This window comes from Streptomyces sp. NPDC037273 (assembly GCF_055603625.1).
In genome coordinates, this window is record NZ_JBVJVO010000006.1 from 335,619 (window position 1) to 392,677 (window position 57,059).

Below are 57,059 nucleotides of genomic sequence, written 5' to 3' on the forward strand. Positions count from 1 at the left end.
AGACCGCCGCAGTGGACACCGCAGGGGCCGCGGAGGCCGTGACCGCCGTGCCGCGGGACCGTACCGTCGCCGTCGTCGGCACCGGCACCATGGGTCAGGGCATCGCCCAGGTCGCGCTGGTCGCGGGCCACCCCGTGCGCCTCTACGACAGCGCCCCCGGCCGGGCCGCGGAGGCCGTGGCCGCGCTCACCGCCCGCCTCGACCGGCTCGTCGAGAAGGGGAAGCTGGACGCCACCGCGCGCGAGGCGGCCGTCGGACGGCTGCACGCGGCGGCCCGGCTCGACGAGCTCGCGGACGCGGCGCTGGTCGTGGAGGCGATCGTCGAGCGGCTCGACGTCAAGCAGGGCCTCTTCGCCGACCTGGAGAAGGTCGTCGCCGACGACACCGTCCTCGCCACCAACACCTCCTCGCTCTCCGTCACCGCCATCGCCGGAGGCCTCCGGCTGCCCGGCCGGTTCGTCGGACTGCACTTCTTCAACCCGGCGCCGCTGCTCCCGCTCGTCGAGGTCGTCAGCGGCTTCGCCACCGACGCGGACGTCGCCACGCGCGCGTACGAGACGATGAGGGGCTGGGGCAAGACGCCGGTGCGCTGCGCGGACACCCCCGGCTTCATCGTGAACCGGGTCGCCCGCCCCTTCTACGCCGAGGCGCTGCGGGTCTTCGAGGAGGGCGCGGCCGACCCGGCCACCATCGACGCGGCCCTGCGCGAGTGCGGCGGCTTCCGGATGGGGCCCTTCGAGCTGACCGACCTCATCGGCCAGGACGTGAACGAGGCCGTCACCCGGTCCGTCTGGGAGTCCTTCTACCAGGACCCGAAGTTCACGCCCTCGCTCGCCCAGCGCCGGCTCGTCGAGTCGGGACGCCTCGGCCGCAAGTCGGGGCACGGCTGGTTCTCGTACGCGGAGGGCGCCGAGCGGCCCGAGCCGCACACGGCGGCGCCCGCGAAGGCGCCCGAGTCGATCACCGTCTGCGGTGACCTCGGGCCGGCGGACGCGCTGGTGGGGCTCTTCGAGGCGGCCGGAATCACCGTGCTGTCCAGGAAGGGCGGCGCGCACATCGAACTGCCGGGCGGCGGCGAGCTCAGCCTCGCGGACGGCGAGACCTCCTTCGAGTACGACGAGGAGGCGATCATCTACTTCGACCTCGCGTACGACTACGCGGCCGCGAGCCGGATCGTGCTGTCGGCCCGCGAGGACATCGACCCCGCCGTCCTCGCCGAGGCGGTGGGCCTCTTCCAGGCACTCGGCAAGAAGGTCTCCGTGATCGGCGACGTACCGGGCATGATCGTGGCCCGTACGGTCGCGATGCTGGCCGACGTCGCGGTCGACGCGGTCGACCGGGGCGTCGCGACCGCCGAGGACGTGGACACGGCGATGAGGCTCGGGGTGAACTACCCGGCCGGACCGCTGGAGTGGACCGAGAGGATCGGCCACCGGCGCACCTGCGGACTGCTCCAGGAGCTGCACAAGCGGTACCCGACCGGCCGGTACGCGCCGGGGCTCGGCCTCGTGCGCCGGGCGGCCGCCGAGGACGCGGAGGACTCCCGATGACCACGGCGAAGCGCGACACGTACACCCCCGAGACGCTGCTCTCGGTCGCGGTGCGGGTCTTCAACGAGCGCGGCTACGACGGCACGTCCATGGAGCACCTGTCCAAGGCGGCGGGGATCTCCAAGTCGTCGATCTACCACCACGTGTCCGGCAAGGAGGAGCTGCTGCGGCGCGCGGTCAGCCGGGCGCTCGACGGGCTCTTCGCGATCCTCGACGAGCCGGGCGCCACGCGCGGCCGTGCCGTGGAGCGGGTCGAGCACGTCACGCGCCGGACCGTCGAGGTGCTGATGGCGGAGCTGCCGTACGTCACGCTGCTGCTGCGGGTGCGGGGCAACACCGCGACCGAGCGGTGGGCGATGGAGCGGCGGCGTGAGTTCGACCACCGGGTGGCCGATCTGCTCAAGGCGGCCGCGGCCGAGGGCGACCTGCGGGCCGATGTGGACATCCGGCTCGCGACCAGGCTCCTCTTCGGCATGATCAACTCGCTGGTGGAGTGGTACCGGCCGCACCCGGACGCCCCCGCCGAGCGCGAGCAGCTCGCCGAGACCGTGGTCCACCTGGCCTTCGACGGGCTCCGCACGGCCCGCTGAGCGGCCGTGCGGGCTCGTGCCGGCCCGCTGAACGCCCCGTGCCGCTTCGTACGGGCCCACTGACCCCTCGTACGGCCTCGCTGCCCCTCGTACGGGCCTTCGTACGGGCCCGCTGCCCCTCGTACGGGCTGTCCGGGTCTCAGCGGCCCGGTTCCCGGTGGTCCGGGTCGAGGTCCGTCTCCTCGAAGACCAGCAGGGTGCGGGTGGAGAGGACCTCGGGGATGGACTGGAGCTTGGTGAGGACCAGCTCGCGCAGGGTCCGGTTGTCGGGGGTGTGCACCAGCAGGAGGACGTCGAAATCGCCGCTGACCAGGGCGATGTGCGCGGCTCCCGGCAGCGCCTGGAGCTGTTCGCGCACGGTCCGCCAGGAGTTCTGGACGATCTTGAGGGTGATGTAGGCGGAGGCGCCGTGGCCCGCCCGCTCGTGGTTGACGCGGGCGCTGAAGCCGCGGATGACGCCGTCGTCGATGAGCCGGTTGATCCGCGCGTACGCGTTGGCGCGGGAGACGTGCACCCGCTCGGCGACGGAGCGGATCGAGGCGCGGCCGTCCGTCTGGAGTATCCGCAGGATGTCGCGGTCGATGGCGTCCAGAGGGCGCGCCGGGACGCCTGGGATCAGTGGTGCCGGCGCCGGTGCGACGACCCTCTCCCAGTCCTCGGCCATTTGTTCATCCGCCATGTGCCCCCGCCTCTCTCCGGTGGACGACCTGCTCCTATCCCAGGCTGTGGAGAACCGTTTGTCCACAGGCTGGAGGTGCCTGTAGCCAAAATGCCTCCACGACCGAACAATCGGTAGGTGAGGCGCGCCACACTCGCGCCACCCGCCTTCGGGTCTTATGCCCGCTCCCACGAGGAGGTGGACTCGTTGCAACAGCGCAGTTCGACAGTCCAAGAGCCGCCCGCTGCCGTCGACGCCTACCGGCCCACCCCGCCGCCGGCCTGGCAGCCCCGCACCGACCCCGCCCCGCTGCTGCCCGACACCGAGCCGCTGCGCGTGCTCGGCACGGACGCGGTGGCCGACGCCGACCCCGCGCTGCTGCTGCGGCTGTACGCGGAGCTGATCCGCGGCCGCCGGTACAACACGCAGGCCACCGCGCTCACCAAGCAGGGCCGGCTCGCCGTGTACCCGTCCACCACCGGCCAGGAGGCGTGCGAGATCGCCGCCGCCCTCGCCCTGGAGGAGCGGGACTGGCTCTTCCCCTCGTACCGCGACACCCTGGCGGCCGTCGCCCGCGGCCTCGACCCCGTACAGGCGCTGACCCTGCTGCGCGGCGACTGGCACACCGGGTACGACCCGCGCGAGCACCGCATCGCGCCGCTCTGCACCCCCCTCGCCACCCAGCTCCCGCACGCCGTGGGCCTGGCCCACGCCGCCCGGCTGAAGGGCGACGACGTCGTCGCCCTCGCCATGGTCGGCGACGGCGGCACCAGCGAGGGCGACTTCCACGAGGCGCTGAACTTCGCCGCCGTCTGGCAGGCCCCCGTGGTCTTCTTCGTCCAGAACAACGGCTTCGCGATCTCCGTGCCGCTCGCCAAGCAGACCGCCGCCCCCTCCCTCGCCCACAAGGCCGTGGGATACGGGATGCCGGGCCGGCTCGTCGACGGAAACGACGCCGTCGCCGTCCACCAGGTGCTCACCGAGGCCGTGGCGCGCGCCCGGCGCGGCGGCGGCCCCACCCTGGTCGAGGCCGTCACCTACCGGATCGACGCCCACACCAACGCCGACGACGCCACCCGCTACCGGGCGGCCGGCGAGGTCGAGACCTGGAAGGCGCACGACCCGATCCTGCTGCTCGAACGGGAACTGACGGAGCGTGGCCTGCTCGACGAGGACGGCAGGCGCGCGGCGGCGGAAGCCGCCGAGACGATGGCCGCGGAGCTGCGCGAACGGATGAACGCCGACCCGGTGCTCGACCCGATGGAGCTCTTCTCCCACGTGTACGCCGAGCAGACGACGCAGCTGCGCGAACAGGCGGCGCAGCTGCGCGCCGAGCTCGAAGCCGAGGGTGAGGCGTGATGACGACCGCGACGACCGGCTCCGCGGCGGCCAAGGCCGCCGGGAACGCCGGGAAGGCGAAGCCCGCCACGATGGCGCAGGCGCTGCAGCGCGCCATGCGCGACGCGATGGCCGAGGACCCGACCGTCCATGTGATGGGCGAGGACGTCGGCACCCTCGGCGGCGTCTTCCGGGTCACCGACGGGCTCGCCAAGGAGTTCGGCGAGGACCGCTGTACCGACACGCCGCTGGCCGAGGCGGGCATCCTCGGCGCGGCCGTCGGCATGGCGATGTACGGCCTGCGGCCGGTCGTCGAGATGCAGTTCGACGCCTTCGCCTACCCGGCGTTCGAGCAGCTGATCTCCCACGTGGCGAAGATGCGGAACCGGACGCGCGGCGCGCTGCCGATGCCGATCGTCATCCGCGTCCCGTACGGCGGCGGGATCGGCGGCGTCGAGCACCACAGCGACTCCTCCGAGGCCTACTACACGGCCACCCCCGGTCTGCACGTCGTCACCCCGGCGACCGTCGAGGACGCCTACGGGCTGCTGCGCGCGGCCATCGCCTCCGACGACCCGGTGGTCTTCCTGGAGCCCAAGCGGCTCTACTGGTCCAAGTCCGACTGGTCCCCCGAGGCGCCCGCGCAGGTCGAGCCCATCGGCAAGGCCGTCGTGCGCCGCCGGGGCACCGGCGCCACCCTGCTCACCTACGGTCCCTCGGTGCCGGTCTGTCTGGAGGCGGCGGAGGCCGCGCAGGCGGAGGGCTGGGACCTGGAGGTCGTCGACCTCCGCTCGCTCGTGCCGTTCGACGACGAGACGGTCTGCGCCTCGGTGCGACGGACCGGCCGCGCGGTCGTGGTCCACGAGTCGTCCGCCTTCGGCGGGCCCGGCGCGGAGATCGCCGCCCGGGTGACCGAGCGCTGCTTCCACCACCTGGAGGCGCCGGTGCTGCGGGTCGCGGGCTTCGACATCCCGTACCCGCCGCCGATGCTGGAGCGGCACCATCTGCCGGGCGTGGACCGGGTCCTGGACGCGGTGGCGCGGCTGCAGTGGGAGGCGGGGAGCTGATGGCCCAGGTGCTCGAATTCAAGCTGCCGGACCTCGGTGAGGGACTCACCGAGGCCGAGATCGTGCGCTGGCTGGTGGCCGTCGGGGACGTCGTCGCCATCGACCAGCCCGTCGTCGAGGTCGAGACGGCCAAGGCGATGGTCGAGGTGCCCTGCCCGTACGGCGGTGTCGTCACCGCCCGGTACGGCGAGGAGGGCACCGAACTGCCCGTCGGCGCACCGCTCCTGACGGTCGCCGTGGGCGGCACGGGCGCGCCGGAGGAGCTCGCCGAGGCGGCTCCGGAAGCCGCCCCGAAGGCGGCCGGCTCCGCCGGGGACGCCGTCTCCTCGGAGTACTCGGGCAATGTGCTCGTCGGGTACGGCACGGCCGAACCCGCCGCCCGCCGCCGCCGGGTGCGCCACTCGAACCCGGCCGCCGCGCGGACGCCCGCCGCCGCGCCGGTGGCCCCGCCCGCCCCTGTCGCTCCGGTCGCCCCTGTCGCTCCGGTCGTCCCGGCGGGCCCGGTGCCGGTCATCTCGCCGCTCGTGCGGAAGCTGGCCAGGGACCGCGGACTCGATCTGCGGGAGGTGCGCGGATCGGGCCCCGAGGGGCTGATCCTGCGGGCCGACGTGGAGCTGGCCCTCGCGGCGCTCGACGCTCCGGCGGCCGCCCCGGCGCCCGCCGTGGCCCCGGCTCCGGCCCCGGTCGCGGCGGCCGGCGAGCGGATTCCGCTGCGCGGGATCCGGGGCGCGGTGGCGGACAAGCTGTCCCGCAGCCGTACGGAGATCCCGGACGCGACCTGCTGGGTCGACGCCGACGCGACCGAACTCATGGCGGCGCGGGCGGCGATGAACGCGGCGGGCGGGCCGAAGATCTCGCTGCTCGCGCTCCTCGCCCGGATCTGCGTCCACGCCCTGGACCGGTTCCCCGAGCTCAACTCCACGGTGGACACCGCCGCCCGGGAGATCGTCAGGCTGCCGTCGGTGCACCTCGGCTTCGCCGCCCAGACCCCGCGCGGCCTGGTCGTCCCGGTGGTCAGGGACGCGGGGCGGCGCACGGCGGAGTCGCTGACGGCCGAGTTCGCCCGGCTGACGGAGGCCGCACGGCAGTCCACGCTCACCCCGGCCGACCTCACCGGCGGCACGTTCACCCTGAACAACTACGGGGTGTTCGGGGTCGACGGCTCCACGCCGATCATCAACCACCCCGAGGCCGCCATGCTCGGCGTCGGGCGGATCATCCCCAAGCCCTGGGTGCACCAGGGCGAACTGGCCGTCCGTCAGGTGGTGCAGCTCTCGCTCACCTTCGACCACCGCGTCTGCGACGGCGGCACGGCGGGCGGCTTCCTGCGGTACGTCGCGGACTGCGTCGAGCAGCCCGCCGTGCTGCTCCGCACGGTCTGACGGACCGTCCGGCCCGTCTCCCTCCTTGGGACGGGCCGGACGCCCGCGGGCCCTCCCGGCCCATACTGCTCGGGTGACCACCGCATACGACGCCGTCGTGCTCGCCGGGGGTGCCGCCCGGCGCCTCGGCGGCTCCGACAAGCCCGGGGTACGGGTCGGGGGCAGGACCCTCCTCGACCGGGTGCTCGCGGCCTGCCCCGACGCGGCCCGGACCGTGGTCGTCGGCGACCCCCGCCCGACCGTCCGCCCCGTCCGCTGGACCAGGGAGGAGCCGCCCGGCGGCGGCCCCCTGGCCGCCCTCGACGCCGGCGCGCGGCAGACCGAGGCGGACGTCCTCCTCGTCCTCTCCGCCGACCTCCCCTTCCTCGACGCCGCCACCGTCCGCAGCCTCCTCGACGCGCTCACCGCGGACCCCGGAGCCGAGGCCGCCCTCCTCGTCGACGCGGACGGACGGGACCAGCCGCTGGTCGCCGCCTACCGGCAGGGCCCGCTGCGCCGTGAACTCGACCGGCTCGCCCAGGACCACGGCGGCCTCGCGCACCTGCCGCTGCGCGGGCTCACCAAGGCGCTCCGGCCCACCCGCGTCGCCGCCGGGTCCCTGGCCTCCTTCGACTGCGACACCTGGGAGGACATCGCCACCGCCCGGGCCCGCATCAGGGAGCATGGGACCGTGCTGGACGAATGGATCACCGCAGTCAAGAACGAACTGGGCATCGAACTGGACGTCGACACCGGCGTCCTCCTCGACCTCGCCCGGGACGCCGCCCACGGCGTGGCGCGGCCCGCCGCGCCCCTGACCACGTTCCTGGTCGGCTACGCGGCGGCGCTCGCCGGCCCCGAGGGCGGCCCCGAAGCGGTCGCCGAGGCCGCCCGCAAGGCCGCGGCGCTGGCCCAGCGGTGGGCCGCCGAGCAGGACGAGGCCGGATGAGTCCGACGGAGCCCCTCGCCGCGGGCGAGCGCGTGCAGCCGGAGCGGCCCGAGCAGCCCGCCGCCGGGGCCGCCGCGACCGGTGGCCGGGTGCGGTCGGCGCAGCCGCACCGGGCCACCGCCTGGCCCGAGGCGCGCGCCGCCGCCGTCCGTGCCGGGACCGCCGCGCGGGCCGGCCGCGAGCCGGTGGCCGTCCCGCTCGGGGAGGCGCTCGGCCGGGTCCTCGCCGAGCCGCTCGCGGCCCTCACCGACCTGCCCTCCTTCGACACCTCCGCCATGGACGGCTGGGCCGTCGTGGGCCCCGGCCCCTGGGCCGTACGGGAAGAGGGCGCCGTCCTGGCCGGACACGCGCCCGCCGCCGTACCGGTCGAGGGCGAGGCCGTACGGATCGCCACCGGCGCCCCCGTCCCGCCCGGCACCACCGCCGTCCTGCGCACCGAGCACGCCCGCACCGAGCCCGCCCGCACGGAACACGCCCGCACCGAGCACGCCTCCGCCGCGTCCGGCGCCGGGCTGCTGCTGCACGCGCTCCGGGAGGTCGTACCGGGGCAGGACATCCGGCCCCGGGGGCAGGAGTGCCGTACCGGGGACGAGCTGCTCCCCTCGGGTGTCGCCGTGACGCCCGCCGTGCTCGGGCTCGCCGCGGCGGCCGGTTACGACGAGCTGCGCGTCGTGCCCCGGGCCAGGGTGGAGATCCTGGTGCTCGGCGACGAGCTGCTCGCGGCGGGGCTCCCCCACGAGGGGCTCATCAGGGACGCCCTCGGCCCGATGCTCGGGCCCTGGCTGCGGGCGCTCGGCGCGGAGGTGCTCGGCACCCGCCGGATCGGCGACGACGCCGAGGAGCTGTACGCGGCCGTCACCGGCTCCCCCGCCGACCTGGTCGTCACCACCGGCGGTACGGCCGCCGGGCCGGTCGACCACGTCCACCGGGTGCTCGCCAAGGCGGGCGCGACCCTGCTGGTCGACGGGGTGAAGGTCCGTCCCGGCCACCCGATGATCCTGGCGGCCCTGGGCGGCGGACGTCATCTCGTCGGGCTCCCCGGCAACCCGCTCGCCGCGGTCTCCGGCCTCCTCACCCTCGCCGAACCCCTGCTCGCAGCCCTGACGGCGAACGCCCCCGCCGAGACCGCTCCCTCCGGGCGCACCTCCCCCGTGGAGGGCGAGGTGCACGGGCATCCGCACGACACGCGGCTGGTGCCGGTGGTGCGTCGTGGCGGGCGGGCCGTGCCGCTGCGGTACAACGGCCCGGCCATGCTCCGCGGTGTCGCCGCCGCGGACGGACTGGCCGTCGTGCCGCCCGGTGGCGCGCAGTCCGGCCAGGAGCTGACCGTCCTCGACCTTCCGTGGCCGGCGGCGGGGTCCGTCCCGGCGCAAGGAGCGTGTTTCACGTGAAACTTCCCAGCCGTGACGTGATGGCCCGGCATGCCGACGAGAGAGTCTCGGGCTCCCGGATCAGCTTGCCCCGGCGGGTCGTGGAGAAGCCGCTCCGCCAGGTCGGCAAGCGGATCCTCATGGCGCTCGCCGTGCTGATGCTGACGGTCGTCATCGTCTACGTCGACCGCGAGGGCTACCACGACAACGCCGACGACACGCTCGACTTCCTCGACTGCGTCTACTACGCGACCGTGACGCTCTCCACCACCGGATACGGCGACGTCGTCCCGTACAGCGACACGGCGCGGCTCGCCAACATCCTGCTCGTCACGCCCCTGCGCGTGCTCTTCCTGATCATCCTGGTCGGCACCACTCTCGAGGTCCTCACCGAACGGACCCGGGAGGAGTTCCGGCTGAACCGCTGGAGGTCCACCTTGCGCGACCACACCGTCATCGTCGGCTTCGGGACGAAGGGGCGGTCCGCGATCCAGACCCTCTGCGCCACCGGGCTCCACAAGGAACAGATCGTCATCGTCGACCCCTCGAACAAGGTGATCGAGGCGGCGAACGCGGACGGCTTCGTCGGGGTCGTCGGCGACGCGACCCGCACGGACGTGCTGCTCCGCGCCGAGGTGCAGCGGGCCCGGCAGATCGTCATCGCCACCCAGCGCGACGACACGGCCGTCCTGGTCACCCTGACGGCACGGCAGCTCAACCGGGGCGCGAAGATCGTCGCCGCGGTCCGCGAGGAGGAGAACGCGCCGCTGCTCCGCCAGTCCGGCGCCGACGCGGTCATCACCAGCGCCAGCGCCGCCGGGCGCCTGCTCGGCCTCTCGGTGCTGAGCCCCAGCGCCGGCACCGTGATGGAGGACCTGATCCAGCAGGGCTCCGGCCTCGACCTCGTCGAACGCCCGGTGACCAAGAGCGAGGCCGGCAAGAGCGTGCGGGAGACCGAGGACCTGGTGGTCAGCGTGCTCCGCGGCCACCGGCTGCTCGGTTACGACGACCCTGCGGCCAGCCCGCTCCAGCTCACCGACCGGGTCATCACCATCGTGCGCGCCGCCCCGGTGACGCCGCTCTCCACGCCGCCGGAGGACTGACCCGGTACGGGAGTAGCCTCGCCGCCATGTATGCGATCACGATTCCGGAACCCGGTGGTCCCGAGGCCCTCGTCTGGGCCGAGGCTCCCGATCCCGTACCCGGCGAGGGCGAGGTCCTCGTCGAGGTGGTGGCGAGCGCGGTCAACCGTGCCGATCTCCTCCAGCGCATGGGCTTCTACGACCCGCCGCCGGGCAGCTCCCCGTACCCCGGTCTCGAGTGCTCGGGCCGGATCGCGGCCGTCGGCCCCGGGGTCTCGGGCTGGTCCGTCGGCGACGAGGTCTGCGCCCTGCTCACCGGCGGCGGCTACGCGGAGAAGGTCGTGGTCCCCGCCGGGCAGCTCCTCCCGGTGCCGGAGGGCGTCGACCTGACCACGGCCGCCGCGCTCCCCGAGGTCGCGTGCACGGTCTGGTCCAACATCTTCATGATCGCCCACCTGCGGCCGGGCGAGACGCTGCTGGTGCACGGCGGGGCGAGTGGGATCGGCACGATGGCGATCCAGCTGGCGAAGGCGGTCGGCGCGCGGGTCGCGGTCACGGCGGGCGGCCCGGAGAAGCTGGCGCGCTGCGCCGAGCTCGGCGCGGACGTCCTCATCGACTACCGCGAGCAGGACTTCGTCGAGGAGCTGGCCAAGGCGACCGACGGGGCGGGCGCGGACGTCATCCTCGACATCATGGGCGCCAAGTACCTGGAGCGGAACGTGCAGGCGCTGGCCGTCAACGGCCGGCTGGTGATCATCGGCCTGCAGGGCGGCGTGAAGGGCGAGCTGAACCTCGGGGCGCTGCTCGCGAAGCGCGCGGCCGTCATGGCGACGACGCTGCGCTCCCGGCCCGCGCAGGAGAAGGCGGCGATCGTCGCCGCCGTCCGGGAGCACGTCTGGCCCCTGATCGGCGCGGGCACGGTCCGCCCGGTCGTGGACCGTACGGTCCCGATGCCGGAGGCCGCCGAAGCCCACCGGGTCCTGGAAGCCGGCGGCCACGTCGGCAAGGTGCTGCTCGTCGCTCCCCGAGGCTAGGGACACGGCAGAGGGGCCCGGCACCAGTGGTGCCGGGTCCCTCTGCCGTACCGGACGAGCGGGCTTACAGGTACGGGCCCGAGCGCACCGCGTGGCCGTTGCCGCGGTCGTCGTCATCGTCGTGGGACGCCCCCGGCGGGAGGGCGCGCCGCATCTGCTCCAGCTGGGCGCGGGCCGCCATCTGCTGGGCGAACAGCGCCGTCTGGATGCCGTGGAAGAGGCCTTCGAGCCAGCCGACCAGCTGTGCCTGTGCGATGCGCAGCTCCGCCTCGGAGGGGATCGCCTCGTCCGTGAACGGCAGGGAAAGCCGCTCCAGTTCCTCGACCAGTTCGGGCGCGAGCCCGTCCTCCAGCTCCTTCACGGAGCTGGCGTGGATGTCCTTGAGCCTGACGCGGCTGGCCTCGTCGAGAGGTGCCGCGCGTACTTCCTCCAGGAGCTGCTTGATCATGCTGCCGATCCGCATGACCTTCGCAGGCTGCTCGACCATTTCCGTCACCGGGACCTCGCGGGGTTCGTCGTCGCCCTGAGTGCCGCCGAGCGCCATCCCGTCCTGTCCCACGATGAGGACCTGGGGGCTCTCCTGCGACCTGTCATTCCTCGGCATCTCCATGCCGCCATTCTCTCGTACACATCGCGTCACCCACTGGTGTGCCCCTGTACGGGGGTGATCCACCCTCGTACAGGGGCACGGGTCGGTGCGGGGTCCGTCAGGTCGCCGCGCGCCGGGCGAGCGCGCCGCGGGAGCGGGTCACCAGGGCGGCGAGCAGGGCGGCGCCGAGCGGGACGGCGACGAGCAGGCCGGCCAGGGTCTCCCAGGGGATGATGATCGGCAGGTCGGGCGGGGTGGTGTCGCCGCTCCAGCCGTGGGCGAGGTTCTGCTCGAAGTAGCGGAGCTGGTTGCGTTCCTCGGTGAGGCGCAGGCCCACCGCGGGCAGCAGTCCGGCGGCCGAGCCGAGGACCACGCCCATCGCGGCGACGACTCCGCACTGGAACCCGCTGAGCGTGCGGCGGACCCGGGGCGGGGCGCCGACGGCGGCGAGGGTCTTCAGGTCGGCCTCGGCGTCGGCCTGGGCGAGGCCGGTGGCGATGCCGGCGGCGCCGATGGTGACCAGGCCGGCGAAGACGGCCAGCGACAGCAGGATGATCCCGTCCTCGCTGACGAAGCCTTCCTCCAGGTGGAACTCGACGGTGCTGCCGAGCTTGGCGAGCTCGCCGTCGAGCTTCTGGCGCTGCTCGCCGTCCGGGAGCCGGTCGGTGCTGACGTACACGCCCAGGGGCACGGTGGCCAGGCCGGCGGCCTTGGCGGTGGCCGGGGTCATGAGGGCCTGGACGCCGTACGTCTTCTTGTCGCCGGGCACCAGGTGGGCGGGCAGGGAGCCGACCTTTCCGGGGATGGGGCGGTTCTGCTCGGCGGCCTTGTCGGCGGCGGCGGCGTCGGTGATCTGCTTGATGCCGATGGTGCCGTTCTCGGCGACGAGGGTGCGGTTGAAGCTGACGACCTTGCCGTCGGCGAGGGCCTTCACGGTCGCGGGGTCGTCGACGCCGAGGACCTTGAGGAGGGCGGCGTCACCGACGACGAGACCGCTGTCGGTGATGTACATCCCGCCGCTCGCGGACTCCTTGCAGCGCCAGTCCTCGGTGAGCATCTTCCGCCGCTGTTCGGGCGTGTACTTCTCCGCGGGGTCGCCGCCGCCCGGGACCGAGGCGTACAGCGGGCATTCGTTCGCCTTGGGGACGAGGACCTCGTAGCGGCCGCAGCCGGGGCCCGAGTCCCACTGGGAGCAGCCGGGCTTGCCGACGGAGACGCGTTCGACGTCGGCGCGGGTGTCGACGGGGAAGGCGCGCTGGATGGCCTCGCGGACGGCGGGCACGTCCCGGCCGCCCTCCTCGGGGACGAACGCGGAGGCGACGCCGTACGGCAGCAGGGGGGTGTACTCGGCCCGCTGCTGGGCCTCCTCGCTGGCCATGTACGTGGAGACGGCGACCGTGCCGGCGACGGCGGCGAGCACGGCGGCGACGGCGGGTGCCGTACGGCCCCGGTTGCGGACGGCGTCCCGCAGCGCGAGGCGCGGGGAGAGCGGCAGCCAGCGGCCGGTCCGGCCGAAGAGGCCCACCAGGGCCGGGGTCATGGCGACGACGCCCAGCTCGGCGATGGCGGAGCCGCCCGCCACGATGATGAACTGCTGGCTGACCATCGAGCCGAAGAGCGCGATCGCGCCGCCGATCAGCAGGGCGGCGAGGCCGACCAGGGGCAGCACGCGGCTGCTGCGGCGGACCCCGCGCCGGCCGGTGAGCGAGGCGAGGACGGTCTGCCGGGAGGCGGTGAAGGCCGGGACGATCGCGGAGAGCAGACCGGTGAGGACCGCGAGCAGCGCGATGCCGAGCAGTTCGAGCGGCCGGACGTCGAAGGCGCCGAACCGCTGGCCCATGGTCTCTTCGAGGACCGGCTGGAGCAGCAGGGTCAGGATCACGGCGAGGACGGTGCCGACGACGGCGGCGGCGACGCCGATGACCAGACCGCCGCTGAGCACGATGGCCCGGATGTGGCTGCGGGCACCGCCGTTGGCCCCGACCAGACCGAGCTGGCGGCGCGAGCGGCGGGCGCCGACCGCGAACGCGGGCCCGGCGAGCAGACAGATCTCCAGCATCGCCAGGCCGACGACGGTACCGACGGCGGCGAGCGTGGCGGCCCGGGCCGCGGCACTGGCCTCGTAGTTGTTGCCCCCGCCGTCCCTCTGGAAGAACGGCACCTCGGACTCGTCGGGCGGGTCGAGCAGCACGGCGCGCGAGACGACGCGGACACCCTTGGTGTTGATCTGCTGCACGGTGTTCCACGTGAAACCACCGGGCGCGCGGACCAGATACGAGACGGAGGTGTCGGGCGCGGGCAGACCGGCCTTCTCGACGGCCTTCCGGTACGGGTCGAGGAACGCTCCCGGCAGCGCGTTGATCTGGTCGGCCTTGAGCGCGCCGGGGAATTCGTAGGAGCCGACGATCGTGTACGGGCGGTCGAAGTTGCGGGCGGAAAGGGTCGAGCCGATCGACAGTCCGCTGGTCTCCAGGAAGTGCGAGGTGGCCATGACCTCGTCGCTCTTCTCCGGGAAACGCCCCTTGAGGAGCGTGGTGATGCCGCGGGTGATCGGATCGGAGGCCTTGAGCTCGCGCACCTCCGCCATCAGGAGGCCGTGCGCGGTCGTCAGCTTCGCCGAACCCGACTCGTCCGTGAGGACGGTGGAGCCCGCCGGGATGGACTTGTAGACGTCCGTGGAACCGCTGGGCCAGGTCCCGTTCCCGGGGTCCTTGGCCGGTGTGGTCATCTCGCCGGCCGGGTCCTGGAGGATCGGCACACCGCCCACCTGGGCGTCGAGGAACCGCGCGTCGGCCGCGCCGATGGACCGCTCCACCGCCTCGGCGGGGGAGAGTTCGGAGCTGCGGTAGGTCAGGTCGAGGGCGCTGACGCCCAGGATGGGCAGCGCGATCATCGCGAGGACCAGGGCGCTGCGGCCCTTGGAGCGCCAGGCGTCGCGCCGGGCGATGCGGATGGCGGCCCGCCAGGAGTGGAACCAGGTCTTCACGCCTCGGCCACCTGGCCCGAGAGGAGGGAATCGGCGTCGCTGCGCACGGTCTGGTCGACGATGGCGCCGTCCCGGAGGAACACGACGCGGTCGGCCCAGGCCGCGAACCGCGGCTCGTGGGTGACGAGGACACCGGCGGCGCCCGCGTCGCAGCGCGAACGGAGCAGGGCGAGCACGGACTCCCCGGTCTCGGAGTCGAGGGCGCCGGTCGGCTCGTCGGCGAGGACGAGCCTGCGGTCGCCGACCAGGGCACGGGCGATGGCCACCCGCTGCTGCTGGCCGCCCGACATCTCGTCGGGGAAGCGGTCGGCGAGATGGCCGAGGCCCATCTCCTCCAGCGCGGCCACGGCCTCTCCGCGTGCCTTGCGGGCGGAGGTCCCGTCCAGTTCACGGGGCAGGGCCACGTTCTCGGCGGCGGTCAGCGCCGGGATGAGGTTGTAGTCCTGGAAGACGTAACCGATGCTGCGGCGGCGCAGGGCCGCGAGCTCCTTGACGCTCGCCGTGGTGATGTCGGTGTCCTCGACGATCACCCGGCCGGAGGTCGGGGTGTCGAGACCGCCCGCGATGGTGAGCAGCGTGGACTTCCCGGAGCCGGACGGGCCCATGACGGCGACGAGTTCGCCCGGGTAGACGGCGAGGTCGATGCCGCGCAGGGCGTGCACCTCGGTGGCGCCGGAGCCGTGGACTCGGGCCAGGTTCTGGAGTTGCAGCACGGGCTGCTGTGTGGACATCGAGGGGTCCCCCCTTGGGACGTACCCGGCGGACGGCCGGGTACGGGGCGTGCGGTGGACGGTGCTGCGTCGGCGGTACGGACGGGGTGCGGGCGTGCGGTCACCGCGCCCCGGGCGCACCGGTGGTCGTGCGGGCCGCCGAGGGCGCGGGCTCGACGGCGGCCGGTGCGGCCGGTGTCGCGGGCGCCGTCGCCGACAGGCGGATCAGCCGGGACTCGCAGTGGTCGAGCCAGCGGGCCTCGGCCTCGGTCTGGAAGATCAGCTGCTCGAGGACGAGCAGCCAGGCGACGTCGTCGCGTTCCCGGGAGCCGCCGCGTTCGACGGCGGCGAGAGCCTGGGCCTTGAGCCGGGTGTAGTCCTGCATCGCCTTGACGGTGTGCCGGCGCTGGGACTGGATGACGTCGCGGATGTCGACGGAGGGCGCGCCCACGGCCATGGCGAGCTTGATGGCCAGCTCGTCACGGGCGGGGCTGGTGCGGTCCACGGGCTTCTCGAACCAGGTCCTGAGCTCGGTGCGCCCGCTGTCGGTGATCGCGTAGAGCGCGTGCCCGGCCGCGTCCTCGCCGCTCTGCGCGACCATGCCGTCGCGCTCCAGACGGCTCAGGGTCGTGTAGACCTGGCCGACGTTGAGCGGCCAGGTGGCACCGGTGCGGGACTCGAACTCCGTGCGGAGCTGTGAGCCGTACCGAGGGCCGCGTTCGAGGAGGGCGAGGAGCCCGTGGCGGATCGACATACTCAGTATGTATACCGAGTATGTCGTCGGGGACAACCGACCTGAGACGGAAGCGGCAGGTCCGCCTCAAGGGGGACCCGGGGGCTCAGCGGCGGCGCATCCGGAGGCCGAGAAAGCCGATCCCCAGCCCCATCAGAGCCAGCCCCGCGCCCAGCGTCAACACGGGAATCCGCTGGTCGGCGAAGGGCGGCGGGGTTTCGGCGGCCAGCCGGGAGCCCGCGGCGGGCAGGGTGGCCGGCGCCGCGTCGGGCAGCACCACGTCCTCCTCCCGTACCGCCTCGGCCTCCTCCTCGACGGCCTCGTGCCCGTCGGCTTCTGTAGCGGTTTCGGTACGGGACGGGCCCGGCGACGGCGCCGTCGCGCTCGCCGGAGCGGTCTCGGAGCGCCCGGGCCGCGGCCGCCCCTCACCCGCCGGACGGCCCGCGAGCGAAGCGGAACCACTGGGCGCGGGAGCCTCGCTCGGCGTGGCACTCGGCCCCGTGGGGGAACCCGTGCCGGTCGGCGCCGGAGCCGGGGACGCCGGCGTGCCCGACGGCGAGCGCCCCGGGGAGGCGCTCCCGGTGCCGGGGCGCGTCGACGGAGGCGTCGCGGACGGCGTCGCGGAAGAGGGGAGCGAGGACGGCGCCACCGGGGTGGTGCCGGTCGGCGCCGGCGTCGGGGCCGTGGTGCCCACCGACGTGTGCGGAGGATCCGCCGGATACGCGGAAGGCGCGGCGAACAGGGCGCACGCACCGACGAACACGCAGGTGAGCACCGGGCCGAGGGCCCGCGCCCGTGTCCTGCGGAGTGCTGGAGTCACCGGGTGACCCCCTCCCGTGCCGAGCCGCCGAGGTAGTCAACTCAGCGTCACATGGCAGGACACATCCGGCATCCGGGCGGGGGGACCGGGCGTACGGCCCGGTGCCGGGGCGGCGCGCCCCCGCTACTGCGGCGGGTTGCCCGTCGAGACCTTGAGGGTGAACTCGGCGTCCTCGTCGGTGATGTCCTGACCGGCCGGCGGGTACTGCTCGAGGACCGTGCCCTCGCCGTACGTGGACTCGTCCACCGGCGTCTGGACCATGATCTTCCACCCGGCCGCCTGGACGCAGGCCTTCACCGACTGGATGTTCTTGTAGGTGAAGTTGGGCGTCTCGAACTTGGCCGGGTCGTCGCTCGACTCCGAAGGCTGCATGCACTTCTTCGTGTCGATGGTCTTGGTCAGGTCGGGACCCTTGTGACCGGGCGCCGCCGTCTGGCTCTGCTGCGTCTCGGTGCCGCCGGTGCCGCCCGCCTGCGGGTCCTTCTCCTCGTCGAGGTTGAGGACCAGGATCAGGCCGCCGATCGCGAGGACCGCGGCCGCGATCGCGCCCACGAGCACCGGGGTGTTCCGCCGGGAGCCGCCGCCGGACGCGACGGGCGCGGGCGTCTGCGCGTACGGCGCGGGCGTGGGAGCGGAGGCGTACGGTGCGGGGGTCGGCGCCGCGGCGTACGGGGCGGGCGTCGGCGCGGGCGCGTAGGGCGCCGGGGTCGGAGCCTGCTGCGGGTAGCCGTACGCGGGGCCGGGCGCCGGGGTCGTCGGGCCGTACGGGCCGGGCTGCGGCGTCGGCTGGTAGGGCTGCTGCACCCCGTGCGGGGTGGGCGGCGGGGTCTGGCCGACCGGCGGGAAGACCGCCGAGCCGACGCCCGCGCCACTGCTCACCGGACCGCCGCCCTGGACGATCATCGGGGCGCCGGTCTGGCCGGCCGAGAGCACCCGCAGGCACTCGTCGCGCATCGCGGCCGCGCTCGGGAACCGCTCGTTCGGGTTCTTCCGCAGCGCGCGGGCGACGAGCGCGTCCATCGCCGGCGTCACCGCGCGGTTGACCGTCGACGGGGCGACCGGTTCCTCCTGCACGTGCGCGTAGGCGATGGCGAGCGGGGAGTCGGCGTCGAAGGGCAGACGGCCCGTCAGCAGCTGGAACAGCATGATGCCGACCGAATAAAGGTCGGAGCGGGCGTCCACCGCACGGCCGAGCGCCTGCTCGGGGGAGAGGTACTGGGGGGTGCCGACGACCATGCCGGTCTGCGTCATCGAGGTGACCCCCGACTGCATGGCCCGTGCGATGCCGAAGTCCATGACCTTGACCACGCCGCGCTTGGTCTGCATGACGTTGCCCGGCTTGATGTCACGGTGGACCAGGCCCATCTCGTGGCTGACCTCCAGGGCGGCCAGCACGTCGGCCGTCACCTTGAGCGCCTTGTCGGCGGGCATCGCGCCGTACTGCTGGATGTCCGCGGCGAGCACCGAGCCGAGCGGCTGCCCCTCCACGTACTCCATGACGATGTACGGCATGACGGCGCCGTCGAGGGTGTCCTCGCCGGTGTCGAAGACCGAGACGATGTTCGTGTGCGACAGCTTCGCGACGGCCTGCGCCTCGCGGCGGAAGCGCTCGCGGAACGACTGCTCACGGCCGAGTTCGGTGTGCAGCGTCTTGATCGCGACCTGTCGGTCGAGGGCGCTGTCGTAGGCCAGGTACACGGACGCCATGCCGCCCTCGCCGAGAAGATCGCGCAGCTGGTACCGGCCGCCCGCGACCGAACCGCCCGCATAGCGGCCCTGTGCGCCGTCCTGGCTCATCTGTGCTTCCCCCTACGCGCGCGTGGCGGCGTTGATCCGGAATTTCTGCGCCAAGTCTGCCCCAGGGCAGTGACACGTCAAGCCGGGTGCCCGTTCCGTGACCCTCCGCACAGGAACCCTCCACGAAGCGATCCGGCGGCGGCCGCGCCATCGCATCGAATTTGCACAGGTGTACGGGAGCGGGGTTGGATGGCCGGTCCATCTCGGACCGTGATGTCGTACGGAGCCTGTAGCGTGACGACTGGACACGGCACGACAGACGACGGCGAGGACTGATGGCACCCGAATCCGGAGCAGGTGGCGGTGTGCCGGACGCGTCAGCGGAGTCCTGGGGCGAGGGCGGAGTCGTCGGTGACGGCCGCTACCGCCTGACGCACCGTCTGGGCCGCGGCGGCATGGCGGAGGTCTTCGCCGCCGAGGACGTGCGGCTCGGCCGCACCGTCGCGGTGAAGCTGCTGCGCGCCGATCTCGCCGAGGACCCGGTCTCCAAGGCCCGCTTCACGCGCGAGGCCCAGTCGGTCGCCGGCCTCAACCACCACGCCATCGTCGCGGTGTACGACTCCGGCGAGGACCTGGTGGGCGGCCGCCCCGTGCCGTACATCGTGATGGAGCTCGTCGAGGGCCGCACCATCCGCGACCTGCTGCTCAGCGCCGAGGCGCCGGGTCCCGAGCAGGCGCTCATCATCGTCTCCGGCGTCCTGGAGGCGCTGGCCTACTCGCACCAGCACGGCATCGTGCACCGCGACATCAAGCCGGCCAACGTCATCATCACGCACACCGGTGCCGTGAAGGTCATGGACTTCGGCATCGCCCGCGCCCTGCACGGCGCGCAGTCGACGATGACCCAGACCGGCATGGTCATGGGCACCCCCCAGTACCTCTCCCCCGAGCAGGCGCTCGGCAAGGCCGTCGACCACCGCTCCGACCTGTACGCGACGGGCTGTCTGCTCTACGAACTCCTCGCGCTGCGGCCCCCCTTCACCGGCGAGACGCCGCTCTCCGTCGTCTACCAGCACGTGCAGGACGCGCCGGTCCCGCCGTCCGAGGTCGCCGGCGGCGTGCCGCCCGAGCTCGACGGCCTGGTGATGCGCTCCCTCGCGAAGGACCCGGACGACCGGTTCCAGAGCGCCGAGGAGATGCGCGGCCTCATCCAGTACGGCCTGCAGATGCTCCATCAGCACGGCGGCCACACCGGCACCTGGAACACCGGACCGGTCGACATGCACGACGGCCGCACCCCGGCCGGCGGCATGGCGGCGACCGCCGCGATGGGTCACCCGATGCACGGGGAGACCGCGCAGGGCCCGATCCTCCCGCCGATGAACCCCGACGACGGCGGATACGGCGGTTACGACGGCGGCACGGGCGGCACCGGCGGCTACGGCCAGGACGGTTCGTACGGCTCGCAGGGCGGCAACGGCGGCCGGGGCAAGCTGTGGCTGTTCGTCGCGCTCGCCCTGATCGCGGTCGTCGCCGGTGTCGTGTACGCCGTCGACAAGGCCGGCGACAAGGGCGGTGGCGTGAAGCCGCCGGCCACCGTCAGCAATTCGCCGTCGACGGCCTCCGAGGAGCCCACCCCGTCGGAGGAGCCCAGCGAGGAGCCCTCGCAGGACTCCACCACGGACGGCGGCGAGACCCAGGCCCCGTGGACCCCGCCGACGACGCAGACGCCCACCGAGCCGACGACGACGCCGCCGACCGACCCCACGGACACCCCGACGACGACGCCGCCGACCGATCCGACGGACACCCCGACGACCGAGACGCCGACCGACCCCGCCACGGACCCGGGCACCGACCCGACCGACGGCGCCGGCGGCAACCCGGGCACCCCGTCCACCGGCAGCGGCGCCACCCACCCCTGACACCGGGGTCCGGTGCCTCCGCCGCGGGCACGCTCAGCCGGCGAAGGCGTCACGGACCGCCTCGTACTCACGGGTCCACCAGACGGCGAGGGCCGATACCGCGGGAAACTGCGGGTCGGCCCTTCTGTCGTGCAGCTGGTAGCGCCAGCGCAGCGTCCAGAAGTCGTTGAGCCGCTCCCACCACACCCGGTGCGCCGCCGCCGCGAGCTCCCCGCCGCAGGCCCCCGTCGCCCGCCGGTACGCGCGCGCGTAGGCCCGTACCTTCTCCAGGGCCAGCTCGCCACCGGGCCGTACGAAGAAGATCGCGGCGGCCCTGACCGCCTCCTCGGCCCGGGGGCGGACCCCGAGCCGGTCCCAGTCGACGATCGCCGCCGGCTCGGCGCCCCGGTACAGCAGGTTCAGCGGGTGGAAGTCGCCGTGCACCCAGCCCGCGGCGACGGCCGGCGGGGGACGGTGGTGGGCGTGCTGGGCGAGCAGCCTGCGGCGCTCCCTGAGCCGGTGCTCGGCGAGCGCGTCGAAGCTGTCGCGGGGCCGGTGCGCGCGGACCAGCCGGATCAGCTCGTCGATGGCCCGGAAGGTGTCCTGGAGGTCGGCGCTGGCGCGGTCGTCGGCGCCGGTCGGGCCGTCCGGGCCGTCCGGGCCCGAGGGGCCCATCACCCGGTCGAGGGCGGTGTGGACCTGCCCGAGCAGGGTGCCGAGGCGGTGGGAGCAGCCCGCGCTGAGCTGGGCGCCGTCGCGGTGGCGGCCGTCGATCCAGGGGTGCAGGGCGTAGCAGTGGCCGTCGACGACGGTGACCGTGCGGCCGGTGGTGTCGGCGAGCGGCGGGGCGACGGGCAGGCCGAGGGCGTGCAGGCGCTGGGTGGCGCGGTGCTGCCGGACGATGGTGGCGCGGTCGGCGGTGGGGGCGTCCAGGTGCTGTTTCAGGAAGTACGTGCCGCGGGTGGTGGTGAGGCGGAAGCCGCGGTTGAGCAGGCCCTCGGTGACGGGTTCGCAGGCCAGGGGCTCTCCGGCGTGCCGGTGGCGGCGGAGCAGGACGCCGACGGGCGGCGCCCCGGACGGGCGCGGGTGCCGTCCTGCGGGCGGGCCTCCGGGGGAGCGGGGGGCCACGGGGGAGGCACCGGCGGGCGGCGCGGTGAGCGGTTCAGATGAGCGCGGCACCCGCCAGATGTTAGATCACGCTACGTGGTGGAGATGTCGCCGTACGGAAGGGGTGCCGGCCCGGGTCGTCGGGGTCTCGCTCGCGTAGTCGAGCGCGTGCACCGTCACGAACTGCGGTTCGATGCGCATGAAGACCGGGACGAAGGGCTCGCCGTCCACGGACTCCGGCTCGGCGCCGAAGGCCGCGAGCTCCTCCTCGGTCGGCTCGACGATCTCCGCCGTGCCGGTGAACTGCACGGACCACAGGTGCTCGGAGCCCGAGTTGAAGTTGTCCGCCCCGTACGCGACGACGCTTCCGTTGCAGGCGCGGTGGTAGCCGAGCCCCTGGTGCAGCCGGAGCAGGACACGGCCGTCGGACACGATGTGCCGGGCGGGGGCGACGAACGGCATCGCCCGCATGCTCGTCGCCACTCGGCCGTAGGACACTCGGCCGAGGAGCTCGATGGCGCGGTTCTCGTCGGTGGACATGGTTCCACTCTCCGCCACCGGCACCCTGTCGGGAAAGGGGCCCCTGCCCCGGTTGGGCGGGGACGTAGGTCCCGAAAACGGCCGAAGGCCCCGGGCTGGTCCGTACGGGTGAGGCACGGTCCGGCCGGGGCCCGCGGGAGGCCGTGCCGGGTCAGTGCCGCTCGGCCTGGAGCCGCGCCACATAGGCCGCGGCCTGCGAGCGGCGCTCCATGCCCAGCTTCGACAGCAGGCTGGAGACGTAGTTCTTGATGGTCTTCTCCGCCAGGTGGAGCCGCTCGCCGATCACCCGGTTCGTCAGGCCCTCGCCGATCAGGTCCAGGATCTTGCGCTCCTGGTCCGTCAGGTTGGCGAGCTTGTCGTCACCCTTCGGGTTGTTGCCGTCGCGCAGCCGCTCCAGGACGCGGGCGGTCGCCACCGGGTCGAGCAGCGACTTGCCGGCCGCCACGTCCCGCACGGCGTTCAGCAGTTCGTTGCCCCGGATCGCCTTGAGGACATAACCCGAGGCCCCGGCCATGATCGCGTCGAAGAGCGCCTCGTCGTCGGCGTACGAGGTGAGCATCAGGCACTTGATCGACTCGTTCTGCGAACGGATCTCGCGGCACACCTCCACTCCGCTGCCGTCCGGCAGCCGCACGTCGAGCACGGCGACGTCGGGGCGGGTCGCGGGGATCCTGACCAGCGCGTCCGCCGCCGTTCCGGCCTCGCCGACCACCTCGATGTCGCTTTCCACGGAGAGCAGCTCGTGGACGCCGCGCCGGACGACTTCGTGGTCGTCCAGCAGAAATACCGTGATTTTTCCTTCTTCGCGCACGCAGCCAGTCTCACATATTGGCTCTTCCCGCGCCCGGGGTGCGCGGGATAACGTGCCGGGTGTTCCGGCGGCCCCTCGAAGCCGCTCCCGACGCGCTGACCAGCCGCGCTTCCCGCTTTTCTCGATTTACTTGGAAATCCAAGCAAAATCGCAGGTCAAGTGGGGTTTCGCGGGAATGCTGCGCTGTGGGTAACGTGCCTATGACAGGGGCGCTCGCCGGGGCACCTGTCACGCCCGACCCCGGCCGCGTCGCACCCACCCCGTGCGAAGGGTACGGATAAGGCGGAGAGCCGCACTGGCCTTACCGGCGAACCCGGGGGCCGGACCGACGGAGGAGCACGCACGTGACCGTGGAGAGCACTGCCGCGCGCAAGACGACGCGACGCAGCAGCGGCACCAAGCGCACCGCAAGCGCGAGCACGAGCACCACCAAGAAGACGAGCACGCGCGCCGAGGCGGACGCTGTGGAGCCCGAGCTCGTCCAGCTGCTGACGCCCGAGGGAGAGCGCGTCCAGCACCCCGACTACGACATCGACCTGAGCGCCGAGGAACTGCGCGGCCTGTACCGCGACATGGTTCTCAGCCGTCGGTTCGACGCCGAGGCCACCGCGCTCCAGCGCCAGGGCGAGCTGGGCCTGTGGGCCTCGCTGCTCGGCCAGGAGGCCGCCCAGATCGGCTCCGGCCGCGCCCTGCGGGACGACGACTACGTCTTCCCCACCTACCGTGAGCACGCCGTCGCCTGGTGCCGCGGGGTCGACCCCACCAATCTCCTCGGAATGTTCCGCGGTGTGAACAACGGTGGCTGGGATCCCAGCAGCAACAATTTCCACCTGTACACGATCGTTCTCGGCTCGCAGACCCTGCACGCCACCGGCTACGCCATGGGCATCGCCAAGGACGGCGCGGATTCCGCCGTGATCGCGTACTTCGGTGACGGCGCCTCAAGCCAGGGAGACGTGAACGAGTCGTTCGTCTTCTCCGCGGTGTACAACGCCCCGGTCGTGTTCTTCTGCCAGAACAACCAGTGGGCCATTTCCGAGCCCATCGAGAAGCAGACCCGCGTCCCGCTCTACCAGCGCGCCCGCGGCTTCGGCTTCCCCGGCGTCCGCGTCGACGGCAACGACGTCCTCGCGTGCCTGGCCGTGACCCGGTCGGCGCTGGAGCGCGCCCGCCGCGGCGAGGGCCCGACGCTCATCGAGGCGTACACCTACCGCATGGCCGCCCACACCACCTCCGACGACCCGACCCGCTACCGCCGTGACGCGGAGCGCGAGGAGTGGGAGGCGAAGGACCCGATCGCGCGCCTCAAGGCGTACATGGAGAACGAGGGCCACGCCGACGCGGCCTTCTTCGAGGAGCTCGAAGCCGAGAGCGAGGCGCTCGGCAAGCAGGTCCGCGAGGTCGTGCGCGCCATGCCCGTCCCGGAGCACATGGCGATCTTCGACAACGTGTACGCGGACGGGCACGCGCTCGTCGACGAGGAGCGCGCGCAGTTCGCCGCCTACCAGGCGTCCTTCGAGGGCGGAGAGGCCGAGTAACCATGGCTGTTCAGAAGCTTCCCCTCGCCAAGGCGCTCAACGAGTCGCTGCGCAAGGCCCTGGAGACCGACCCCAAGGTCCTGATCATGGGCCTGGACGTCGGCAAGCTCGGCGGTGTCTTCCGGATCACCGACGGTCTGCAGAAGGACTTCGGCGAGGACCGGGTCATCGACACCCCGCTCGCCGAGTCCGGCATCGTCGGCACCGCGATCGGTCTCGCGCTGCGCGGCTACCGCCCGGTCGTGGAGATCCAGTTCGACGGCTTCGTCTTCCCGGCGTACGACCAGATCGTGTCCCAGCTGGCGAAGATGCGGGCCCGTTCGCTCGGCACCGTGAAGATGCCGATCGTCATCCGCATCCCGTACGGCGGCGGCATCGGCGCCGTCGAGCACCACTCCGAGTCCCCCGAGTCGCTCTTCGCGCACGTCGCGGGCCTCAAGGTGGTCACCCCGGCGAACCCCTCCGACGCCTACTGGATGCTCCAGCAGGCGATCCAGAGCGACGACCCGGTCATCTTCTTCGAGCCCAAGCGCCGCTACTGGGACAAGGGCGAGCTCGACACCGAGGCCATCCCGGGCGAGCTGCACAAGGCCCGGGTCGCCCGCGAGGGCACGGACCTCACCCTGGTGGCCTACGGCCCGATGGTCAAGACCTGCCTGGAGGCGGCCGAGGCCGCCGCCGAGGAGGGCAAGTCGGTCGAGGTCGTGGACCTGCGCTCGATCTCCCCGCTCGACTTCGACACCATCCAGGCCTCGGTCGAGAAGACCCGCCGCCTGGTCGTCGTCCACGAGGCGCCGGTGTTCTTCGGCTCCGGCGCGGAGATCGCCGCCCGGATCACCGAGCGCTGCTTCTACCACCTGGAGGCCCCCGTCCTGCGGGTCGGCGGCTACCACGCGCCGTATCCGCCGGCGCGCCTGGAGGAGGAGTACCTGCCGGGTCTGGACCGCGTGCTCGACGCCGTCGACCGCTCGCTGGCGTACTGAGGAGAGCACCGTGACGATCCGCGAATTCAAGATGCCCGACGTGGGCGAGGGCCTGACCGAGGCCGAGATCCTCAAGTGGTACGTCCAGCCCGGTGACACCGTCACCGACGGCCAGGTCGTCATCGAGGTCGAGACGGCCAAGGCGGCCGTCGAGCTGCCGATCCCCTTCGACGGCACGGTCCACGAGCTGCTCTTCCCCGAGGGCACCACGGTCGACGTCGGCCAGGTCATCATCTCGGTGAACGTCGGCGGCGACGCACCGGCGCCGGAGGCCCCGGTGGCCGTCAGCGCCCCCGCGCCCGCCCCGGCTCCCGCCGAGGCGGAGCCGCAGGGCCGCCAGCCGGTCCTCGTCGGCTACGGCGTGGCCGCCAGCTCCACCAAGCGCCGGCCGCGCAAGGCGGAAGGCACGAGCGCCCCGGCGCCCGCGGCCACCGCCGCGCCCGTCGCCCCCGCGCCGGCCGCCCCCGCGCCCGTCGCCGTCTCCGTGCCGGAGCAGCTCAACGGGCACGCATCGGGGGCCGGACGGCCGCTGGCCAAGCCGCCGGTCCGGAAGCTCGCGAAGGACCTCGGCGTCGATCTGGCGACGGTCACCCCGACCGGTCCGGACGGCATCATCACCCGCGAGGACGTCCACGCGGCGGCCGCCCCGGCGCCCGCGCCGGTGGTCGAGGCCCCCGCTCCGGTCGCGGCCCCCGCGCCCGTGGCGGCTCCGGTCGCGGCTCCCGCCGTGGCGGCGGAGGCCCGGGAGACCCGTGTCCCCATCAAGGGGGTACGGAAGGCCACGGCGGCCGCGATGGTGGGTTCGGCCTTCACCGCGCCGCACGTCACCGAGTTCGTGACCTTCGACATCACGCGCACGATGAAGCTGGTCGAGGAGCTCAAGTCCGACAAGGACATGGCGGGCCTGCGGGTCAACCCGCTCCTCCTCATCGCCAAGGCCGTGCTCGTCGCGGTCAAGCGCAACCCGGAGATCAACGCTGCCTGGGACGAGGCGGCGCAGGAGATCGTCCTCAAGCACTACGTGAACCTGGGCATCGCCGCGGCCACCCCGCGCGGTCTGATCGTGCCGAACATCAAGGACGCGCACGCCCAGACCCTGCCCGAGCTCTCGAAGTCGCTGAGCGAGCTCGTCGCCACCGCCCGCGAGGGCAAGACCACCCCGGCGGCGATGCAGGGCGGCACCTTCACCATCACCAACGTCGGCGTCTTCGGCGTCGACACCGGTACGCCCATCCTGAACCCCGGCGAGTCCGCGATCCTCGCGGTCGGCGCGATCAAGCTCCAGCCGTGGGTCCACAAGGGCAAGGTGAAGCCGCGCCAGGTCACCACCCTCGCGCTCTCCTTCGACCACCGCCTGGTCGACGGCGAGCTCGGCTCCAAGTTCCTGGCGGACATCGCCGCGATCCTGGAGAACCCGAAGCGTCTCATCACCTGGGCGTAACGCCCTATGTGACCGTTTCACGTGAAACAGGCCCGTCCGTATCGCGGACGGGCCTGTTTGTTGCACCTCTGTTGTATCTAAGCTGTGTTCATGGCATCCGCACCCCCAGCAGCCGACCGTGTGTACATGCACGTCAAGCAGGCCGTCCTCGAACGGCGCTACGAAGGCGGGACGCTCCTCACCGAAGGCGAACTCGCCGAGGCCGTCGGCGTCTCCAGGACCCCCGTCCGCGAGGCACTCCTCAAGCTGGAGATGGAAGGGCTGCTCAAGCTCTACCCGAAGAAGGGCGCCCTCGTCCTCGCCGTCTCCGCCCAGGAGATCGCCGACGTCGTCGAGACCCGGCTGCTCGTCGAGGAGTTCGCCGTCCGCCGGGCCGTGCCCGCGCCCGCGACGCTGATCGCCCGCCTCGAAGAGCTCCTGGAGGAACAGAAGCGGCGCGCCGAGGCCGGCGACCTCGCCGAAGTCGCCGTCACCGACCGCTGCTTCCACGCCGAGATCGTCCGCCACGCCGGCAACCAGATCCTCTCCCGGCTCTACGACCAGCTCCGCGACCGCCAGCTCCGCATGGGCGTCGCCGTGATGCAGTCCCAGCCCGACCGGGTCGCCAAGAACATCACCGAACACGCCGAGATCCTCGACCGGATCCGCGCCGGCGACGTCGAGGGCGCCGCCCACTGCGTCCGCCAGCACCTCAGCTGGGTCAAGGTCCTGGTCCGGGGTGAGGACCGGTGAACAGGTCCTACGGATCGGCCGTCACCCTCCCGGGAGACCCGCCCGGCGGCCGCCGCGCCGCCCTCGTGTGGGGCGTCGGCGTCTCCGTCTACTTCGTCGCCGTCATCTTCCGCACGTCCCTGGGCGTCGCCGGCCTGGACGCCGCCGACCGCTTCGACGTCAACGCCTCCGCGCTCTCCACCTTCTCCATACTCCAGCTGCTGGTCTACGCGGGCATGCAGATACCCGTCGGCCTCATGGTCGACCGGCTCGGCACCAAGAAGGTGCTGGCCCTGGGCGTCGTCCTCTTCACCGTCGGCCAGCTCGGCTTCGCGCTCTCCCCCTCGTACGGCACCGCGCTCGCCTCCCGCGCCCTCCTCGGCTGCGGCGACGCCATGACGTTCATCAGCGTCCTGCGCCTCGGCAGCCGCTGGTTCCCGGCCCGCAGGGGCCCGCTGATCGCCCAGCTCGCCGGGCTCATCGGCATGGCGGGCAACCTCGTCTCCACCGTCTTCATCGCCCGCGCCCTGCACGGCCTCGGCTGGACGACCACCTTCGTCGGCAGCTCCCTCGCGGGCGTCCTCGTCCTCGTCCTGCTGCTGATCCTCCTCAAGGACCACCCCGAGGGCCACGAGCCCGAGCCCTCCTCGCACGCGGGCGCCGCCTTCGTGCGACGCCAGATCGCCGAGTCGTGGCGGGAACCCGGCACCCGGCTCGGCATGTGGGTGCACTTCACCACCCAGTTCCCCGCCATGGTGTTCCTGCTGCTCTGGGGGCTGCCGTACCTCGTCGAGGCGCAGGGCCTGTCCCGGTCCACGGCCGGGACGCTGCTCACCCTCGTGGTGCTCTCCAACATGGTCGTCGGCCTCGCGTACGGGCAGATCATCGCCCGCCACCACACGGCCCGCGCCCCGCTCGCCCTCGGCACCGTGGCGGCCACCGCCCTCCTGTGGGGGACCACCCTCGCGTACCCCGGCGACCACGCCCCGATGTGGCTGCTGATCACCCTGTGCGTGGTGCTCGGGGCCTGCGGACCGGCGTCGATGATCGGCTTCGACTTCGCCCGCCCGGCCAATCCGCCGGAGCGTCAGGGGACCGCGTCCGGCATCGTCAACATGGGTGGTTTCATCGCCTCGATGACGACGCTGCTCGCCGTGGGCGTGCTGCTCGACGCGACCGGCGACAACTACCGGATCGCGTTCTCGTCGGTCTTCGTCCTGGAGGCGGTCGGCGTGGTGCAGATCCTGCGCCTCAAGGCCCGCACCCACCGCAGGGAACGGGAACGGCTCGTCGCCAGCCGCGTGGAAGCCGTCCACGTACCGGCGTAGCCCGACGGCCCCGGAACTAACGCGGGGTCACCGAGAAGTTGTCCAGGATGGCCCGCGCCAGGTCCTCGTCGCCCTCCGCCTTGACGCGGTCGGCGACGTCGGCCGGACGGACCCGGCCGCAGGCGAGCCGGAAGTACGTCTCCCAGTCCATCGCCAGCGTCACCGCGGGGCCGAGGGACGGGGCGCCGTCGATCGAGCCGCGGCCCTCCGCGTCGACCCGCACGGTCCGCAGGAACTCCACCGGGCCGGTCACGTCGAGGACCACCGCCGACGACGGAGGAGCGCCCGCGTCCTTGGCGACCACCTTGGGCAGCGCGTCGAGGAGCAGGTCGCGGGTGACGTGCGCGCCGGCCGAGTCCAGGTTGCCCGGCACGTCGAGCGCCGTCCGCAGGTCCTGCTCGTGCACCCACACGTCGAAGGCGCGCAGCCGGTAGGCCAGTTCGAGGGACTGCTCGGCGCCGAGAGGGGCGCGGATCAGGTGCTCGGGGGAGCGGTTCTCGTTGCGGAGCTGGCGGGCCCGGCGGATCAGGATGTACTCCAGCTCGGAGGTCATCTCCGGCGCGGTGTGGTGCCGCCGCACATCGACCTGGACCTCCATGTAGCGCGCGAAGTCACTGCGTACGTGGTACAGATCGCGCGGCAGGGAGTGGATCGGGCGCGGGTCGCCCAGCATCTCGGTCTCCATGCCGATGACATGGGAGACGATGTCCCGCACCGACCAGCCGACGCAGGGCGTCGGCCGGTTCCATTCGCCCTCCACGAGCGGCTGCACCAGCTCGGCTATCGCCTCGATGGAGTGGGTCCAGGCGTCGGCGTAGTTCTGGAGGCTGGGATGGACGGTCACGGGACCCCTCGGCGGTTCTTCGGTGCGCGGGCTGAAAACACGACTGGACGGGCGGCTTGGACGCTAAGTTACGCTGCCCGGAGGCACCCCGGCAGTGCTTTCGTGTGACGATCGTAGGCCGGTGTTGACGGCTCGAATGCCAGGACGGTGGTAGTGTGCGCGCCTCGCTGATCCAGATCGCGGTAGACCCGGACGAACCGGTCGACGCCCGGCGCGCCCGCGTGGCACGTCTCGTACGGGAGGAATCCGGCCGCGCCGACCTCGTCGTCCTGCCGGAGCTGTGGACGGTCGGCGCGTTCGCGTCGGATCTGTTCGCCGCCGAGTCGGAGCCGCTGAACGGCCCGACGCACCGGGCGATGGCGGCGGCGGCCCGGGACGCCGGTGTGTGGCTGCACGCCGGTTCGTTCGTCGAGGCGGAGGGCGGCGCCCTCTACAACACCTCGCTGGTCCTCTCCCCGGACGGTGAACTCGCCGCCTCCTACCGGAAGATCCACCGCTTCGGCTTCGACAAGGGCGAGGCGGTGATGATGGCCGCCGGCGAGGACCTCGTCACCGTCGACCTGCCGCACCTCACCGTCGGCGTCGGCACCTGCTACGACCTGCGTTTCCCTGAGCTCTTCCGGGGCCTGGTCGACGCCGGGGCGCAGGCCTTCGTCGTCCCCGCCGGCTGGCCGGCCCTCCGCCGCGCCCACTGGACGCTGCTGGCCCGGGCCAGGGCCGTGGAGAACCAGGCGTACGTCCTGGCCTGCGGCACGGCGGGCACCCACGCGGGCGTCGAGCAGGCCGGTCACTCGATCGTCGTCGACCCCTGGGGCGAGGTGCTGGCCGAGGCGGGACCGGACGAGGAGACCCTCCGCGTGGTCCTGGACCCCGCCAAGGTCACCACGACCCGCGAGCAGTTCCCGGCCCTCAAGGACCGGGTCCTGGGCATCGCGGCACCCCGCAGGGCCTGAGCCCGCGCGCGGGCCGGTACCGCGACTCCGCTCGGAGCGGCGCCGAGCGGGGGAGCGGGGGCGGGATCGGCGACGTACCAATCGGCGGCGATTGGCTCTGGGAAGGCGGACGGGCGGTCCACACACTGGGGCCCATGAGCCATGCCGAACGGGACCACGCCGCCAACTCGCCGTCCGTCGCCGACCCGTCACCGCGCCCCGAGACGCTCGCCGTCCATCCGCCGCAGGTGGAGGTCGCGGGCAGCAGGCCGCTCGGTGTCCCGCTGCACCAGGGGCACGTGTTCGCCTTCGACTCGGCCGACGACCTCGCCACCGCCTTCACGTCCACGACCGCCTTCCTCTACAGCCGGCACGGCAACCCCACCGTGCGCACCCTGGAGAACGCCGTCGCCCGCCTCGAAGGGGGCAGTGCCGGGATCTCCTTCGCGTCGGGGATGGGCGCGATCAACTCCGTCCTCCATTCCCTGCTCGCCAGCGGCGGCCACGTCATCGCGCAGACCTGCCTGTACGGCGGCACGTACGCGGTGCTCGGCGACCTGGCCACCCGCTGGGGCGTCGACGTCACGTACGTCAGCGGCACGGACCCGGAGGAGGTGCGGGCGGCGCTGCGGCCCGAGACCCGGCTGCTCTACCTGGAGACCATCGCCAACCCGACGACCCGGGTCTCCGACATCCCCGCGCTCGCCGCCGTCGCCGCCGAGGCCGGGGTGCCGGTCGCCGTCGACAACACCTTCGCGTCGCCGCTGCTCTTCCGGCCCCTGGAACACGGTGCGGACATCGTCGTGCACTCGGCCACCAAGTACCTCGCCGGGCACGGGGACGTGCTCGGCGGTGTCGCCGTCTTCAAGGACGCGGAGCTGTACGGAAGGGTCCGGCGGCACGCCGTCGAACAGGGCGCGTCCACCGACCCGTTCGCCGCGTGGCTCACCCTGCGGGGGATGCAGACCCTGTCGCTGCGCGTGGAGCGGCAGTGCGCGAGTGCCGCCGAGATCGCCGCGCGGCTCGCCTCGCACCCGGCGGTCGCGGCCGTCCGGCACCCTTCCCTGGCGAGTCACCCGGACCGTGACATCGCGGCCCGCATGCTGACCGGCGGGGGCGGCGGCGTGATCTCGGTCGATCTGGCGGGCGGCCGGGACGCGGGCCGTACGTTCGTCGAGTCCGTACGGCTCGCCTCCCTGAGCGTCTCCCTCGGCGATGTGAAGACCCTGGTCATGCACCCGGCGTCGACCTCCCACCACCAGCTCGACGCGGCGGCCCTCGCGGCGGCCGGCATCGGTCCCGGCACGGTCCGTGTCTCGATCGGCATCGAGCACGTCGAGGACCTGTGGGAGGACCTGGACCAGGCGCTGGCGAAGGCCGTCTGAGCGGGGCTCAGTCCTCCCGTTCGCGCTCGGCCATCCGGATGACGCAGACGGCCACGGCGACGAGGAGGGCGGCGTCGGCGTCCTCGCGGACGACGTTCACGGCGTAGGTCTCGCGGACGTGGAACCACTGCCGGGAGATGTGGGCGAGGAGTTCGCCGTCGTACTCGACGGTGAACTCCCGGTCCAGGACGCGGCCGCTGACGTCCAGTTCGGTGCCTTCGACCAGGGTCACGCGGTAGTGGTTGCGGAGCAGGGAGAGGCGTTTGCGGCGGATGGTGGCGAGCGGCCGGTCGTCGCGCTCGATCGTCATCGCGTCGCGCAGGCTGAACATCTTCTGCCGCAGGGTGACGAGGACCTGCCCGTCGGGGTCCTTCAGCTCCAGGGTGTCGCGCAGCCGCATGGCCTTGCCGTCGACGAGGAAGGCGTGGCGGCCCTGCTCGTCCTCGATCCAGTAGTCGTCGCCGATCGCGAAGATCTTGTCCCGCACGAGATATTTCACGGCGTCATCCCTGCCCCGTAAGAACCGGTTTCACCCGAAGCGCCTCGCTCATCCGAAGTACCGGGTGAAGGCGTCGGGGGTCGCGCCGAGCATCTCGCCGAAGGGCGAGTCGAGCTGATGGATCAGCAGGACGGTGAACGCGATGAAGCCGGACAGGCCCATCACCATCACCACGTGGGTCGTGCTCCGCTTGATGCCGAAGAGGAACATGAACGCCAGGGTCAGCGCGCCGCCGATGAGCAGCCCCGTCCACAGCACGGGGGAGAGCCGTTCCTGCGCGGCCGCCTCCCGGCCGCGCCGGGCGTCGTCGACGTAGCCGAGCTGGGCGAGGACCTCCTGGGCGGCGATGTGTTCGGAGACCCGGTCGGAGTCGGTGACCTCGCCCGCCCGCCGCAGCTGTTCGAGGAGTTTCCAGCCGGAGGTGTCGAGCTGTTCGCGTGCGGCCATCACCGGCCACTCGACGTCGACGACGTGCCGCGCGTACGTCCGGGCCGCGTCCCGCAGGGGCTGCCGGTGGGACGCGGGGAGCGCGTCCGCGAGCAGATAGGTCTGGTGCAGGGCGCTGGCCTCGGCCTGTACGTGGTCGTCGGCGGCGGAGCGGGTGTCCCAGACGGACACCAGGCAGAGGCCGAGCACGACGGCGTAGAGGACCGACACCATCATGGCGATGTACTCGGCGACGTCCTCGCGTGGCTCCTCGTCCTCGCCGACGGGGAACAGCTTGGTCTTGGCGACGACGGCGAGCGCGGCGACGAAGGCGACCCCGAGCACCACGACGAGCGTTTCGAACAGGGCCACGGTCACTTCCCCCGGCTGCCGAGAAGGGCCGCCGCGACGGCCGCCGGAATCAGCAGCAGCAACAGCATCGCCACCACCCCGAACTCGTCCGCCTCCCGCGCCCGCCGCCGCACCCGCCCCAGGAACCCCTCGGAGTCGAGCCCCACCGCCTCCCCGATCTCCGCACGAGGAGGTACGGCTCCGACCCCTCCCGCCCCACCCCCGACTCCCCCACCCCCCACGCCGGAAAGCCCACCGGGGCCGGTGGCGCCGGTGGTGCCGGTGGTGCCAGCGGTGCCGGTGGTGCCGGTAGTGCCGGTAGTGCCTGCGGCGCCGGCGACACCAGGAGGACCGGCCGCGGCGGGAGCGCCGGGCGCGGCGGCGGCACCAGGCCCGCCGACCGCACCACGAGCACCGGGAGCACCGGGCGCGCCGGGAGCGCCAGCAGCCCCCGCAGCCCCCGCGTTCCCCCGTGGCCGCACCCGCGCCGGGGCAGCCGTACGCGCGAGCGTGAAGACGGCGGAGGCGCGGGCGGTGAGGGTGGGGGCGGGGAGGCGGCGGCCGCCGGGGCCGTAGGTGGGGACGCGGTCGCTGCCGGTGGCGACGCCGGTGCTCCGGTGGGTGCCGGGAGGCTTCCGTACCGTCGCCGTGCAGCGGGCGGACGCCCCGGGCGCGAGCAGGGGCACGGTTCCGGCCCGCCCGCCGCAGTCGAGGGGGGCCCCGGGCGCCGAACGCCCGGCCCGTGGCCGCGTGCCCAGGCCCAGCGCCGGGTCGGTGAGGCGGAGGGCGTGGAGGGGGCGGTTGCCGTGGTTGGTGAGGGTGTAGGTGACGGTGGCGGTGCCGCGGCCAGGGGGGCCGACGGTGACGTGTTCGGTGAGGCGGAGGGCGCCGGCGACGGCGGTGTAGCCGGTGCGGGTGGTGGCGGTGAGGCGGCGGTGGAGGGAGGGGACGTCGCCTTCGACGCGCACGGTGGCGCGGTGGGTGCCGGGGACGGCGGGGACGCGGGCGACGCACTCCAGCTCGCCGAGCGCGGCGAGGACCTCGCGGGGGCAGCGGACGACGCCGCCGGGGGCCGTGGGGTCGAGGACGCGGACGCCGTAGAGGTGGGCCTCGCCGCGGTTGACGAGCCGGTAGCGCTTCACGAGCGGGGCCCCGGTGCGTACGACCGGGGGGCGTACGCCGGTGTGGGGGCGTCCGTTCACGGTCACCGTGACGCGCAGGGCGCCGTCGCCGACGCCGCCGGCCCAGGCGGGGTGCCCGGGCAGGGCGAGGGTCCCCGGCAGGGCGAGGAGGGCGACCGCGAGGAAGCCGCCGCTCACTCGGTGGAAGCAATGGTCCGATGATCTGATCAAGCGCTCCGCCATGCCCGCCATGCTGACCAGCCGACCCCCGCGACCCGGCCCCCGGACACGCGCCCCCGCCCCACCCGGCCCCCACAATCCACCCGTACGGCACTCTTGAACCATGAACGACTCCGCGCACGCACCCGCGCCCCGCCGTGCCCGTGTCCGCGCCCCCGAGCTGATCGGCAAGGGCGGCTGGCTGAACACGGGTGGAGACGAACTGACCCTCGCCGATCTGCGAGGAAAGATCGTTCTGCTCGACTTCTGGACCTTCTGCTGTGTGAACTGCCTGCACGTCCTCGACGAGCTCCGCGACCTGGAGGAGAAGCACCGCGACACCCTGGTGATCGTCGGCGTCCACTCGCCCAAGTTCGTGCACGAGGCCGAGCACCAGGCCGTCGTCGACGCCGTCGAGCGGTACGAGGTCCACCACCCCGTCCTCGACGACCCGGAACTCGCGACCTGGAAGCAGTACGCCGTCCGCGCCTGGCCGACCCTCGTGGTGATCGACCCCGAGGGGTACGTCGTCGCCCAGCACGCCGGCGAGGGACACGCGAACGCGATCCGCACCCTCGTCGAGGAGCTGGAGGCCGAGCACGAGGCCAAGGGCACGCTGCGCCGCGGCGACGGCCCCTACGTGGCGCCGGAGCCGGTCGCGACCGACCTCCGCTTCCCCGGCAAGGCGGTCGTCCTCGCCAACGGGAACTTCCTGGTCTCCGACACCACCCGGCACCAGCTCGTCGAGCTCGCGGCGGACGGCGAGACCGTCGTACGGCGCATCGGCGAGGGCGTGTTCCGCGAGCCGCAGGGCCTCGCCACCCTCCCCGACGGCCGGATCGTCGTCGCCGACACCGTGAACCACTCGCTGCGCGTCCTCGACCCGGAGACCGGCGGGATCGAGCTGGTCGCCGGCACCGGCCGGCAGTGGTGGCAGGGTTCCCCCACCTCCGGCCCCGCCCTGGAGGTCGACCTGTCCTCGCCGTGGGACGTGGCCTGGTGGCAGGGCAAGGTGTGGATCGCCATGGCCGGCGTCCACCAGCTGTGGACGTACGACCCGGAGAGCGGGACCGTCGAGGTCGCCGCCGGCACCACCAACGAGGGGCTCGTCGACGGGCCCGCCGCCGAGGCCTGGTTCGCGCAGCCGTCCGGACTCGCCGCCACCGAGGACCGGCTGTGGATCGCCGACTCCGAGACCAGCGCCGTCCGCTGGATCGAGCGGGACGGCCAGGGGTACGCCGTGCGCACCGCCGTCGGCACCGGCCTCTTCGACTTCGGCCACCGCGACGGCGCCGCCGACCAGGCCCTGCTCCAGCACCCGCTGGGCGTCACCGCGCTCCCGGACGGCTCGGTCGCCGTCTCCGACACGTACAACCACGCCCTGCGCCGCTACGACCCCGCCACCGGCGAGGTCACCACGCTCGCCACCGACCTGCGCGAGCCGAGCGGCGCGGTCCTCGTCGACGGCGACATCGTGGTCGTCGAGTCCGCCCGGCACCGGCTGACCCGGCTGCGGCTGCCCGAGGAGGCCGTCCAGGTCGAGTCCGCCGCCTACCGCACCCGGCGCGAGGCCACCGAGGTCGCCCCCGGCCGCCTCCGCCTGGACGTCGTCTTCCAGGCCCCGACCGGCCAGAAGCTCGACGAGCGCTACGGCCCGTCGACCCGGCTCCTGGTCTCCTCGACCCCGCCGGAGCTGCTCCTCGCGGGCGAGGGCACGGGCACGGACCTCTTCCGGGAGCTCGACCTGAACCCGGAGCTCACCGAGGGCGTCCTGCACGTCTCCGCCATGGCCGCCTCCTGCGACGACGACCCGGCGAACGAGTACCCCGCCTGCCACGTCCACCAGCAGGACTGGGGCGTCCCCCTGAAGGTCACCGCGGAGGGCGTCGCCCGCCTGCCGCTGATCCTCGCGGGCATGGACGGCTGAGCGACCGCCTGACGCGCGACCCCCTGGTCAGCCTTCGAGGAAGGCGACCAGGGCGTTCGCGAGGAGGTACGGGTCCTCGGCGCCGCACAGCTCGCGGGCGCTGTGCATCGACAGGCAGGCGATGCCGATGTCGACGGTGCTGATGCCGTGGCGGGCCGCCGTGATCGGGCCGATCGTCGTGCCGCACGGCATGTCGTTGTTGGAGACGAACGACTGCCACGGCACGCCGGCCTTCTCGCAGGCGGCGGCGAACACGGCCCGCCCGGCGCCGTCGGTGGCGTAGCGCTGGTTGACGTTGACCTTGAGGATCGGGCCGCCGTTGGGACGCGGGTGGTGCGTCGGGTCGTGGCGCTCCGCGTAGTTCGGGTGCACGGCGTGGCCGACGTCCGACGACAGACAGATCGAGCCCGCCAGCGAGCGCGCGCGGTCCTCGTAGGCCCCGCCGCGGGCGTAGACCGAGCGCTCCAGGACGTTGCCGAGGAGGGGGCCCTGGGCGCCGGTGTCGGCCTCCGAGCCGTTCTCCTCGTGGTCGAAGGCGGCCATGACCGGGATGTACGGCAGGTCCTCGCGGCCCGCGACGGCGACGAGCGCGGCGACGGCCGCGTGCACCGAGATGAGGTTGTCCATCCGCGGCCCGGCCACCAGCTCGCGGTCCCGGCCCAGGTAGGCGGGCGGCTCGATGGCGCTGACCATCAGGTCCCAGCCGGCCACGTCCTCGGCGTCGACGCCCGCCTCCCCGGCGACGAAGGCGATCAGGTCGCCCTCGTGGACGTCGCCCAGGCCCCAGATCGGCTGCATGTGCCGCTGGCGCTCCAGCTTCATCCCGTCGTTGACCCCGCGGTCCAGGTGGACGGCGAGCTGCGGCACCCGCAGCAGCGGCCGGTCGATGTTCACCAGCGTCTGCGAACCGTCGCGCAGCGTCAGCCGCCCGGCCAGGCCCAGGTCGCGGTCGAGCCAGCTGTTCAGCAGCGGCCCGCCGTAGATCTCCACGGCCACCTGCCGCCAGCCCCGCGCCCCCATGTCGGGCTTCGGCTTCACCCGCAGGTTCGGCGAGTCCGTGTGCGCGCCCACGATCCGGTACGGGGTGTGCGGCGCGGCGCCCTGGGGCACGAACCACGCGATGATCGCGCCCCCGCGCACCAGGTACTTCCCGCCCGTCGTCCCGTCCCAGGCCGCGGTCTCCTCGACCCGCCGGAAACCGGCCTTGTCCAACCGCTCCGCGGCGTTCGCCACCGCGTGGTACGGCGTCGGCGATGCCGCCAGGAAGGCCATCAGGTCGTCGGTGTGCCCGCGGTCGAAGGTGCCTGCGGTGGGACGGGAAGCTGCGCTGCTCATGGGGTCACCTTACGAAATAAATACAGCCCGCCCCCCTCCCCGGGGACGGGCTGTATTCCTCAGGACGGGGCGCGTGTCACGCGGCCCGTCCAGGTCTGGGACGGGGTTGCGTCTTAGAACGCGGCCTCGTCCAGGTCCATGACCGCGTTGTCGACGGCCTCGGCGAGGGCGCGCTCGGCGCCGACGCCCGGGAGGATGGTGGCGGCGAAGAACTTCGCGGCCGCGATCTTGCCCTGGTAGAAGGGGACGTCCTTGGCGGAGGCGCCGGCGGCGAGCTTCTCGGCGGCGACGGCGGCACCGCGGAGCAGCAGGTAGCCGACGACGACGTCGCCGGAGGCGAGCAGCAGGCGGGTGGTGTTGAGGCCGACCTTGTAGATGTTGCGGACGTCCTCGCCGGTGGCGGTGAGGTCCGTGATCATCGTGCCGACGATCGCCTCCAGGTCGACGGCCGCCTTGGCGAGCGAGTCGCGGGCGCCGGCCAGCTCCTCGCCGCCGGTGCCGACCGCGAGGAACTTCTTGATCTCCTCGGACAGCGCGTTCAGGGAGGCGCCCTGGTCGCGGACGATCTTGCGGAAGAAGAAGTCCTGGCCCTGGATGGCCGTGGTGCCCTCGTAGAGGGTGTCGATCTTGGCGTCGCGGATGTACTGCTCGATCGGGTACTCCTGCAGGAAGCCGGAGCCGCCGAAGGTCTGGAGCGACTGCGCGAGCTGCTCGTAGCCCTTCTCGGAGCCGTAGCCCTTGACGATCGGGAGCAGCAGGTCGTTCAGGCCGTGCAGGGCCTTCGCGTCCTCGCCGGCCGCTTCCTTGACCGCGATCTCGTCCTGCACGGAGGCCGTGTAGAGGACGAGGGAGCGCATGCCCTCGGCGTACGCCTTCTGCGTCATGAGCGAGCGGCGGACGTCGGGGTGGTGCGTGATGGTGACCTTGGGCGCGGCCTTGTCCATGAAGTTGGCCAGGTCGGTGCCCTGGACGCGCTCCTTGGCGTACTCCAGGGCGTTGAGGTAGCCCGTGGAGAGGGTGGAGATCGCCTTCGTGCCGACCATCATGCGGGCGAACTCGATGATGAGGAACATCTGGCGGATGCCCTCGTGCTTGTCGCCGATGAGCCAGCCCTTGGCGGGGTGCTTGTCGCCGAAGGTCATCTCGCAGGTGTTGGAGGCCTTGAGGCCCATCTTGTGCTCGACGTTCGTCGCGTAGACGCCGTTGCGCGCGCCCAGCTCGCCGGTCTCCCAGTCGAACTCGTACTTCGGGACGAGGAAGAGGGAGAGGCCCTTGGTGCCGGGTCCGGCACCCTCGGGGCGGGCGAGGACGTAGTGGAGGATGTTCTCCTCCATGTCGTGCTCACCGGAGGTGATGAAGCGCTTGACGCCCTCGATGTGCCAGGAGCCGTCCTCCTGCTGGACGGCCTTGGTGCGGCCGGCGCCGACGTCGGAGCCGGCGTCGGGCTCGGTGAGGACCATGGTGGAGCCCCAGCGCTTCTCGACCGCGATCTGGGCGACCTTCTTCTGCGCCTCGTTGCCCTCGTTGTAGAGGACGCCGGCGAACGCCGGGCCGGAGGAGTACATCCAGACGGCCGGGTTCGAGCCGAGCAGCAGCTCCGCGTAGGCCCAGACGAGGGAGCGCGGGGAGACGGTGCCGCCGATGCCCTCGGGGATGCCGAGGCGCCAGTACTCCGAGTCCATGAAGGCCTTGTAGGACTTCTTGAAGGAGGCGGGCACGGGGGCGGTGTTGGTCTCCGGGTCGAAGACCGGCGGGTTGCGGTCGGCGTCGGCGAAGGACTCCGCGAGCTCGTTCTCGGCGAGGCGGCGGATCTCGTCGAGGATGCTCTTCGCGGTCTCGACGTCCATCTCCTCGAACGGACCGGTGCCGTACACCTTGTCGCGGCCGAGCACCTCGAAGAGGTTGAACTCGATGTCGCGGAGATTCGACTTGTAGTGCCCCATGGCGACGGCTCCGTAAGGCTCGGGGAGGCAGGTTCCTCGTACACGTACCAGCGAGTAGCAACACGCTCTCTCCGATGATGCTACCCACCGGTAATAAGAGCAACCCCTTTCGGGTCATCTGTGACGCAGTAGGCTCGTGGCCCATGTACGGCTACGAGCAGAATCCGGGTGCCCAGCAGCAGTACGCGCCGCCCCCGCAGGGGCAGTACGCGCCCCAGGGCGGCATGCAGGGCGGGTACGGACAGCAGCAGGCGCCGCTCTATCCGGAGCCGTCGCCGCCCTCGCTCGCGGACGCCGTGCGCGCGTTCACGACCGGCACCCTCGCGCCGGAGGACTTCCAGCAGATCTTCGCGACCTCGAAGGTCTACTGCCCGCGCGGTGACAACCCCGGCTTCCTGGCCCTGCACAACACCCAGCAGCCGGTCATCCCGATGTTCACCTCGCTCAAGGAGCTGCGGCGGTACGCGGGCAAGGAGTCCAAGTACTTCGTGATCACCGGCGCCGAGGTGATCGACCTGCTGCCGACCGGCTACGGCTTCGTCCTCGACATGGAGGGCGACCACCGCATGGTCTTCGACGCGAAGGCCGTGGAGCAGATGGTCGACTTCGCGATGCGACGCATGTACGGCTGACCGACGCTGGTAGTCATGGGGCGCCCGGGAGGAATTCCTCCCGGGCGTTCCGCGTTCCTGGTGGCAAGAAGTTCAGTCTTCAACTAAAGTGGTCGTACAAGGTCGCACCTAGGAGGTCCGGTCATGCCCGCTGTGACTGTCGAGAACCCGCTCACCCTGCCGCGCGTCGCCGCCCCGGCCGACGCCGTCTCCCGCCCCGTCCTCGCCGTCACCACGGCCCCCCAGGGGTTCGAGGGAGAGGGCTTCCCGGTCCGGCGCGCGTTCGCCGGCATCAACTACCGGTACCTCGACCCGTTCATCATGATGGACCAGATGGGCGAGGTGGAGTACGCCCCCGGCGAGCCCAAGGGCACGCCCTGGCACCCCCACCGCGGCTTCGAGACCGTCACCTACATCATCGACGGCACCTTCGACCACCAGGACTCCAACGGCGGCGGCGGCACCATCACCAACGGCGACACCCAGTGGATGACCGCCGGCCAGGGCCTCCTCCACATCGAGGCCCCGCCGGAGTCCCTCGTCGTCAGCGGCGGCCTCTTCCACGGCCTCCAGCTGTGGGTCAACCTCCCCGCCGCCGACAAGATGATGGCCCCCCGCTACCAGGACATCCGCGGCGGCCAGGTCCAGCTGCTCACCTCCCCCGACGGCGGCGCCCTGCTCCGCGTCATCGCCGGCGAGCTCGACGGCCACGAGGGCCCCGGCATCACCCACACCCCGATCACGATGATCCACGCCACCCTGCGCCCCGGCGCCGAGATCAACCTCCCGTGGCGCGAGGACTTCAACGGCCTCGCCTACGTCCTCGCCGGCCGCGGCAGCGTCGGCGCCGACCGGCGGCCCCTCCACATGGGCCAGACCGCCGTCTTCGGCCAGGGCGGCGCGCTCACCGTCCGCGCCGACGAGAAGCAGGACGGGCACACCCCCGACCTGGAGGTCGTCCTCCTCGGCGGACGCCCCATCCGCGAGCCCATGGCCCACTACGGCCCGTTCGTCATGAACACCCAGGACGAACTCCGCCAGGCCTTCGAGGACTTCCAGGCCGGCCGCCTCGGCACCATCCCTGCGGTCCACGGAATGGGCGAGTAGCCGGTACGGGTCTCCCCGCGGGTCCTACGGGTCCCGCGGGTTCCCGCTGGGCCTACGGGTCCTACCGGTCCCGCGGGTCCCCGCTGTTGACGGGCCGTCACCCGTACGGCCGTCAGCGCGCGACGACACACCGGCGGGCGTGATCCGGTGGAACGGTGCAGACGACCAGAGCGCCACTCCTCCCCGAACCCGCCCGTCGCTTCGCCGCCTGGTGCGTCGTCCTGCTGCTCGCCGCGGGGGTCGCCGCCGTCGGCATCTGGCTCTGCGTCGTCTTCAAGACCGCCGTCACCCCCGTCCTCCTCGCGATCCTCGGCACCGCACTCCTCGGACCGCTCTACCGCCGGCTCCAGCGCATGAAGGTCAAGAAGTCGCTGGCCGCCGCGCTCACCGTCGTCGCCGTCGTCGCGGTCGTCGGCGGAGCCACGTACATCGTCGTCCTCGCGCTCATCGAGACCGGCGACCAGATCATCTCCTCGCTGCGGCAGGCCGCCGCCGACATCGCCGAACACTTCGGCGCCGCCGGCACCTCACTCGACGACCTCGCCAAGAACGCCAAGACCCTCCTGGAGAAGTTCGGAGGCACCGCCGCCTCCGGAGTCATCAGCGGCATCAGCGTCGTCGGCGAGATGCTCGCCACCGCCGTCCTCGCCCTCCTCCTCATCTTCTTCTTCCTCAAGGACTCCGACCGGGCCGCCGGCGCCCTCCGCACCCTCGCCCCCCGCGCCACCGGCGACCTCCTCGAAGCCATGGCCCGCCGGGCCTTCGAGGCCGTCGAGGGCTTCATGCGCGGCACCACCTTCGTCGCCCTCGTCGACGCCGTCCTCATCGGCATCGGCCTCGTCGTCCTCGACGTCCCCGGCGCCGTCGGACTCGCCGCGCTCGTCTTCGTCACCGCCTACATCCCGTACCTCGGCGCCTTCCTCTCCGGGGCCGTCGCCGTCCTCGTCGCCCTCGCCGACCGCGGCTTCGCCATCGCCCTCTGGGTGCTCGGCATCGTCCTCGCCGTCCAGGTCCTGGAAGGCAACGTCCTCCAGCCCCTCGTCCAGAGCAAGACCGTCCAGATGCACCCCGCCGCCGTCATGCTCGCCATCACCGCCGGCGCCTCCGTCGCCGGCATCCTCGGCATGCTCCTCGCCGTCCCCCTCACCGCCGCCGCCACCGGCGTCCTCGGCGAACTCCGCGCCCGATACGGCGCTCCACACGAACCGGAGGACAGCGCCTAGGCCGCCGCCATCCCGCCCGGCTCGAACGAGGCCAAGAGCTGTTCCAGGGCCGCCTGGTCCGGGCCGACGAACGGGTCGGAGTCCGGGGCCACCGCGATCGTCTCCAGCATCCGGTCGGTCATCCGCACCGCCGGCGGCAGATGCGTGCACAGCACGATCTCCGGATTCATCTCCCGCAGCGGCGCGATCGTCGCCCGGTACTTCTCCGCGTCCACCAGATGCACCCACGGGCTGTCGAGCGTCGCCCACAGCAGCTGCGCCCGCCGCAGGTCCTCCGGCTTCAGGTCGCTCGCGTGCCCGCTCTCCGCGATCTCCCGGGTCGGCATCGGGCCGCCGAAGCAGTCGGAGCTGAAGCAGATCCGCGTCCGGTCGTCGTAGAAGCCGACGGTCGCCGGATTGTCGAACAGCGGCGGACGGAAGGCGTGCAGCGAACGGTCGCCGACGTCGAGCGACTGACCCGGGTTGAGGAAGTACACCCGGTCCATCGGCAGCGCCCGCTCGGTCGTCATGATCCCGAAGCCGACGAACGTCGTCACCACGCGCGCGTGCGGCGCCGCTTCGAGCAGGTCGAAGATGCCGCCCGTGTGGTCCCGGTCCGGGTGCGTCAGCCAGATCCAGCGCACGTCCGCCGGATCCATCACCCCGCCGAGCGCCGCGACGAAGTCACGGTCCTCGACCGAGAGACCCGTGTCGACGACGACCGGCTCCGCCGCGGTCAGCACGTACGCGTTCACCGGGATGTGCCCGATGCCCGGCACTTCGAGACTGTCGGCCAGCACCGTGGTGTCACTGCCGACCTTGTGGGTGTCCATGGCGCACTCCGTGGTCCCCCCGGCGGCCGTACCCTTCCAGTCTGCGACGCCCCCGCGCGGGGCGCGCGGCGAACGGGCCCCGTCCCGGTGGGGAGGGGCGGCCCCGGCCTGACGGGGAGGACCGGCCTGGGACAGGCCTCAGCCGCAGCAGCCGTTCTCCGACGGCGGCTCGTTCAGCTCGAACCAGATCGACTTGCCGTCGCCGCGCGGATCGACGCCCCAGGCGTGCGCCAGCATCTCCATGAGGACCAGACCGCGCCCGCTCGACGCCATCTCGCCCGGATGGCGCTTGTGCGGCAGCTCGTCGCTGGTGTCGGAGACCTCGACCCGCAGCCGGCGGGACTTCTCGGTGCAGGCGACCTCGGCGACCAGCAGCGCGTCGCCGTCGGTGTGGACCAGGACGTTCGTGACCATCTCCGAGACCATCAGGACCGCCGAGTCGAGCTGGTCCTCGTCCGCCCAGTCGTGCAGCAGCTGCCGCAGCTGCTCGCGCGCCTCCGCGATCCGCTCCGGCTCCGCCTGCGCGATCGTCATCAGGGTGCGGCGCGGGGCCTCCACCAGCGGGCCCGCGGGCCTGCGGGACAGCAACAGGACGGCGATGTCGTCCTCGCGGCGGTCGGCGAGCGGGCCCGTCGTGTGGTGCGAGCCGGGCCCGTGCACGGCCTCCACGAGGGTGTCGGCGAGCTGCTCCAGGTCCTCGCCGTCGTGGGACTCCAGGATCGCCCTGACCCGGTCCCAGCCGCTGTCCAGGTCGTGCCCGCCGGTCTCCAGGAGCCCGTCGGTGCAGATCATCAGCGTCTCGCCGGGGTCCAGGGTGAGCCGGGTCGTCGGATAGTCGGTGTCGGGGTCGATGCCCAGCGGCAGACCGCCGGCCGTCGGCCTCAGCAGAACCGTTCCGTCAACCATCCGTACCGCCGGGTCCGGATGGCCCGCCCGCGCGATGTCCACCGTCCCCGTCTCCAGGTCGACCTCCAGGTACAGGCAGGTCGCGAACCGGGGGCCGCCGTTCTCCACGCCGTCGTCCCCGTCCGTGATCCCGTACAGGAACCGCGAGGCCCGCGACAGGACCGCGTCCGGCCGGTGCCCCTCGGAGGCGTACGCGCGCAGGGCGATCCGCAACTGCCCCATCAGCCCCGCCGCCCGCACGTCGTGCCCCTGCACGTCGCCGATGACCAGGGCGATCCGCCCGGCGCCCCGCCCGCCCGTGCGGGACGTGCCGCCGGGCAGCCGGATCACGTCGTACCAGTCGCCGCCGACCTGCAGCCCGCCGCCCGTCGGCACATACCGCGCGGCCACCTGGATGCCCGGGATCCCCGGCCCCAGGACCGGCATCATCGTCCGCTGCAGGCCCAGCGACAGCTCCCGCTCCGACTCCGCCACGCCCGCGCGTGCGAGGGCCTGCGCCAGCATCCGCGCCACCGTCGTCAGCACCGAACGCTCGTCCGGCGTGAACGCCACCGGATGCTTGAACGCCGCCATCCAGGCGCCCATCGTCCGCCCCGCCACCACCAGCGGCACGAACGCCCACGAACGGCGCCCGAAGCGCTGCGCCAGCGGCCACGTCATCGGGAAGCGGCGCAGATACTCGTCCGGCGACGGCAGATAGATCGCCCGGCCCGTCCGTACGACCTCCGCCGCCGGATAGTCCGTGCCCACCGACATCGACGTGAACGGCCCCTCGTCGCCCTCGCTGTGCCCGTGGTGCCCGATGACCGTCAGCCGGTCGCCCGCCACACCGAAGACCGCGAGCCCGTCCGGCGAGAACCCCGGCATCGACAGCGAGGCCGCCACCCGCAGCACCTCGGCCGTCGACCGCGCCTCCGCCAGCGCCCGCCCCGCGTCGAGCAGGAACGCCTCGCGGGACCGTCGCCAGTCACCCGTGATCGGCGTCCGCGCCGCCGTGCCCGGCAGCTGCTCGGCGACCTCCTGGAGCGTGCCGACCAGCTGGTAGTCGTTCCCCTCGATCAGCGGCTTCGACCTGCTCCGGACGGTACGGATCACCCGCCCGTGCTCGTCCATGATCCGCAGCCGCGCCTCGGCGAGCGTGCCCTCCGCGACGGCGAGGTTCACCACCCCGTCGATCTCGTTCCAGTCGACCGGATGAAAACGCGACCGCACCGCCGCCTCGGTCAGCCGTACGGGTTCCGCGGGCAGCCCGAGCAGCCGGGCGGCCTCGCCGTCGAGGGAGACGATCCCGGACGCGTTGTCCCAGCGCCACAGGCCGGTCGCGATAGCGGCCAGGACGTCCTCGGTGCGCATTGCCCCACTTTATGAATATCGGACATCAAGTCGCCACCGAGAGTATTCGAAATCCGATCTCGGCCCGGCCGGTACCCTGGGTGGGTCTGCCCTCGTGTTCTGTGACGTCCGTGACGTCCATGACACAGGCCACAGGGCGGCGGCCCATCACCCACGATCCCGAAGACTGGATGAACGACGATGCATCGGTACAGGTCCCACACCTGCGGCGAGCTCCGCGCCTCTGACGTCGGCACCGACGTCCGGCTGAGCGGCTGGCTGCACAATCGGCGCGACCTGGGCGGCATCCTCTTCATCGATCTGCGCGACCACTACGGCATCACGCAGCTCGTCGCCCGCCCCGGCACCGCCGCCGCCGAGGTCCTCGACAAGCTCACCAAGGAGACCGTCGTCCGCGTCGACGGCAAGGTCGTCTCCCGTGGCGCCGAGAACGTCAACCCCGAGCTCGCCACCGGCGAGATCGAGATCGAGGCCGCCGAGGTCGAGGTCCTGGGCTCCGCCAAGCAGGTCCCCTTCACCATCAACACCGACGACGGTGTGAACGAGGAGCGGCGCCTCGAGTACCGCTTCCTCGACCTCCGCCGCGAGCGCATGCACCGCAACATCATGCTGCGCTCCGCCGTCATCGCCTCCATCCGCTCCAAGATGGTGGCCCTCGGCTTCAACGAGATGGCGACCCCGATCCTCGCCGCGACCTCCCCCGAGGGCGCCCGCGACTTCGTCGTCCCCTCCCGCCTCAACCCGGGTAAGTTCTACGCGCTCCCGCAGGCGCCCCAGCAGTTCAAGCAGCTGCTGATGATCTCCGGCTTCGACCGGTACTTCCAGATCGCGCCCTGCTTCCGCGACGAGGACGCCCGCGCCGACCGCTCGCCGGGCGAGTTCTACCAGCTCGACGTCGAGATGTCGTTCGTCGAGCAGGAGGACGTCTTCCAGCCCATCGAGAAGCTCATGACCGAGCTCTTCGAGGAGTTCGGCGGCGGCCGCCACGTCACCTCCCCCTTCCCGCGGATCCCGTTCCGCGAGTCGATGCTCAAGTACGGCAACGACAAGCCCGACCTCCGCACCGACCTCGAACTCGTCGACATCTCCGACGTCTTCGAGGCGTCCGAGTTCAAGGCCTTCGCCGGCAAGCACGTCCGCGCGCTCGCCGTCCCGAACACCGGCGACCAGCCCCGCAAGTTCTTCGACGGCCTCGGCGACTTCGCCGTCTCCCTCGGCGCCAAGGGCCTCGCCTGGGTCCGCGTCGGCGAGGACAACGCCCTCACCGGCCCGATCGCCAAGTTCCTCACCGAGGAGAACGTCAAGGTCCTCACCGAGCGCCTCGGCCTCGTCCCGGGCCACGCGATCTTCTTCGGCGCGGGCGAGTTCGACGAGGTATCCAAGATCATGGGCCCGGTCCGGGTCGAGGCCGCCAAGCGCGCCGGCCAGTTCGAGGAGAACGTCTTCCGCTTCGCCTGGATCGTCGACTTCCCGATGTACGAGCGGGACGAGGAGACCGGCAAGATCGACTTCTCGCACAACCCGTTCTCCATGCCCCAGGGCGGCCTCGAAGCCCTGGAGACCCAGGACCCGCTGGACGTCCTCGGCTGGCAGTACGACATCGTCTGCAACGGCATCGAGCTCTCCTCCGGCGCCATCCGGAACCACGAGCCCGAGATCATGTTCAAGGCCTTCGAGATCGCCGGCTACACCCGCGAGACCGTCGAGACCGAGTTCGCCGGCATGCTCCGCGCCTTCGAGTACGGCGCCCCCCCGCACGGCGGCATCGCCCCCGGCGTCGACCGCATCGTCATGCTCCTCGCCGACGAGCCCAACATCCGCGAGATCATCGCCTTCCCCCTCAACGGCAACGGCCAGGACCTCCTCATGGGCGCCCCCACCGAGCTCGACGAGACCCGCCTCCGCGAACTCAACATCCAGCTCCGCAAGCCCGTCGAAAAGAAGACCATCGACATCACCGACGCCGTCCACCCCGACGCCGCCCGGTAGCCACTCGCCTTGAGCGACACAGGGCCCGGAACCCCCAGGGGTTCCGGGCCCTTCGCGTTCCCCGCGACCGCGTCAGGCCGCGGCAAGATAAGGGCGTATCCGGGTCAAGCAGGACGCGGATGCCGCGAAACCCAGGTGTGCCCCTGCCCCCTCGACGGAGATCGTGAGGCCGGCGTCATCCGCGCCACGACTCAAAGCAACCGTCGCGTGGCGGGCACTGGAATCCCAACCGGCGATCCTGAGTCCCTCCACCCCGGTGAACTTCACGTAGAACTCAACCGTGTTGTACTCCTTGGCTGCCCATGCAGCGGGCGGGTTCGACGGCATGGCGGACGTCTCGAACCCCAACGTCACCGACGTTCTTCCCTCGTCGACCTGCACGTAAAAAAGCTCGCACGCCTCACCGCCCAGGCTCGGAGGCGTCGCGTAGATATCGGTGATCTTCTCGGCCGATTCGACGACCGACGTCCATTCAGAGGCGTCCATAAAAGCTCTTCTCCTCTGTTTCCGGGATGGTCGCGTAGCGCATGCCGTCGATCCTTCGAGAGAACAGATGGCGACCGCCGTCACCGCCGTCGGCCGAGGCCCTGAACGCGCTCACATGCCCCACCACTACGGAATCACTGCTGGTGAATCCGAGGTTCACCCCGGCCCCTGCCACCCGCACCCGCATCCTCCGCTTCTCCTCCTGGAGTTCCACGGTGCAGGCGGCACTGCGCACGGGCGGTTCCCACTCCAACAGCGAGAGATCCTCCACGGCCAGGAACTGCAGGTGGCACTGGACCGTGTCCACCCCGAACTCCTCCCATTCCGGAGAAACCGACACGGGAAACGAGGAAAGGTCCACGCGCAGAGTGACCGTCGGCCCCCTCCAGTCCACATTCAGAGAACGTAGCCGAAAGGTGTTCAGAGGCGGATTTACTCCGTACAGGCCCACGAGGACCTCGGAATTCACCAAGGTCAGACTATCGGTCATAGTAGTAATGCTCCTCCGTGCCCGGTATCTGACCGTTGCGGGTGTCCTCCCGGCAGAAGATCGGCTAGTGGTTTTCACGCTGGCCGTCGTGTTCGTAGCGGACGGACCCCGCGCCCGTGATGCGCGGGCGCATGCTGTCATGCGGGCGTTCACACGAGCAACGAACGGGTGGCCGACTGTCAGGTCGGTCTGTCGGGGTTTTTCGGGGTGGGTAGGGGGTGGCTGTCACACATGCCGGGGCGGCTCCGTCAGTGGGGTGTCCGGCTCGGTCGAGGCGGATATGGAGCAGGTTGAGGGAGCCGAAGAGATGGTCGCCGAGATGTCCACCACCGCCGTAGTCGTCACTGCTGTCGCCGCGTTCATGGCGGGGTTCTCGGGGGCGTCGATCTTCTTCAGGGCGAAGTTCGTGGTCGAGCCGCTGGCGGAGTACGGGGTGCCGCGGGCGTGGTGGAACTGGCTGGGGGCGGCGAAGGCGGCGGGGGCGGTCGGGCTGGTCGTCGGGTTGTGGGTGCCGGTGATCGGTGCGCTGGCGGCGATCGGGCTCGTGCTGTACTTCACCGGTGCCGTGATCACGGTGCTCCGGGCGAAGGCGTACGGGCACGCCGCCTTCCCGCTGATCTACATGGCGCCGGCCGCCGCGGCCCTGGTGCTGACCTGGTGACCCGGGAGGAAGACGAGAAGGCCGCCGCCCCGAGCACCGGGGCGGCGGCCTTCGCCGTACAGCAGAGGGATGTCAGTCCTTCTTGGGGTCTTCCAGGCGGGGGAAGAGGATGGCGCCCTTGGTGACGGTGGCGCCGGCGGGGAGCTGGCCCCAGGTGGCGGAGGACTGGACCGGCTGGGAGGCCAGGGTGCCGAGGGTGGGCTCGGCGCCGAGGGACTCCCAGAGGGACTGGGAGGTCTCCGGCATGATCGGGTTGAGGAGGACGGCGACGGCGCGGAGGGACTCGGCGGCCGTGTAGAGGATGGTCGCCAGGCGGGCCCGGCCCTCCTCCGACTCGTCCTTCGCGACCTTCCACGGCTCCTGCTCCGTGATGTAGCCGTTGACCTGCTTCACGAAGTCGAAGATCGCCAGGATGCCGCCCTGGAAGTCCAGCTCCTCGCCGATCTTGGCGTCGGCGGTCGCGACGGCCTTCGCCAGGCCCTCGTGGATCGCCTTCTCCGCGTCGCCGTCGGCCGTCGACGCCGGCAGCTCGCCGCCGAAGTACTTGCCGACCATCGCCGCCACGCGGGAGGCGAGGTTGCCGTAGTCGTTGGCCAGCTCGGACGTGTAGCGGGCGGAGAAGTCCTCCCACGAGAACGAGCCGTCGCTGCCGAAGGCGATGGCGCGCAGGAAGTACCAGCGGTACGCGTCCACGCCGAAGTGCGAGGTCAGGTCCTGCGGCTTGATGCCGGTCAGGTTCGACTTCGACATCTTCTCGCCGCCGACCATCAGCCAGCCGTTCGCCGCGACCCGGCCGGGGACCGGCAGGCCCTGCGCCATCAGCATCGCCGGCCAGATCACCGCGTGGAAGCGCAGGATGTCCTTGCCGACCAGGTGCACGTTCGCCGGGAACGTCTCCTCGAACTTCGCCGGGTTCTCGTTGTAGCCGACGGCCGTGGCGTAGTTCAGGAGCGCGTCGACCCACACGTAGATCACGTGCTTGTCGTCCCACGGGATCGGGATGCCCCAGTCGAACGTCGAGCGCGAGATGGAGAGGTCCTGCAGGCCCTGCTTGACGAAGTTCACGACCTCGTTGCGGGCCGACTCCGGCTGGATGAAGCCCGGGTTCGCCTCGTAGAACTCCAGCAGCTTCGGGCCGTACTCGCTCAGCTTGAAGAAGTAGTTCTCCTCCTTGAGGATCTCCACCGGCTTCTTGTGGATCGGGCACAGCTTCGTGCCGTCCTCGGCCTCGATGAGATCGCCCGGGAGCTTGTACTCCTCACAGCCCACGCAGTACGGGCCCTCGTAGCCGCCCTTGTAGATCTCGTCCTTGTCGTACAGGTCCTGCACGAACTCCTGGACGCGGTCCGTGTGACGCTTCTGCGTGGTGCGGATGAAGTCGTCGTTCGCGATGTTCAGGTGCTCCCAGAGGGGCTTCCAGGCCTCCTCGACGAGCTTGTCGCACCAGGCCTGGGGCGTGACGTTGTTCGCCTCGGCCGTGCGCATGATCTTCTGACCGTGCTCGTCCGTGCCGGTGAGGTACCACACCTTCTCGCCGCGCTGACGGTGCCAGCGCGTGAGCACGTCGCCTGCGACGGTCGTGTAGGCGTGGCCCAGGTGAGGAGCGTCGTTGACGTAGTAGATGGGGGTCGTGACGTAGAACGCCTTCGCCCCCTGCTTCTCGGATCCAGTGGCCGCCATGGCCGAAATCCTAACGGCCCGGGGATGCTCCCCTCACATCGATAACGCGCGGTGAGACGCGGCGGGGGTGGTGACCACGATCGTCACCACCCCCGCCGTCGCGCGTCCGCGCCGTCCGCCCGTGTCGCTAGAACTCCAGGCCGGTGAGCAGACCGCGGTAGAACGCGCCGTGCGGCGTCTCGACCGGGGCCGGGCCCGCGAAGTGCACGGCGGTACGGGGAGTGCCGTCGAGCTTCCTCAGGTAGTCGAAGGCCTTGTTGTCCTCCTCGCCCCACACCACGAAACGCCACGCCAGCGGGCGGTCCGCCGCCTCCGCCAGCGCCTGCGTCGCCGCCGTCTTCACGTCCGGCGCGCCGTCCGTCTGGAACACCACCAGCGCCGGGCGCGCCGGGTCCGCCTTCTCGTGGTGGGCCAGCACCTCCTCGACCGCGCGGTGGTAGTTCGTACGGCCCAGGCGGCCGAGCGTGCCGTTGACCTCCTCGACGCGGGTGGGCGTCAGGTCGGCCGGAGTCAGGTCCACGGTGCCGTCGACGTCCGTCGAGAAGAACACCGTCGTCACGGTCGCGTCCTCGTCCAGGTGCGCCGCCAGCGCGACGGTCTGCTCCGCCAGGCGCTGCACGGAGCCGTCCTTGAAGTACCCGCGCATCGAGCCCGAGCGGTCCACCACCAGGTACACCGCCGCGCGCGCCCCCGTCAGCCCCTCCTTCTTCAGGGCCGCCCCCGCCGCCTTGTACGCCTCCGCCAGGTGCGGCGCCACCGCCCGCACCTTCGCCGCGCTGACGGCCGGCCCCCGCGGGGCGTCGCCCTCCTGCGGCTCGTCGCTCCCCTGCGGCTCCGCCGCGGGTTCCGCCTCCGGGGCGTCGGCGGTGACGACCTCAACGGCGGGCTCCGCCGCCGGCGCCTGCGCCTCAGCGGCGGGCTCCGCGTGCGCGGCCTCTGCCGCGGGCGTCTCGGCGGGGGCGTCCGTGGCGGACGCCTCCGGCTCCGCGGCCTCCGCCGCGATCGGCGCCGCGACCGCCTCCGGCGCAGCCTCAGCGACCGGCTCGGCCGCAACCTCGGCCACGGCCTCCGGCGCAACGTCAGCGACCGGCTCAACGGCCACCTCAGCAACCGCCTCCGGCGTCACCTCGGCAACCGCCTCCGGCGCAGCCTCAGCAACCGGCTCAACCGCCACCTCAGCGACCGGCTCGGCCGCAACCTCGGCAACCGGCTCAACCGCCACCTCAGCAACCGGCTCAACCGCCACCTCAGCGACCGGCTCAACCGCCACCTCGGCAGCCGCCTCCGGCGCAACCTCAGCAGCCGCCTCAACCGCCACCTCAGTAACCGCCTCCGGCGTCACCTCGGCAACCGGCTCGACCGCAACCTCAGCAGCAGCCGCGTCCGTCGGCTCCGGCGTCGCGACCGGGCCCCGGGCCTTGGGGATCTGGGGGTTGTCGAAGGCTTCGGCGACGAGTTCGTCGGCTTTGCGGCGGGCGGCGGCTTCGGGGGTGTCGGGGGTGGGGGTCTCACGCGTTTGGGGAGGGACGGAGGTTGCCGGGGATTCCTCGCGGTCCCGGCCGAACACCTTGCGCAGCATGCTCCGAATACCCATGGGCGAACCCTTTCGCATGAGATGGGGTGCGGTGTGAATGTCCGTACTGGGCGTTTCGGGACGATCATCCCTGGCCAGGGCGGACACGTAAGGTTAGCGGCCAGTCCTGGGCTCCTCGGTGACCCGGTCGGACGCGGTTGCCGTGCATTCATTCGGCGTTCATGCGGCGGCCGTCCGGGTGAAGAGGTGCACACATAGCGTCGCGGCCGAAGGAATCCCGACAGCTTGTCGGCGCGGTATGCGCCGGAGGAGGACGAAGTGCGCAAACTGCTGCCGCTGCTGAGCATGAACGGCCATGGGGGTGGCCGTTCCGCCCTCACGTGCAAGTACCGGTGTGGGGACGCCTGTTTCCACGAGGTGCCGAACACGAGTGGGAACGAGTACGTCGGCGACGTCATAGCCGGGGTGTTCTCGCGGCGGTCGGCGCTGCGGGCGGCGGCCGTGGTGACGGTGGCGTCGGCCGCGGGCGGCGCGGTCGTGCTGGGCAACGCGCCGGAGGCCAGTGCCCGTACGGGGAAGGGCGAGCGTCCGGGCGGGGCGCGCGGTCTGCGCTTCGCGCCGGTGGCGCCGAACACGGCGGACCAGGTGACGGTCCCCGAGGGCTACGCGCAGAACGTGGTCATCCGCTGGGGCGAACCGATCCTGCGGGGCGCGCCGGCGTTCGACTCGGAGAAGCAGACGGCGAAGGCGCAGGCGGGCCAGTTCGGCTACAACAACGACTTCCTGTCGCTGCTGCCGCTGCGCGGCGAGCACGGCCGTCAGGTGCTCGTGGCGAACCACGAGTACACCGACGAGGTGCTGATGTTCCGCGGCTACGACGCCGCGAACCCGACCCGCGAGCAGGTGGAGATCGCCTGGGCCGCGCACGGTCTGTCGGTGGTGGTGGTCCAGGAGGAGTACCGGAGCGGGAAGCTGACGCCGGTCACGCGTCATCAGCTCAACCGGCGGCTGCACACGACGAGCGAGTTCGAGGTCACCGGTCCGGCGGCGGGCAGCGCCCTGCTGAGGACCTCGGCCGACCCGACGGGCCGCAAGGTCCTCGGGACGCTGAACAACTGCGCCGGCGGCACGACCCCGTGGGGTACGACGCTGCACGGCGAGGAGAACTTCAACCAGTACTTCGCGAACGGCAGCTCGGCGACCGACAAGCGCTACGGCGTCGGCACGGGGGCGACCGAGCGCAAGTGGGAGCGGTTCGACAAGCGCTTCGACCTGAAGCAGGAGCCGAACGAGGTCCATCGCTTCGGCTGGGTCGTCGAGCTCGACCCGTACGACCCGGAGTCGACGCCCCGCAAGCGCACCGCGCTCGGCCGCTTCAAGCACGAGGCCGCGCAGCCGCGTCTGACCGAGGACGGCCGTCCGGTCGTCTACATGGGTGACGACGAGCGCTTCGACTACTTCTACAAGTTCGTGTCGAGCAAGCGGATGAAGAAGGGCGGCTCGCGGTCGGCCCGCGAGCACAACCTGACGCTCCTCGACGAGGGCACCCTGTACGTCGCCAAGCTCACCGGCGACTCGCCGGGCGAGGTCGACGGCACGGGCAAGCTCCCGAACGACGGCGAGTTCGACGGTTCCGGCGTGTGGATCCCGCTGGCCACCGGCGACGTCTCGCACGTGCCCGGCATGACCGCCGAGGAGGTGTACGTCTTCACGCGCCTCGCCGGTGACAAGGTCGGCGCCACGAAGATGGACCGCCCGGAGGACGTCGAGCCGTCGCCGCGCAGCGGCCGTGTCTACGTCGCGCTGACGAACAACTCGAACCGCGGCAAGGCCGGTTACGCCCCCGCGGACGAGGCCAACCCGCGCAACTCCAACAAGCACGGGCAGATCCTGGAGCTCGCCGAGCACTGGGACGACCCGTCGAGCGACGGCTTCGCCTGGCGCCTCTTCCTGGTGGCCGGCGACCCGAACGACCCGGCCACCTACTTCGCGGGCTTCCCGAAGGAGAAGGTGTCGCCGATCTCGTGCCCGGACAACGTGGCCTTCGACCCGCACGGCAACCTGTGGATCTCCACGGACGGCAACCAGCTCGGTTCGCACGACGGTCTCTTCGGTGTCGCGACCCGCGGCGAGCGGCGCGGTGAGCTGAAGCAGTTCCTGACGGTCCCGCGCGGTGCCGAGACCTGTGGCCCGATCGTCCAGGACCGCCGTGTCGTGGTCGCCGTGCAGCATCCGGGCGAGATCGACGGCGCGTCGGTCGAGGCGCCGGCGTCGGTGTGGCCGGACGGGCCGGGGAAGATCGTCCGCCCGGCGGTGGTGTCGGTGTGGCGCAAGGACGGCGGTGACATCGGCGTCTGACCGCCGGTAGTAGCCGCTAGTGGCCGCTAGTGGCCGCTAGTGGCCGGTAGTGGCCGGTAGTAGCCGGTAGTGGTGGGTCGTGGGGGTGGGGTGGGTCCGGGGGGCTCAGCTCACCCCCAAGCCGTCTCTGAAGCGGGTGAACTGCTCTTCCGGGTCGCCGGTGTAGGCCCAGGGGACCCAGGCGGCGCGGGGGCCGAGGAGGGTGAGGAGTTCGCGGGCGATGTCGACCTGGCCGGCGTAGCAGGCGGCGTGGGCGAGGAAGTTGAGGTCGGCGACCTCTTCGGGGGCGACGGGGCGGTGGGGGTCGCGGCCGCCGATCCAGCGGGCGTGGGTGCGCCGGAGTTCGGTGACGGCGAGTTCGTGCTTCCAGTGCTGGTCGAAGCCGCGGACGGGGCCGCGGCCGAGGGCGCCGTCGGCGATGTAGCGGTACTCCTCGACGCGGGCGACCTGGACGAGGACGGGGAGCGGGGAGCCGGGCGGGGCGACGCCGGCGGCGTCGCGGGCGAAGTCGTACATGCTGCCGTGGGTGCCGTGCCAGCGCGCTGACCAGTAGCGGAGTACCTGGATGTGGCCCTCGGTGTTGTAGGGGTCGCGGCGGCGGAGTTCGTCGAACCAGTGGCGGAGTTCGCGCCGGGGCACGCCGCCTTCGTAGAGGCGGGCGACGGAGAGCAGCGAGACCCAGGGCATCGGGTCGGCGGGGGCGGCTTCGGCGGCGCCGCGGCAGGCGTCGACGGCGGTGTCGATGCGGCCGCGTTCGAGGGCGGCGCCGCGGCCGGCGGCGATGGCGGCGTCGAAGACGCGGACGACTTCGGTGGCGGCGCGGAGGACGGCGGCGTCGGGGTTGTGCGGTTCGGCGGCGCGCCAGGTCTCGACGGTGGAGCTGCCGGCGGCGGCGTGGGAGAGGAGCCGGAGGCGGTGGGTGCGGCGGGCCCAATCGGTTCCGGTGGCGGCGAGGAGGTCGCGTACGCCCTGCCAGCGGCCGATGACGATGTCGTGGCGGGCTTCGGTGAGGGCGCGGTCGCCGAAGTCCGGGTCGAAGTCGGGCGCGAAGCGCTCCGCTCGGGCCGGGCGCGCGGAGCGGCGGCGTACGGCCATCGGGGGCCTCCTTCGGGTTCGGCTGCCGTCAGAAGTCGCTGGGGGTGTCGCCAGAGAGGAGTGGCGTGGTGGGGGCGGGGGTTCAGAAGTCGGTGGCGTAGCTCTTCTCGCGGTCGCCGGTGCGGGCGCGGGGGGTGGCGGGTCCGGAGTCCTGGCTGGCGGCGAGGGCGCGGACGGCGTCGAGGCGGGCGGGGCGGTAGTAGTCGCTGCCCTTGCGCCAGTAGACGACGAGCGGGATCACACCGAGGAGGAGGCCGCCGAGGCCGATGGTGAGGGCGGTGGTGGAGAGTTCGCCGAGTGATTCGACGAAGGCCCACAGCATGAATCCGGAGCCGAGCAGGGGCCAGAGTCCGCCGAGGACGAAGTTGCCGACGGAGCGCAGCAGGAGGGATTTGTAGGCGACGACGGCGGCGATGCCGGCGAGGCCGTAGTAGAAGGCGATCTGGAGGCCGATGGCGGCGACGGCGTCGCTGAGGATGCGCTGGACGGAGCCGGCGGCCGCGGCGCCGGCGAAGAGGAGGAGGGCGGCGCCGCCGACGGTGGCGATGGCGACCCAGGGGGTGTTCCAGCGGCGGTGTACGGCTCCGAGGGCGGCCGGCAGGGTGCGGTCGCGGCCCATGGCGAAGAGGGAGCGGGTGACCTGGAGGAGGGTGGTCTCCAGGGTGGCGACGGTGGACAGGAGGACGGCGACGACGAGGAGTTTGCCGCCGACGCCGGGCCAGATCTCCTGGCCGAGGACGGCGAGGACGTTGGGTCCCGCGGTGCGGATCTCCTCGGCGGTGAGGAGGACGTTGACGGCGACGGTGAAGGCCTCGAAGAGGACGAAGACGAAGCC

The 57,059-nt window shown here is 72.2% G+C and carries 49 protein-coding genes (1 of these 49 only partly in view); 24 read left to right on the plus strand and 25 right to left on the minus strand.

The window, feature by feature from the left end; translation table 11 throughout:
* Positions 1-38: 38 nt before the first annotated feature.
* Both ACZ7G1_RS19090 and ACZ7G1_RS19095 read left to right on the plus strand, forming a co-directional pair.
* Positions 39-1,550: a 3-hydroxyacyl-CoA dehydrogenase gene (locus tag ACZ7G1_RS19090; protein ID WP_470874398.1), complete on the plus strand. Its 1,512-nt coding sequence runs from the start codon at positions 39-41 to the stop codon at positions 1,548-1,550.
* A complete protein-coding gene (locus ACZ7G1_RS19095; protein WP_470874212.1) occupies positions 1,547-2,140 on the plus strand; it encodes a TetR/AcrR family transcriptional regulator in 594 nt (197 codons plus the stop codon). The genes ACZ7G1_RS19090 and ACZ7G1_RS19095 overlap by 4 nt, the downstream gene beginning before the upstream one ends.
* A 139-nt stretch (positions 2,141-2,279) precedes the next feature.
* Here the strand turns inward: ACZ7G1_RS19095 and ACZ7G1_RS19100 are convergent, their stop codons facing one another.
* Positions 2,280-2,804 (minus strand): Lrp/AsnC family transcriptional regulator, encoded by a 525-nt coding sequence (locus ACZ7G1_RS19100; protein WP_470874399.1) that lies wholly within the window; start codon positions 2,802-2,804, stop codon positions 2,280-2,282.
* 192 nt (positions 2,805-2,996) lie between these two features.
* Between ACZ7G1_RS19100 and pdhA (ACZ7G1_RS19105) the strand changes: the two genes are divergently transcribed.
* The 7 genes from pdhA (ACZ7G1_RS19105) (at position 2,997) to ACZ7G1_RS19135 (ending at position 10,999) form a co-directional block, all read left to right on the plus strand.
* Positions 2,997-4,157: a pyruvate dehydrogenase (acetyl-transferring) E1 component subunit alpha gene (gene pdhA, locus ACZ7G1_RS19105; RefSeq protein ID WP_470874400.1), complete on the plus strand. Its 1,161-nt coding sequence runs from the start codon at positions 2,997-2,999 to the stop codon at positions 4,155-4,157.
* Positions 4,157-5,203: an alpha-ketoacid dehydrogenase subunit beta gene (locus tag ACZ7G1_RS19110; protein WP_470874213.1), complete on the plus strand. Its 1,047-nt coding sequence runs from the start codon at positions 4,157-4,159 to the stop codon at positions 5,201-5,203. The genes pdhA (ACZ7G1_RS19105) and ACZ7G1_RS19110 overlap by 1 nt, the downstream gene beginning before the upstream one ends.
* On the plus strand, positions 5,203-6,585 hold the full coding sequence (locus ACZ7G1_RS19115; protein WP_470874214.1) for a dihydrolipoamide acetyltransferase family protein: 1,383 nt from the start codon (positions 5,203-5,205) through the stop codon (positions 6,583-6,585). Before ACZ7G1_RS19110 ends, ACZ7G1_RS19115 begins: the two co-directional genes overlap by 1 nt.
* A 73-nt stretch (positions 6,586-6,658) precedes the next feature.
* Positions 6,659-7,513, plus strand: a complete 855-nt coding sequence (locus ACZ7G1_RS19120; protein ID WP_470874216.1) for an NTP transferase domain-containing protein — start codon at positions 6,659-6,661, stop codon at positions 7,511-7,513.
* Positions 7,510-8,904, plus strand: a complete 1,395-nt coding sequence (locus tag ACZ7G1_RS19125) for a molybdopterin molybdotransferase MoeA (protein ID WP_470874218.1) — start codon at positions 7,510-7,512, stop codon at positions 8,902-8,904. Before ACZ7G1_RS19120 ends, ACZ7G1_RS19125 begins: the two co-directional genes overlap by 4 nt.
* Positions 8,901-9,986, plus strand: a complete 1,086-nt coding sequence (locus ACZ7G1_RS19130; protein WP_470874219.1) for a potassium channel family protein — start codon at positions 8,901-8,903, stop codon at positions 9,984-9,986. The genes ACZ7G1_RS19125 and ACZ7G1_RS19130 overlap by 4 nt, the downstream gene beginning before the upstream one ends.
* 26 nt (positions 9,987-10,012) lie before the next feature.
* Complete coding sequence (locus tag ACZ7G1_RS19135; RefSeq protein ID WP_470874221.1) at positions 10,013-10,999, plus strand: NAD(P)H-quinone oxidoreductase; 987 nt, start codon at positions 10,013-10,015, stop codon at positions 10,997-10,999.
* Between the two features lie 64 nt (positions 11,000-11,063).
* Here the strand turns inward: ACZ7G1_RS19135 and ACZ7G1_RS19140 are convergent, their stop codons facing one another.
* The 7 genes from ACZ7G1_RS19140 to ACZ7G1_RS19170 all read right to left on the minus strand — a co-directional run bounded on the left by ACZ7G1_RS19140 (position 11,064) and on the right by ACZ7G1_RS19170 (position 18,634).
* Positions 11,064-11,609, minus strand: a complete 546-nt coding sequence (locus tag ACZ7G1_RS19140; RefSeq protein ID WP_470874222.1) for a bacterial proteasome activator family protein — start codon at positions 11,607-11,609, stop codon at positions 11,064-11,066.
* 97 nt (positions 11,610-11,706) lie between these two features.
* Positions 11,707-14,574: an ABC transporter permease gene (locus ACZ7G1_RS19145; protein ID WP_470874224.1), complete on the minus strand. Its 2,868-nt coding sequence runs from the start codon at positions 14,572-14,574 to the stop codon at positions 11,707-11,709.
* On the minus strand, positions 14,571-15,305 hold the full coding sequence (locus tag ACZ7G1_RS19150; RefSeq protein WP_470874225.1) for an ABC transporter ATP-binding protein: 735 nt from the start codon (positions 15,303-15,305) through the stop codon (positions 14,571-14,573). Before ACZ7G1_RS19150 ends, ACZ7G1_RS19145 begins: the two co-directional genes overlap by 4 nt.
* A 100-nt stretch (positions 15,306-15,405) precedes the next feature.
* Positions 15,406-16,038, minus strand: a complete 633-nt coding sequence (locus ACZ7G1_RS19155; RefSeq protein WP_470874227.1) for a PadR family transcriptional regulator — start codon at positions 16,036-16,038, stop codon at positions 15,406-15,408.
* An 85-nt stretch (positions 16,039-16,123) separates the two neighbouring features.
* Entirely contained in the window at positions 16,124-16,297 is a 174-nt protein-coding gene (locus ACZ7G1_RS19160) for a hypothetical protein (RefSeq protein WP_470874229.1), read from the minus strand.
* 145 nt (positions 16,298-16,442) lie between these two features.
* A complete protein-coding gene (locus ACZ7G1_RS19165; RefSeq protein ID WP_470874230.1) occupies positions 16,443-16,766 on the minus strand; it encodes a hypothetical protein in 324 nt (107 codons plus the stop codon).
* 194 nt (positions 16,767-16,960) lie between these two features.
* Positions 16,961-18,634: a protein kinase domain-containing protein gene (locus ACZ7G1_RS19170; protein WP_470874231.1), complete on the minus strand. Its 1,674-nt coding sequence runs from the start codon at positions 18,632-18,634 to the stop codon at positions 16,961-16,963.
* 275 nt (positions 18,635-18,909) lie between these two features.
* On the opposite strand from ACZ7G1_RS19170, the gene ACZ7G1_RS19175 reads away from it, so the two are divergent.
* Positions 18,910-20,499 carry a protein kinase domain-containing protein gene (locus ACZ7G1_RS19175; protein WP_470874233.1) on the plus strand — a complete coding sequence of 530 codons (1,590 nt, stop codon included), beginning with the start codon at positions 18,910-18,912 and terminating at the stop codon, positions 20,497-20,499.
* A 33-nt stretch (positions 20,500-20,532) separates the two neighbouring features.
* Here the strand turns inward: ACZ7G1_RS19175 and ACZ7G1_RS19180 are convergent, their stop codons facing one another.
* The 3 genes from ACZ7G1_RS19180 to ACZ7G1_RS19190 form a co-directional block, all read right to left on the minus strand.
* The gene (locus ACZ7G1_RS19180) at positions 20,533-21,606 is read right to left on the minus strand and encodes a phosphotransferase (RefSeq protein WP_470874402.1); all 1,074 of its coding nucleotides are present in this window, start codon (positions 21,604-21,606) and stop codon (positions 20,533-20,535) included.
* A 66-nt stretch (positions 21,607-21,672) separates the two neighbouring features.
* The gene (locus ACZ7G1_RS19185) at positions 21,673-22,125 is read right to left on the minus strand and encodes a pyridoxamine 5'-phosphate oxidase family protein (protein ID WP_470874235.1); all 453 of its coding nucleotides are present in this window, start codon (positions 22,123-22,125) and stop codon (positions 21,673-21,675) included.
* A 151-nt stretch (positions 22,126-22,276) separates the two neighbouring features.
* Positions 22,277-22,936: a response regulator gene (locus tag ACZ7G1_RS19190; RefSeq protein WP_470874237.1), complete on the minus strand. Its 660-nt coding sequence runs from the start codon at positions 22,934-22,936 to the stop codon at positions 22,277-22,279.
* A gap of 344 nt (positions 22,937-23,280) precedes the next feature.
* On the opposite strand from ACZ7G1_RS19190, the gene pdhA (ACZ7G1_RS19195) reads away from it, so the two are divergent.
* From pdhA (ACZ7G1_RS19195) to ACZ7G1_RS19215, 5 genes are all read left to right on the plus strand, one after another.
* On the plus strand, positions 23,281-24,474 hold the full coding sequence (gene pdhA, locus ACZ7G1_RS19195; RefSeq protein WP_470874238.1) for a pyruvate dehydrogenase (acetyl-transferring) E1 component subunit alpha: 1,194 nt from the start codon (positions 23,281-23,283) through the stop codon (positions 24,472-24,474).
* A gap of 2 nt (positions 24,475-24,476) precedes the next feature.
* Positions 24,477-25,457, plus strand: coding sequence for an alpha-ketoacid dehydrogenase subunit beta (locus ACZ7G1_RS19200; protein ID WP_470874240.1), 981 nt, complete (start codon positions 24,477-24,479; stop codon positions 25,455-25,457).
* 31 nt (positions 25,458-25,488) lie between these two features.
* Positions 25,489-26,898, plus strand: a complete 1,410-nt coding sequence (locus ACZ7G1_RS19205; protein ID WP_470874403.1) for a dihydrolipoamide acetyltransferase family protein — start codon at positions 25,489-25,491, stop codon at positions 26,896-26,898.
* Positions 26,899-26,988: 90 nt separating this feature from the next.
* Positions 26,989-27,630, plus strand: coding sequence for a GntR family transcriptional regulator (locus ACZ7G1_RS19210; RefSeq protein ID WP_470874242.1), 642 nt, complete (start codon positions 26,989-26,991; stop codon positions 27,628-27,630).
* Positions 27,627-28,937: an MFS transporter gene (locus ACZ7G1_RS19215; protein WP_470874243.1), complete on the plus strand. Its 1,311-nt coding sequence runs from the start codon at positions 27,627-27,629 to the stop codon at positions 28,935-28,937. The genes ACZ7G1_RS19210 and ACZ7G1_RS19215 overlap by 4 nt, the downstream gene beginning before the upstream one ends.
* A 16-nt stretch (positions 28,938-28,953) precedes the next feature.
* On the opposite strand, the gene ACZ7G1_RS19220 is transcribed toward ACZ7G1_RS19215, so the two are convergent.
* Positions 28,954-29,781 (minus strand): maleylpyruvate isomerase family mycothiol-dependent enzyme, encoded by an 828-nt coding sequence (locus ACZ7G1_RS19220; protein ID WP_470874245.1) that lies wholly within the window; start codon positions 29,779-29,781, stop codon positions 28,954-28,956.
* Positions 29,782-29,936: 155 nt separating this feature from the next.
* On the opposite strand from ACZ7G1_RS19220, the gene ACZ7G1_RS19225 reads away from it, so the two are divergent.
* Complete coding sequence (locus ACZ7G1_RS19225; RefSeq protein ID WP_470874246.1) at positions 29,937-30,734, plus strand: carbon-nitrogen family hydrolase; 798 nt, start codon at positions 29,937-29,939, stop codon at positions 30,732-30,734.
* Positions 30,735-30,868: 134 nt separating this feature from the next.
* The gene (locus ACZ7G1_RS19230) at positions 30,869-32,098 is read left to right on the plus strand and encodes a trans-sulfuration enzyme family protein (protein WP_470874247.1); all 1,230 of its coding nucleotides are present in this window, start codon (positions 30,869-30,871) and stop codon (positions 32,096-32,098) included.
* A 7-nt stretch (positions 32,099-32,105) separates the two neighbouring features.
* Here the strand turns inward: ACZ7G1_RS19230 and ACZ7G1_RS19235 are convergent, their stop codons facing one another.
* The 3 genes from ACZ7G1_RS19235 to ACZ7G1_RS19245 are packed head-to-tail and all read right to left on the minus strand — an operon-like array spanning position 32,106 to position 34,738.
* Complete coding sequence (locus ACZ7G1_RS19235) at positions 32,106-32,597, minus strand: LURP-one-related/scramblase family protein (RefSeq protein ID WP_470874249.1); 492 nt, start codon at positions 32,595-32,597, stop codon at positions 32,106-32,108.
* A gap of 48 nt (positions 32,598-32,645) precedes the next feature.
* Positions 32,646-33,395, minus strand: coding sequence for a bestrophin-like domain (locus ACZ7G1_RS19240; RefSeq protein ID WP_470874251.1), 750 nt, complete (start codon positions 33,393-33,395; stop codon positions 32,646-32,648).
* Between the two features lie 2 nt (positions 33,396-33,397).
* Positions 33,398-34,738, minus strand: a complete 1,341-nt coding sequence (locus ACZ7G1_RS19245; RefSeq protein WP_470874252.1) for a COG1361 family protein — start codon at positions 34,736-34,738, stop codon at positions 33,398-33,400.
* 100 nt (positions 34,739-34,838) lie between these two features.
* Between ACZ7G1_RS19245 and ACZ7G1_RS19250 the strand changes: the two genes are divergently transcribed.
* Positions 34,839-36,641, plus strand: coding sequence for an NHL domain-containing thioredoxin family protein (locus tag ACZ7G1_RS19250; RefSeq protein WP_470874254.1), 1,803 nt, complete (start codon positions 34,839-34,841; stop codon positions 36,639-36,641).
* A 27-nt stretch (positions 36,642-36,668) separates the two neighbouring features.
* Here the strand turns inward: ACZ7G1_RS19250 and ACZ7G1_RS19255 are convergent, their stop codons facing one another.
* Entirely contained in the window at positions 36,669-37,976 is a 1,308-nt protein-coding gene (locus tag ACZ7G1_RS19255; RefSeq protein WP_470874256.1) for a M18 family aminopeptidase, read from the minus strand.
* Positions 37,977-38,089: 113 nt separating this feature from the next.
* Complete coding sequence (locus ACZ7G1_RS19260) at positions 38,090-39,919, minus strand: acyl-CoA dehydrogenase (RefSeq protein WP_470874258.1); 1,830 nt, start codon at positions 39,917-39,919, stop codon at positions 38,090-38,092.
* Between the two features lie 143 nt (positions 39,920-40,062).
* On the opposite strand from ACZ7G1_RS19260, the gene ACZ7G1_RS19265 reads away from it, so the two are divergent.
* From ACZ7G1_RS19265 to ACZ7G1_RS19275, 3 genes are all read left to right on the plus strand, one after another.
* Positions 40,063-40,551 (plus strand): SseB family protein, encoded by a 489-nt coding sequence (locus tag ACZ7G1_RS19265; RefSeq protein WP_470874260.1) that lies wholly within the window; start codon positions 40,063-40,065, stop codon positions 40,549-40,551.
* A 123-nt stretch (positions 40,552-40,674) separates the two neighbouring features.
* Complete coding sequence (locus ACZ7G1_RS19270; protein WP_470874262.1) at positions 40,675-41,637, plus strand: pirin family protein; 963 nt, start codon at positions 40,675-40,677, stop codon at positions 41,635-41,637.
* Positions 41,638-41,792: 155 nt separating this feature from the next.
* Positions 41,793-42,860, plus strand: a complete 1,068-nt coding sequence (locus ACZ7G1_RS19275) for an AI-2E family transporter (protein WP_470874264.1) — start codon at positions 41,793-41,795, stop codon at positions 42,858-42,860.
* Here the strand turns inward: ACZ7G1_RS19275 and ACZ7G1_RS19280 are convergent.
* Positions 42,857-43,672, minus strand: a complete 816-nt coding sequence (locus ACZ7G1_RS19280) for an MBL fold metallo-hydrolase (RefSeq protein WP_470874266.1) — start codon at positions 43,670-43,672, stop codon at positions 42,857-42,859. The genes ACZ7G1_RS19275 and ACZ7G1_RS19280 overlap by 4 nt on opposite strands.
* 138 nt (positions 43,673-43,810) lie before the next feature.
* Positions 43,811-45,931 (minus strand): SpoIIE family protein phosphatase, encoded by a 2,121-nt coding sequence (locus ACZ7G1_RS19285; RefSeq protein ID WP_470874268.1) that lies wholly within the window; start codon positions 45,929-45,931, stop codon positions 43,811-43,813.
* A 180-nt stretch (positions 45,932-46,111) separates the two neighbouring features.
* On the opposite strand from ACZ7G1_RS19285, the gene aspS reads away from it, so the two are divergent.
* Complete coding sequence (aspS, locus tag ACZ7G1_RS19290; protein ID WP_470874270.1) at positions 46,112-47,920, plus strand: aspartate--tRNA ligase; 1,809 nt, start codon at positions 46,112-46,114, stop codon at positions 47,918-47,920.
* A gap of 72 nt (positions 47,921-47,992) precedes the next feature.
* Here the strand turns inward: aspS and ACZ7G1_RS19295 are convergent, their stop codons facing one another.
* Together ACZ7G1_RS19295 and ACZ7G1_RS19300 are read right to left on the minus strand one after the other, a co-directional pair.
* A complete protein-coding gene (locus tag ACZ7G1_RS19295; protein WP_470874272.1) occupies positions 47,993-48,406 on the minus strand; it encodes an Imm50 family immunity protein in 414 nt (137 codons plus the stop codon).
* The gene (locus tag ACZ7G1_RS19300) at positions 48,393-48,896 is read right to left on the minus strand and encodes an Imm50 family immunity protein (RefSeq protein ID WP_470874274.1); all 504 of its coding nucleotides are present in this window, start codon (positions 48,894-48,896) and stop codon (positions 48,393-48,395) included. The genes ACZ7G1_RS19295 and ACZ7G1_RS19300 overlap by 14 nt, the downstream gene beginning before the upstream one ends.
* 319 nt (positions 48,897-49,215) lie before the next feature.
* Here ACZ7G1_RS19300 and ACZ7G1_RS19305 point away from each other — a divergent pair, with 319 nt between their 5' ends.
* Entirely contained in the window at positions 49,216-49,557 is a 342-nt protein-coding gene (locus ACZ7G1_RS19305; protein ID WP_470874404.1) for a DoxX family protein, read from the plus strand.
* Between the two features lie 72 nt (positions 49,558-49,629).
* Here the strand turns inward: ACZ7G1_RS19305 and metG are convergent, their stop codons facing one another.
* Both metG and ACZ7G1_RS19315 read right to left on the minus strand, forming a co-directional pair.
* Positions 49,630-51,237: a methionine--tRNA ligase gene (gene metG, locus ACZ7G1_RS19310; protein WP_470874276.1), complete on the minus strand. Its 1,608-nt coding sequence runs from the start codon at positions 51,235-51,237 to the stop codon at positions 49,630-49,632.
* 127 nt (positions 51,238-51,364) lie between these two features.
* Entirely contained in the window at positions 51,365-52,816 is a 1,452-nt protein-coding gene (locus ACZ7G1_RS19315; protein WP_470874278.1) for a VWA domain-containing protein, read from the minus strand.
* Positions 52,817-53,089: 273 nt separating this feature from the next.
* On the opposite strand from ACZ7G1_RS19315, the gene ACZ7G1_RS19320 reads away from it, so the two are divergent.
* A complete protein-coding gene (locus tag ACZ7G1_RS19320) occupies positions 53,090-55,129 on the plus strand; it encodes a PhoX family protein (protein WP_470874280.1) in 2,040 nt (679 codons plus the stop codon).
* Positions 55,130-55,234: 105 nt separating this feature from the next.
* Here the strand turns inward: ACZ7G1_RS19320 and ACZ7G1_RS19325 are convergent, their stop codons facing one another.
* Both ACZ7G1_RS19325 and ACZ7G1_RS19330 read right to left on the minus strand, forming a co-directional pair.
* Complete coding sequence (locus ACZ7G1_RS19325) at positions 55,235-56,224, minus strand: hypothetical protein (protein ID WP_470874281.1); 990 nt, start codon at positions 56,222-56,224, stop codon at positions 55,235-55,237.
* 82 nt (positions 56,225-56,306) lie between these two features.
* Positions 56,307-57,059, minus strand: partial view of an APC family permease gene (locus ACZ7G1_RS19330; RefSeq protein WP_470874282.1) — the 3' portion only. Its footprint extends 726 nt past the window's final position; 753 of the gene's 1,479 nt are visible here — the last part of the coding sequence; its start codon lies off the right edge, out of view; the stop codon is at positions 56,307-56,309.

Coding starts and splice junctions, on each gene's coding strand:
- ACZ7G1_RS19095 (WP_470874212.1), top strand. CDS start 1,547: ATGACCACGGCGAAGCGCGACACGTACACCCCCGAGACGCTGCTCTCG.
- ACZ7G1_RS19100 (WP_470874399.1), bottom strand. CDS start 2,804: ATGGCCGAGGACTGGGAGAGGGTCGTCGCACCGGCGCCGGCACCACTG.
- ACZ7G1_RS19110 (WP_470874213.1), top strand. CDS start 4,157: ATGACGACCGCGACGACCGGCTCCGCGGCGGCCAAGGCCGCCGGGAAC.
- ACZ7G1_RS19115 (WP_470874214.1), top strand. CDS start 5,203: ATGGCCCAGGTGCTCGAATTCAAGCTGCCGGACCTCGGTGAGGGACTC.
- ACZ7G1_RS19125 (WP_470874218.1), top strand. CDS start 7,510: ATGAGTCCGACGGAGCCCCTCGCCGCGGGCGAGCGCGTGCAGCCGGAG.
- ACZ7G1_RS19135 (WP_470874221.1), top strand. CDS start 10,013: ATGTATGCGATCACGATTCCGGAACCCGGTGGTCCCGAGGCCCTCGTC.
- ACZ7G1_RS19140 (WP_470874222.1), bottom strand. CDS start 11,609: ATGGAGATGCCGAGGAATGACAGGTCGCAGGAGAGCCCCCAGGTCCTC.
- ACZ7G1_RS19150 (WP_470874225.1), bottom strand. CDS start 15,305: ATGTCCACACAGCAGCCCGTGCTGCAACTCCAGAACCTGGCCCGAGTC.
- ACZ7G1_RS19155 (WP_470874227.1), bottom strand. CDS start 16,038: ATGTCGATCCGCCACGGGCTCCTCGCCCTCCTCGAACGCGGCCCTCGG.
- ACZ7G1_RS19170 (WP_470874231.1), bottom strand. CDS start 18,634: ATGAGCCAGGACGGCGCACAGGGCCGCTATGCGGGCGGTTCGGTCGCG.
- ACZ7G1_RS19175 (WP_470874233.1), top strand. CDS start 18,910: ATGGCACCCGAATCCGGAGCAGGTGGCGGTGTGCCGGACGCGTCAGCG.
- ACZ7G1_RS19185 (WP_470874235.1), bottom strand. CDS start 22,125: ATGTCCACCGACGAGAACCGCGCCATCGAGCTCCTCGGCCGAGTGTCC.
- ACZ7G1_RS19200 (WP_470874240.1), top strand. CDS start 24,477: ATGGCTGTTCAGAAGCTTCCCCTCGCCAAGGCGCTCAACGAGTCGCTG.
- ACZ7G1_RS19205 (WP_470874403.1), top strand. CDS start 25,489: ATGCCCGACGTGGGCGAGGGCCTGACCGAGGCCGAGATCCTCAAGTGG.
- ACZ7G1_RS19210 (WP_470874242.1), top strand. CDS start 26,989: ATGGCATCCGCACCCCCAGCAGCCGACCGTGTGTACATGCACGTCAAG.
- ACZ7G1_RS19230 (WP_470874247.1), top strand. CDS start 30,869: ATGAGCCATGCCGAACGGGACCACGCCGCCAACTCGCCGTCCGTCGCC.
- ACZ7G1_RS19245 (WP_470874252.1), bottom strand. CDS start 34,738: ATGGCGGAGCGCTTGATCAGATCATCGGACCATTGCTTCCACCGAGTG.
- ACZ7G1_RS19250 (WP_470874254.1), top strand. CDS start 34,839: ATGAACGACTCCGCGCACGCACCCGCGCCCCGCCGTGCCCGTGTCCGC.
- ACZ7G1_RS19255 (WP_470874256.1), bottom strand. CDS start 37,976: ATGAGCAGCGCAGCTTCCCGTCCCACCGCAGGCACCTTCGACCGCGGG.
- ACZ7G1_RS19260 (WP_470874258.1), bottom strand. CDS start 39,919: ATGGGGCACTACAAGTCGAATCTCCGCGACATCGAGTTCAACCTCTTC.
- ACZ7G1_RS19265 (WP_470874260.1), top strand. CDS start 40,063: ATGTACGGCTACGAGCAGAATCCGGGTGCCCAGCAGCAGTACGCGCCG.
- ACZ7G1_RS19270 (WP_470874262.1), top strand. CDS start 40,675: ATGCCCGCTGTGACTGTCGAGAACCCGCTCACCCTGCCGCGCGTCGCC.
- ACZ7G1_RS19280 (WP_470874266.1), bottom strand. CDS start 43,672: ATGGACACCCACAAGGTCGGCAGTGACACCACGGTGCTGGCCGACAGT.
- ACZ7G1_RS19285 (WP_470874268.1), bottom strand. CDS start 45,931: ATGCGCACCGAGGACGTCCTGGCCGCTATCGCGACCGGCCTGTGGCGC.
- aspS (WP_470874270.1), top strand. CDS start 46,112: ATGCATCGGTACAGGTCCCACACCTGCGGCGAGCTCCGCGCCTCTGAC.
- ACZ7G1_RS19295 (WP_470874272.1), bottom strand. CDS start 48,406: ATGGACGCCTCTGAATGGACGTCGGTCGTCGAATCGGCCGAGAAGATC.
- ACZ7G1_RS19300 (WP_470874274.1), bottom strand. CDS start 48,896: ATGACCGATAGTCTGACCTTGGTGAATTCCGAGGTCCTCGTGGGCCTG.
- ACZ7G1_RS19305 (WP_470874404.1), top strand. CDS start 49,216: ATGTCCACCACCGCCGTAGTCGTCACTGCTGTCGCCGCGTTCATGGCG.
- metG (WP_470874276.1), bottom strand. CDS start 51,237: ATGGCGGCCACTGGATCCGAGAAGCAGGGGGCGAAGGCGTTCTACGTC.
- ACZ7G1_RS19315 (WP_470874278.1), bottom strand. CDS start 52,816: ATGCTGCGCAAGGTGTTCGGCCGGGACCGCGAGGAATCCCCGGCAACC.
- ACZ7G1_RS19325 (WP_470874281.1), bottom strand. CDS start 56,224: ATGGCCGTACGCCGCCGCTCCGCGCGCCCGGCCCGAGCGGAGCGCTTC.